Source organism: Sphingopyxis sp. CR5 (assembly GCF_059693785.1).
In genome coordinates this window covers 111819-169489 of the sequence record NZ_JCATIE010000008.1, presented here as the reverse complement: position 1 = coordinate 169489, position 57671 = coordinate 111819, and the positions used below count along the sequence as shown (strand labels likewise).

The following is a 57671-nucleotide window of genomic DNA, read 5'->3' as shown; positions in this document are numbered from 1 at the left end:
GACTCGATCGCAAAGGAGAATGTCGCCGGGATCGAGATCGAAAACTGCTACGATGCCGACGTCCACGACAATATCGCGACGCGGAACACCGGCGGGATATTGGTGTTCGACCTGCCGAGCCTGCCGCAGCAGGGCGGACACAATGTCCGCGTCTTCGACAACATCGTCCAGGACAACAGCACCCCGAACTTCGCGCCCAAGGGCAATATCGTCGCAAGCGTTCCGACTGGCACCGGGGTGCTGGTAATGGCGAACCGGCGCGTCGAGATATTCGACAATGTGCTGGAGAATAACGGCACCGCCAACGTGATGATCGTCGGCTATCGCTACCCCTATGACGACGCGAAATACCAGCCGTTGCCCCAGGATATCGCGGTGTGGGACAATGCGCACGGCAAGGCGGGCTTTGCGCCGGCCTTTCCCGGCGGCGCCGACATGGCGGCGGCGATGGGCGGCGCGATCCCGCCGGTGCTGTGGGACGGCGCGGGCAATGCGATCGTCAACGACGATGTCGGCGTACTGTCGCTCAATCTGCCCGACGTCTCGACCCCGCAGAGCGACGCGCAACCCTCGCCGGCGGATCTGAAGGGTGATGCGCCGACGCCGCTGCCCGGCGTCACCCTGCCCGAAAGCATGGAGGCCAAGGTCCTGTGAATCGTGTCGCCCCCGCTGTTGCCGCGGCGCTGCTGTGCGCGAGCGGCGCGTTCGCGGTCCCCGGAACGGGTCCGAACCAGGCGGCAATCGACGGCGATGCGATGCCGCGCAAACTCTCCGAATTCGGGGTGTTTCGCGCGGGCACGAGCGAGCCGGTCGACGCGCTGCTCGGCTATACGCTGCACACACCCTTGTTCAGCGATTATGCGCAGAAGCAGCGGTTGATCTGGGTGCCGCCAGGCAAGCAGGCGACGCCGGCGGCCGACGGCCATATCGAGTTTCCGGTCGGCAGCATGATCGTCAAGAGCTTTGGCTGGCCCGAACAGAATGGCGGCCGTCCGGTCGAGACGCGCCTGCTGCTCCACCGCGCCGAAGGCTGGACCGCGCTGCCCTATATCTGGGATGCCGACGGCAAGGATGCCACGCTGGCAATCGCAGGGCGCCGCGTGCCGGTGACATTCAGGGCGCCGGGCGGCGCGATGCACAGCATCCAATACGCAGTGCCGAACAAGAATCAGTGCAAGGAATGCCACAGCAAGGCTGGCGCGATCGTCCCGATCGGCCCCAAGGCGGCGAATATCGATTTCGGCAACGCGCTCGAACGTGCTGACTTTGCACGTTTTTTCGTGAGACCACCGACCGCGTCCAACCCGATGCCGCGTTGGGACGATCCGACCAGCGGTTCGCTGGACCAACGCGCCCGCGCGTATCTCGACGTCAATTGCGGCCATTGCCACAACCCGCAGGGCAGCGCATCGAACAGCGGGCTGTTCCTGCGCTGGACCGACCCGCGGGGGGTCAACCTGGGCATCGGCAAGCGCCCGACCGCCGCGGGGCGCGGCAGCGGCGGGATGGATTTCGCAATCAAGCCCGGCGACCCCGACCACAGTTTCCTGATCTATCGCCTCGAAAGCCTGGAAGCCGGAATCGCAATGCCCGAGCTGGGGCGCTCGACCGTGCACAAGGAAGGCGCGGCGCTGCTGCGGGAGTGGATTGCGCAGATGCCGAAGGACGGGCATTAGCCGCCTTCGCCTCTCCAACCACCGTCATTGCGAGGAGCGAAGCGACGAAGCAATCTCCAGCTGGCGTCCTGAACCGGCGACGGCTGGAGATTGCTTCGCTTCGCTCGCAATGACGGGGGTTTCTATGCGGAGTATATGGTTCTAAGGATCGCGCCATGACCGCCCTCGTGCTCCACGATTATTTCCGTTCCTCGGCCAGCTATCGCGTCCGCATCGCGCTGAACCTGAAGGGGCTCGATTATGAGCGCGTCGAGGTCAGCCTGATTGCGGGCGAGCAGAAGAGCGACGCCTATCTCGCTCAGAATGCGCAGGGTTTCGTCCCGATGCTCGTCACCGACGGCGAAACGATCATCCAGAGTCTTGCGATCATCGACTGGCTCGACCGCGCGCACCCCGAACCGCGGCTGATCCCCGACGAGGCGATGCCGCGCGCCGTCGCGCTGGCGCAGGCGCATGTCGTCGCCTGCGACATCCATCCGCTCAACAATCTGCGCGTGCTCAAATATCTGACCAGGGATCTGGGGCTCAACGAACACACCAAGGACCATTGGTATCGCCACTGGGTTGCGGAAGGATTCGACGCGCTCGAATCGATGGCGGGCGAGGGGCGTTATCTGGGCGGGGACGCGCCGGGGATCGCCGACTGCTGCCTGGTTCCGCAAATGTACAATGCGCGGCGTTTCGACCTGCCGCTCGACGCCTGGCCGCGGCTCGTTGCGATCGACGCGGCCTGCCTTGAGCTGGATGCGTTTCAGCGCGCGCATCCCGACGCGGTCAAGGCGGGTTGATCCGGGGGCGGGCACGAAGGGTCAGTCGGGTTTCGCGGTCCACACCGTTTGGCCTTCCTTCACCGTTTCCAGAACCTTGATGTCCCTGACCTCTTCGACCGGTGTGGTCAGCGGATTGCGGTCGAGGATGACGAAATCGGCGAGCAGGCCCACCTTGATGCGCCCCTTGCGATCTTCTTCGAAGATCTGCCACGCGGGACCGGTGGTGAGGGCCTGCAAGCCTTCATAAGCCGTCAGACGCTCACTCGCGCCGCTGACCACGCCGGTAGGAGAGACGCGCGCCATCGAAGTCCACAGCATGAATCGCGTATCGAGCGGCGTGACGCTGAAATCGCTGTGGTTCGAGGGGGTGAGCCCCGCGGCGCGCGCCGAGCGGAAGGGGCTGATGAAATCGACCACCGCCTTCGGGAAATTGCTGCGGTGGACGTCGCCCCAAAACCATGTGTGGTTCGAAAAATAAGCCGGCCCGACGCCGATGCGCGCATAGTCGGCGAGCTGGTCGGGACGCTGGAACTGCGAATGGATGACGATCGGCCGGCGATCGTCGGCGGCCGTGATACCGAGGGCGTCGAAGCCCCTGATCGCCATGTCGATCGCGGCGTCGCCGTTGGCATGGACGAATATCTGCCAGCCGCGGTCGTTGACCCGCCGCGCGAGCGTGTCGAACCGGTCCTGGCCGATGATCGGCTGGCCGTGCCAGGGATGTGTGCCATCGGGGCTGCCGCGCGCGTAGTCGCGCGTGAATAAGGCGGTGCGCGCCTGGGGGGAGCCATCGAGGAGGAATTTGACCCCGGCAAGTTTCACATGCCCGTCATAGACCCCGAAACGGATGTCGGGATCGGCGAGCAGCGCGTCCAGCCCGGTGTAGAAGGGCAGGAGCGCGAGGTCGATCTTCAGATGTTCGCGCACCTCGGGGCTGGTGAAGAAGGCCAGGTCGGCCGGCTGGGTCGCGCCATCCTGCGCATGGGTGTAGCCCTCGGCGAAGTATCGCTGCTGCGCGGCGTCGAGCCGGCCAAGTTTCTGTTTCGCGGTGAGTTGCGGCATCGCGGCGAGCATGACGAAGGTCGATTTTTCGAGCAGAACGCCATTCAGACGCCCGGCGTCGTCGCGTAGCATCAGGCCGCCGGGCGGCGCCTCGCTGGCATCGGTCAGTTTTGCGGCGGCCAGGGCGGCGCTGTTGGCGACTAGGCCGTGAAGCGACTGGTGCAGCACGACGATCTTGCGATCGGCCGCCACCGCGTCGAGTTCGGCGCGGGTGATGTGGCGTTTCTCTGCCAGCTTTTCATTGTCATATTGCCAGACGATCACCCAACCCCCTGGCGGGATCGCCTGTTGCGCGATGAAGTCGCCGATGACGCGCTGAAGCCCTGCGATGTCGGTGACGGGCGGTAACGACGTGTCCCAGAGGTCGAGCCCGCCCGCCATCTGCATCGCGACCGCGAAATGCGAATGGGCGTCGACGAAACCGGGAAGCAGGGTGGCGCCGTGCAGGTCGCGGATCGCGGGGTCCCGTCCCGCGGCGGCGCGCGCACCCGCCTCGTCGCCGACATAGGCGATCCGGCCATCTCGCGTGACCACCGCCTCGACCGTCTGCGGTGTGTCGCCGTCCATCGTGATGATGGGTCCGCCGCGATAGAGCGTATTATCCTGCGCCGCCACGGGCAGCGCCAACAGCGCGCCAAGCAAGGCAAGCGCCCCGGTCCATATGGTCATGCCCCTCTCCCTCGCCGCAAGCTTGGCGGCGGGGGAGGGGGCGGTCAAGGTGCTTTGGGTCAGGTCCGGGACGGCTGGGGCGGCAGCTCGCTCGGCCCCCGGCCCGGCTCGTCGATATCCCCGCCGCCGGGACTGCCGGGAATTTCGGCGGGCTGGCCGGCAGGGTCTTCCTGCGGGGTCGGCCGTACCGGCTGTTCGGGGGGCGATTGGGGTTCGATCTTGTCGGGTTGCGGCTTTGGATAGGGATCGGCCATCGTCTGTCTCCTCATCACGCAAAACGCGCCCGCGCGCGGGGCGTTCCGCCGCGACAGTTTCGCGGGCGTTCGCCCTTGCTCTCGGCGCCCCGTCTGCTATAGCGCCGCCCGGCCCGCACGGGCGTGCGCGGCTCGGCGCATGGCACCCGCGCACCCGGCCGGCAGCTCTGAGCGGGCGTGGCGGAATTGGTAGACGCGCTGGTTTTAGGTACCAGTATCGCAAGATGTGGGGGTTCGAGTCCCTTCGCCCGCACCAGCCCGCGACAAAGAGCAGGCCGGGATGTTACGAGATTTTGAGTAAGGACAAGACCAAGGCAATGAAGACCGTCGAAACGCTGAACGAAGGCCTGAAGCGCGAATATCGCCTGACCATCACCGCGAAGGATATCGACGCCCGCGTCGATGAGGAAGTGAAAGCGGTTGCGCCGCAGGTGCGCATGCCCGGCTTCCGCCCCGGCAAGGTGCCGCCGAACCTGATCCGCAAGATGCACGGCGAGGCGCTGTCGGCCGATGCGCTCAACAAGGCGATCGATGCCGGTGTGCAGGACCTGATGACCAAGGAAAAGCTGCGCCCCGCGCTGCAGCCCGCGGTTTCGCTTGGCGACGGTTACGAGCGCGGCAAGGATGCCGAGATCACGGTCGCGCTGGAAGTGTTGCCCGAGATCGAGGCACCGTCGATCGACGGTCTGACGCTCGAGCGGCTGACCGTGCCCGCCGACGACAAGGCGATCATGGCGAAGATCGATGAGTTCGCCGCGCAGATGAAGCGGTTCGAGGACGCGCCCAAGACGAAGAAGGCCGCGACCGGCGACCAGGTGATCATCGACTTCGCCGGCAGCGTCGACGGCGTCGCCTTCGATGGCGGCACCGGCGAGGACATGGCGGTCGAAATCGGTTCGGGCCAGCTCATCCCCGGCTTCGAAGACCAGCTCGTCGGCGTGAAGGCCGGCGACGAAAAGACCGTGAAGGTGACCTTCCCCGACGAATATCCGGTCGAGACGCTGAAGGGCAAGGACGCCGAGTTCGCCGTGACCGTGAAGACGGTCAAGGTGCCCGCCGACAGCAAGATCGATGACGAGTTCGCAAAATCACTCGGCCTCGAAAGCCTCGACAAGCTCAAGGAGCTGATGAAGGACCAGGTCGAGCAGGAGCATAACGGGCTCACGCGCACCTATATGAAGCGCAAGCTGCTCGACCAGCTCGCCGCGTCGCACGACTTCGACGTCCCCCCGACGATGGTCGAGGCCGAGTTCAACCAGATCTGGCAGCAGCTCGAGCATGAAGCCAGCCACGAGGAGGATCCCGAGGCGGCGAAGGCCGAGCTCGAAAAGGATCGCGACGAATATCGCTCGATCGCGGTGCGCCGCGTCCGCCTGGGCCTGCTGCTTTCGGAAATCGGCCAGGCGCACGGCGTCCAGGTGTCGAACCAGGAAATGCAGCGCCTGATCATGCAGGCGGCGCAGCAGTATCGCCCCGAAGATCGCCAGCGGTTCATGGAGTATGTCCAGCAGGACGCGCTCGCCGCGGCGCAGCTGCGCGCGCCGCTCTATGAGGACAAGGTCGTCGACTTCCTGTTCGAAAAGGCCGAGATCAGCGACCGCGAAGTGACCCGCGACGAACTCGAAGCGGCGATCGAAGCCGACGAAGAGCATGTTCACGGTCCGGGCTGCGGCCACGACCACGACGAAAAGCCGGCCAAGAAGGCCGCGGCGGCGAAGGCCGAGGACAAGCCGGCCGCGGCTGCCAAGAAGGCGCCCGCCAAGGCGAAAGCCCCCGCGAAGGCCGATGCCGACGCGAAGCCCGCTGCCAAGAAGGCTCCGGCGAAGAAGGCTGCGCCTGCGAAGAAATAAGCGTCGCGACGCTCGACATAGAAAGGCCGGGTGGAGGATGCTCCGCCCGGCCTTTTTCTATTCGTGGTCGGGAGCGGCTCCATATGGTTGGCCCGCAATGGCGACGGCGAGGCGTTTGCGCTTATTCGACCGAAAGCGGTCCTTCTTCTTCTCGTCACCCCGGACTTGATCCGGGGTTCATGACTTCGGCGCTGCTATGGATCCCGGATCAAGTCCGGGATGACGAACGTGGGCGGACGAACGTACGCTTCCCACCCCATTCCCGCCGTTCGCTGCCGATCTGGATCGAATGACCGGAATCGAGCGAGAAATGCTATTTCTCTCGGCTGCTGGTAGCCCTACAAGCTGCCGTAGCTCGACGTTATAGGTTGATCTGAACAGTCCACCTTGGGGGCATGATGACCGATACGAATAACCTGCACTTGCTTCCCGATGAACGAATTGCATGGGAAGGGCGGCCATATACCGGCCTGATACTTCGTCAGATAGAATTTTTTCTAGTCCCATTCAGTCTCCTGTGGGGTGGTTTCGCGGTATATTGGAATGCGAGCGTTTGGGCCGCGGATGCTGACATGTCATTTAAGTTTTTCGGCCTGCCGTTCCTGATCGCAGGTCTATATTTTACGATCGGCCGGTTCTTGGTGGACATAAGCCTCCGAAAACAAATGACTTACTTTGTCACTAACAGACGTGTCCTCATCAAAAAGCGATCGGGCGGATCAGGGATAAAATCTTTGGATATTAAACGCCTTCCCGCACTGGAACTCGATGAACGATCGGATGGCTCTGGAACTATCCGCTTTGGCGCTTCAGGCAGTTTGTTCACCGGCGGCAATTTCGGCATTTGGCAGCCGACTTTTGATCAAACGCCGCAGTTCATTCGGATTTCGAATGTCCGCTCGGTCTACGAATTGATCCAGAAGCAGTCCAACGGCTAACCACCCCAAAACCACCATCGCAAAAAAAAGCTGTCCTACATTATTCGGCTGTGCCAGCCTTCATCCGGCTCTTTCATTTGGTGGATAACAGCGCTCGCTGCCCGGCTTGGGACACGGCCCCGGCGAGGCGGACGGGAGGTCTCCGGCCTGGCCATCGGGTACGGACGAGCGGGCGCACAAGGCTGAACTTTCCTGAACTTTGGAAATATCGCGCCGTTGTTGAATCGATCCGATCCGATCCGCCTAGATCACGTCCATATTATAGCAATGCCAGCTGAAGATCGCGGCGGCGCCGCGGTGCGGGCGCCAGCCTTCGGCGAGCTCGCGAACCCGTTTCTCGCTCGGCCGCGCCTCCAGCCGCAAGATGCGGCCGACCGCCTCTTGCACCGCGAGGTCGCCCGCCGGCCAGATGTCGGGCCGGCCTTCGGCGAAAAGCAGATAGATTTCGGCCGACCAGCGCCCGATCCCCTTCACCTTGGTCAGCAACGCGATCGCGTCTTCATCGTCGGCGGGAAGGGCGGCGACGTCGAGCTCGCCGTCGAGGATGAGCCGGGCAAGACTTTTCGCATAGCTCTGCTTCTGGGCCGAAAGGCCGCACGCGCGCAGCGCGTCGAAGTCGGCGGCCGCCATCACTTCGGCGGGGCACCCGGTGCCGAATGCCGCTTCGAGCTTGTTCCAGATCGATGTGGCCGCCGCGACGCTGACCTGCTGGCCGACGATGGTGCGCAGCAAGGTCGTATAACCCGGCTCCCGGATGCGTGGTTCGGGATAGCCCGCATGTCCGAGCGCGCGTGCGAAATCGGGCTCGACCCGCGCGAGCGCGTCGATTCCGGCATTCAACTGCTCCTGGCTCAGGCCCATATCATATTCCCCTTTTGTTCCACAGCGTATTCCTTAGCAACGCTTGATTTGGCGCGCAACGCGCGACATAGCGCCTCTCGAATCAAACGATATTGGGGACGAGCATGGCCAAGCTGATTGTTGTGACGCGCGACGGGACCGAACATGAGATCGAGGGCGATACCAGCCTGACCGTGATGGAAAATATCCGCGACGCGGGCTTCGACGAACTGCTCGCGCTATGTGGCGGCTGCTGTTCGTGCGCGACGTGCCACGTCCATGTCGAAGCCGGCGACACGAACGCGATTCCGGCGATGAGCGAGGACGAGAACGACCTGCTCGATTCGACGAGCGACCGCGACGACACGTCGCGCCTGTCGTGCCAGATCCCGTTCAGCGACGCGCTCGACGGCCTGAAGGTGCGGATCGCCGAAGAGGATTGATATCGGTCAGGCTGCGGCCGTCGCCACCGCGTAAAGAGCGACGGCCGCTGCATTCGAGATATTCAGGCTTTCCATGCGCGGCGAAATCGGCAGCCGCGCCAGAACGTCGCAATGCTCCATGACATTGTGACGCATCCCTTCGCCTTCCGACCCGAGCACCAGGGCAACCTTGCTGCCGTCGAGCGTCTGGCCCAGTGTCGTTTCGGTGTCGCCGGTGAGCCCGATGCGCCAATATTGCGCTTCGGCAATCTCTTCCAGCGCCCGCGAGAGATTGACGACGCGCACCCACGGTACGCTTTCGAGCGCCCCGGAGGCCGAGCGGGCGATCACGCCGCTCTCCGGCGGGCTGTGCCGGTCCTGGGTCACGATCGCCGCGGCATCGAACGCGGCGGCAGAGCGCAGCACGGCGCCGATATTGTGCGGGTCGGTCACCTGGTCGAGTATGATGAGCGGGCGCGTGCTGCCGGCGTCGACCTCTTCCTGCAGCACGTCGCCGAGGAACAGCCCGTCGAGCGGGTCGACCTCTATGACGAGACCCTGATGCGGGGCATCGCGCGCGACGAGCCGCGCGAGGTCGGCGACATCGGCGTAGGAGATCGGAACGACGGGCGGCAGATCGAGCTGCCCCAGGGCTTCGCGCGTGCCCCAGATTCGCTTCACGCGGCGCTCGGGATTGGCGAGCGCCGCCAGGACCGCGTGGCGGCCCCAGAAACGGATGCCCTGGCCGCGATTATTGCCGCCTTGCGGGCGGCGATGACGGGAAAATTGCCTCATGTCCGCGCCTTTCCCACGACTGCCATTGACAGGCAAGCCTCGTTTCGCCATTGGGCCACTTCCCAACGCGGACCCCATGGACAGGTGGCCGAGTGGTTAAAGGCAGCAGACTGTAAATCTGCCCGGGTTTCCGTACGCTGGTTCGAATCCAGCCCTGTCCACCACCCTCCGGTCCGAGGGCATCTCCTAAAATCCCTAGAAATGGCAGAAAACCTAGCGTATCATCGCATGGTTCGGTCCTCTGCATCTCATTCGATATCACTGCAGCGCAGTGAAAACTGTGGGAGGAATGTGGGGATAGATTTTTTGACCTTCGAGAATCGGCCTCCCAAGTGTGGGGATAAAAATACGGGGTAACCCTATGAAAAAGCTCACGGCTTTCGCGATCAAGGCAGCTATGACACGTCCTGGTACCTACCAAGACGGTGACGGGCTGTTTTTGAAGGTAAACAAAAGTGGTGGAGCGTATTGGCTTTTGCGTCTGCAACGTGACGGCAAGCGTCATGACATCGGCTTGGGCAGCGCCAAATTGTTATCGCTCTTGGAGGCTCGTCAAAAGGCCAACGAACTCCGCAAGGCGGTCAAGATCGACGGTCGCGATGTGCTGGCGGAGAGGAAGGACGAAGCTGCCGCCAAGGTGACATTCCGGGAAGCGGCGCGCCAATATCATAGCGAGAATGCGGCAGGCTGGAAAAGCGCCGTCTATGCCCGCCAATGGCTTGCGGCCCTCGAGCGCCATGCCTTCCCGAAGTTGGGCGACCTTCCGACCGGGAGAATCTCCGCGGCGGCGATTATCGACGTGCTGTCACCGATTTGGCAGGAGATCCCCGAAACAGCGCGTCAGGTGCGCAACCGGATCTGCGTCGTCCTCGATTATGCGCATGCAAAAGGCTGGCGCTCCAGCGAAGCTCCGTCTGGCAATGGCAGCCTGAAAGCCGGGCGCGGATTGCCGCGCCAAGTGAAATCGCGCGAGAATCGCAAGGCGATGCCTTACAGCGCGCTGCCCGATTTCATGGTCGCCTTGCGTCGAAAGCCCGCATTCGGACGGCTGGCGCTCGAACTGCTGATCCTTACAGGCGTGCGCAGCCAGGAGGTTCGGCTCGCGACTTGGGATGAGTTTGATTTCGCAGGGCGCCTCTGGGCCATTCCGGCCGACCATATGAAGCGGGGCAAGGCCCACATGGTCCCGCTATCCGACGCAGCTTTGGCGGTGCTCGCCAAGGCCAATGCCTTCCGGCTTCCCGATACCGATGTCGTTTTTCCGGGCGTGGCCGGAAAGCCGATGTCGGACATGACGCTGCTCAAAGTGCTGCGCGACATGAAGGAGCCGTTCCATGTGCACGGCTTCCGTTCCACATTCACCGACTGGGCGGCCAACGAGGATTTTCCCGATGCCGTGGTGGAAGCTGCGCTGGCTCACAAGACACCCGATGCTGTGCAGGCGGCCTATCGGCGTACAACCTATCTTGGCACGCCGGGCCAGCCGGGCGCGCGTGTCAGGCTGATGGACGCGTGGGGGAACTATTGTGCCGGCGGCGCTGCCATATCAGAAAACATAGGGTCGCCGGTGTAAACCGAGCGCGGCCCCAATTGAGTGCGCACTGGCGGCGGCGGGCCTGTCGCCAGTGCGTGATTTCACGGTAAGCCGAGAGCGGGCGAGGATCTCGGCCGTCGCGAAAGCGTCTCCCGGGCTTCAGGACGCGGGCCGTCCGGCCATCCAGTTTTCGATCTCGGATTCACGCCATGCGACGCATCGGCGGGTGAGTTGAAGCTGGCGCGGAAAGCTGCCGTCGTGGATTTGTCGGTAGAGCGTCGCACGGCTGAGGCCGGTCCGGTCGAGCACGCTTTGCATTCGCAGAAATCGTTCGGGTTCCATGACATATCCTGTCTTCGCTTTGACACTCCCGAATGCGATCTGGATGGGCAGGCTCCGCCCATCAAGCCTCGGCAGCCGGTTATGGGCGAGCGTGCGGCGATGCTTCGTCTTGTCGCCGACGGATGCCGCAGGCCGTTCCGCCATGCGATATCGTGCACGACCCTGCAGACGCGTGCCGTCAATCGAACCATGGACCGCTGAGCGGCGCGGCGAGATAGCGGCGCGCGACGCGAACGAGCCTTTGGACTCTCAGGCGATAGGAGGCGCTTTCGATCCGCCATCGCTCAGCGGCTATGGCATGCCGGAACAGCGCGCGCGCTATCGCCTGCTGGGGTGCGCCATCCAGGAGCGCGTCTCCGGCGCGCAGTTCGAGAATCCACTGCGCCGCACGCCGTTCGCGGGGCAAAAGCGATGCCGAGAGTTGGCCCTTCCGGGCAAGGAGGACGAACTGCCGGAGCGCCTCGATCTTCGGCTCTGCCGACGCGAGACCCGTCACGCGATGCTCCACCAAGGTCGGTCCGCCGAGCAGCGTGCCGTCGTGAAGGTCGAGGCGAACCGCCCAGTGCCCGTCGCTGAGCAGCCAATGCTCGACCTGCGCCGCATCGACCTCGACCGACACGAGGGCGGAAAGCGATCGAATATCGACGAGGTCGGCGGCGGCGCCGACCGCATCGACGGGGCGACCGCGCAGTACGTGCGGATCGGTGTCGATGCTCCAGATCGGGCGCGCATCGGGAGCGGCAAGCCCCGGATCGATCCAGGCCAGAAGCCCGATATGTCCTGGAACCGCACGGGCCGATCGTCCCGGATCGCTCCAGAGGTCGCGATAGGCCGGGCTGCGGCGAAGCCATTCCCAAGCGAAGGCCCGTCGGTCGCAGAGCAGGAGCTCCGAATAGGCATCGGGCGAACGCCAGTCCGCAGCGGGTGGGTGTTCGGTCATCCCGAATATCCGGAATATACTCGGAATATTTCCATGCTGCGGCGACCGGCGGGATCGTGCCGGCGTCAGCGGCTGGCCGGCGGCGCGGGACGAGGGGAGTGGGCAGCGTGGTTCAGGCCCGGATCGGGCGCGTTCCGCTCGCGAAGCGGCCTATTCGGTGCCTTCGGCAAAATAGGCGCGCAGGCGATGTTCGGTGTCGGGGCTGATCTTGATCAGGCTCCGGCGACCGTCGTGGGGATCGGGCCATCGTTCGAGCAGCCCGGCGTCGCATAGCCGCTGGATCAGCTTCATCGCGCTGCTGTTCGGAATATCGGCAGATAGGCAGAGCGACGACATCGGCAATAGCCTGCCTTCGCACTGCTGGATGAAGAGATCGAGCAGCATGTCCCACGCGGGCTCGCCGAAGAGGTCGGAAGCACCGAGCAACTGGCGGCGCAGCAGCCGGCGCCGCGCGACGACCCGTGCATTTTGCAATATCCGCTCGTCCGGATCGTCGTCTTGCGCTCCGATCGGGCTCCGCAGCATATAGCGCGCGGGCTTGTTCGCCATGCCGGCGATCGCGTCTTCGCTCATGATGTGATGAACCTGCGCGCTCGTCACAATCATATGATCGAGAATTGCCACATCGAGCGCACGGCCAATTTGGTCGAGCTTGCGGGTGGCCGATATATCCTCGTCGCTGGGGTTGGGGTCGCCGCTTGGATGGTTGTGGACCAGAATGATGGCGGCGGCATTATGCTCGAGCGCGCGGCGGAAGATCGTCCGCGGATAAATCGCAAGTTGGCCGAGCGAGCCTCGTTGCAATTGCTCGTCGGCAATGAGCCGGCGCGCCGGATCGAGAAAGAGAACACGCAGATGCTCTTCGGGCAGCGACCCCATGGCGGCGATGAGATAGCGGCGCAGCGCGGGATCGAAGGGATCGATGGGCGCGGCCCCGAGGTCCGCAGCCATGCCTTCGAGCATCGCATCGCGCGCGCCGAGCAGCAGCGGCACGATCGAAGGCCAGGCCGGCAGGACACGCGACGGGGCCTCCGGACTTTGCGCCCAGATGCGTGCGAGGCTGCGAAACTCGGCGAGAAGGGTCGCCGCTATCTGTTCGCAGTTGCCGGGGTCGATCGCCGCCACGAGGCGTGCCAGGACCGATCGCTGCCGGTCGTCCGGATACGTCGCTGATGTCGCCAGGTTGCAAGGACGAGGAGCGGCGGCAAGAGCCAACTCGCGCCGACCTGCATCGTGAGATAGGCCACAGGATGAACCGATACGCTTACCGCCTTGCTGAAATGCGCGAGGAGGGGAAGCAATTGCAGCACCGCCGCTGCCATCGGCCAGAAGCGATGCGCCGTCAGCGCCAGCACCATCGTTGCCGCGGCCGCAGAAAGGTCGATGGCGAGATGACCAGCGTCGAGCGAGGTAAAGCGCGGCGGCACGAACTGGTGTAACAAGAGATCGCTGGCGCTCATCGCGATGATGATCAGTGCCATCGCCCGTTCCGGACCGCCGCCCTTGCGCAGAGCGTAGAGGAGGGCCGCCAGCAGCAGCAGATGGAAGATCGCGATCCGGATCATCGCAATCAGAAACCACGCCGACGGCCCCCGGTCAACTAGCGGGCGGCTGCCGGCCGGTCGGCACCGTCGGCTGCAATCGACGGGCATTCGTGCATGTCGAGCCCAGCGGTTTCGCGGGCGATGTCGGCGAGATCGCCGTGGACGCGAAGCGCGTCGCCGCTCACCTCGACCAGCGCGGTCTGCATCCTCGCCAGCCGCCGGATCGTTGCCTGACCCCGCACAGGCGGGACGCCGGCCGTGTCGCGGCGCGCGGTGACGATGCTCGCCATCAGCGACGCGATAGCGATCATCGCATCGTCGATACGGATCTCGGCGGCGGGTACCTGATGCTGGAGGCGGGCCGCCATGATGTTGATGCTTTCGGACATGACTTCTCCTTGGCCGGAAGCGCGGCGCTCCGGCAGTTGCACGAACGATATTTGAGAAGGTCAGCCGGAGACGAGCCGCGACAGGGTTTCGGCGATGTTGAGGCCGCCGAGGAAGATGAGGACCGCCGCGAGCAAACCTGCCCCGATGATCAACAGCCTCGTCGTCGACCTGTGGTCGTGTCTCCAGATCTTCCCGGACAGCGGGGATGGTTCCGGGACGCCCGCCTTCTCGCCGCGATCGTGCAGTTTGAGGACGTTGGCCGGGCCGCCGTCTGCGATCCCGGATGGCATGATTGTCGCTGTCGGAGGAATGTCCAACGGGTCGTATGCGATCCGGTCGTATATGCGTTTGAGGCGTGCATAGCGGATGGCGGTGTCGTCGCGGTCGTCGGCCTCCAGGGCGGCCCTTGCCGTCCTCAGGCGCTGATCGACGGTGTGTTTGGAAATACCGAGCAGGCGCGCGATCTCTTTCGACGTCTTGCGCTCGAGCAGCAGGTCGAGGCAGGCGCGCTGCTTGTCGGTCAGCCGGTCCCAGCGGAGCCGGTCGTCGGTGGCAGAAGTTTGCGACCCTTCCATGACGTGTTTCGGTATTTGCTCCCGTCGCTGACCTCATAAAAAGTTGCTGGTCGAATCTATATTGCTGAATCTGTGCCCAATTCTCAACTGCCGGACGAAATCGCCGGCTTTTTGGCTTGGCCGGAGCGCCGCCGGCGCCTCGTTTCGGGTCGGCTTGCAGGCCAAGCCATGCGAAAAACATGCAGGCCATGAGGGCGTCGGCGGCGACAGGCACAACAACTCTCAAATTGAGACTAACTAACGAATATATTTGAAATATATTCATCGCTCTCTAGCCTTGGGGACTTTCCGCATCGCTCCAGACCAGCGGCGATGCCCCACGCTCGGCCTCCCTGCCATTTGAGAGGAAGGCGAGGCCGGCACCGGAAGGGAAGCAAGAGCGGATCGAGCGGTTCGAGAACGCTGCCGTTGTTGCTATGGGTCGCAATGCCAACGCCCGACGCTGCGCTGCGGCTGGCGGCCGACGCCATGTCGGCCGCCAGCGAAGATGCTCTGGTCGATATCCTTCTCGAGGCCTGTGCACGAATGGGATGTTCCTGGTTCGCGCTCACCCATCATGTCGATTTCCTCGCCGCGCCCAGGAAGGGCGTCCGAATCCACAATTATCCCGAAGACTGGGCGCACTGGTTCGATGTGCGCGGGCTCGGCACCTCCGATCCGGTGCACCGCGCGAGCCAGAAGCGAATGGCGGGCTTTTTGTGGCATGAGATGACTGGCTTCTCGCCCGAGCGTCCGGGCGACGCGGCTATATTCGCGCGCGCCCGGCGGCACGACATCCACGACGGCTTGACCGTGCCTGCCCATCTGCCCGGCGAGGCCCATGGGTCGGTCTCCTTTGCGTGGCGAAGCGGCGCCGCCGCGACGCCCGAGGCCTTGATGTTTGCGCAGACGATCGCGGCCTTCGCCTTCGAGGCGGCGCGGCAGATTTCGGGACCTGCTATAGACATCAATCGGCCGCGCTTGACCGATCGCCAGATCGAATGCGTGCTTTGGGTCGCGCGGGGGAAATCAGACGGGGTGATTGCCCAGATTCTTGGCCTCAAGGAGAATACGATCAGCGAGCATCTGAAGAATGCGCGCGAACGCTACGAGGCGCCGAGCCGGACGAGCCTCGCGATCCGAGCGCTGTTCGACAGCGCGATCACCTTCGGCGACGTCGCGGGCGGCTGACACCCCCCTTTCTTGGTATGGCGCGGCCGCGCGATGCGCTTCAATTGGACTGTCTCTGCAATCAAGGGAGACACCCAATGCTGATAACCGTGGACCGGGACAACCGGACGCGCGAGCATGTCGCGCTTCGCTCGATGTTCGAGGCGCGCAAGCGCGTCTTCGTCGATCTTTTGAAATGGGACTTGCCAGTGCTCGCCGGCCGCTTCGAGGTCGACCAGTTCGACGACCCCCATGCGACCTACCTCATCGTGACCGACAAGGACGGCGGTCATCTCGCGTCGGCGCGTTTGCTCCCGACGACGCGGCCGGCGCTGCTCGACGCCCTCTTTTCCCATCTTGTCGCGGGTCCGGTTCCGCGCGGCCCGGGGATTTCCGAGATCACCCGCTTCTGCCTGTCGCGCGAGGCGAACGCGCCGACGCGGCGGCAGGCGCGCGACCTGCTTCTTACCGGCCTTGTCGATCATGCGCTGGCCTCCGGCATCCATAGCTACACCGGGGTCGCCGAAGAGCCCTGGTTCCGGCAGATTCGGCAGTTCGGCTGGGACTGCGCGGCGCTGGGCGATGCGGTCATCGATGGCGGGCGGCGCCTCCGGGCGCTGCGTATTGAAATCGACCCGGCGACACCCGGCCGCCTCGCTGCTGCCGGGATCGGCGCGGCGGTACCGCTGCCCGCCGCGGCCGCTTGAAAGGGGCGGGGTCATGACAGCTCCAATGCATCGGGATGCGCCGGCGGCTACTACGCGCGGCAGCTTGCCAGGTGACGGCTTCACCATCATTCGCGGTGCAGTCGATCCGAATATCATCGCCGAAATCGAAACCGATCTCGCCGATCGCTTTGTCGCGACGCCCTTTTGCGAGGGCGGCTTCTATGGCGAACGCACCAAGCGTTTCGGCCGCCTGCTGATCCGCTCGCCCTATGTCGAGACGCTCGTCCGCCATCCCGAGATTCTCGCGCTGGCGCAGCAAATCCTTGAGCCCTGGTGCGACCGGATTCAGCTCAATCTCAGCCAGGCGATCGAACTCCATCCCGGCGCCTTGCCGCAGTTTCCGCACCGCGACGAGGATATGTGGCAAGCCGAGCATGGGCGTATCGAATATCTGGTCAACACCATCTGGCCGCTCACGCCTTTCACCGCCGAAAATGGCGCGACGCTGATCTGGCCGGGAAGCCATGGCGCGCGCTCGGTAAGCGACGCGGGCGAGGGGCCCGCGATCGTCGCCGAAGCCGACCCCGGCGATGCGATCGTCTTCCTCGGCTCGACGCTCCACGGCGCGGGCGGAAACCGGAGTGACGGCGTGCGCCGCGCGATCATCATCAGCTACAGTCTCGGCTGGCTCAAGACTTATGAGAACCAGTGCCTCGCCTATCCGCCCGAGATCGCACGCACCTTCTCGCGGCCGCTGTCCGAACTCGTCGGCTATGTCCAGCATCGCCCCAATCTCGGCAATTTCGAGGGGCAATGCCCGTCGGTCCTGTTCGGCGGCTATCCCGAAGCGCCGCTGGCGGCCGTCGATGCATTGCGGCCCGATCAAGCGGAGATGCTCGCCGGGCATGTCGCGTCGCAGCGGCGCGAAGGCGAGGACGGGACGCGTGCGGCATGAGCCCCGGCGCCACCATGGAGCGCGTCTACTTCGAATTGAAGGCGAAGGTGATGCGCGGTGCGTTCGCGCCCGGCGAGCGGCTCGATCCCGCGCAGCTCGCTCGCAATCTCGGGGTGAGCCCGACACCCGTGCGCGATGCGCTGCATCGATTGTCCGGCGAGCGGCTGATCGAGACCTGGCATCAGGAGGGTTTCCGGCAACCCATCCTCGCCGAGGCCGATCTTCACGATCTCTATGTCTGGACAGGCTGGCTGCTGACGCTGGCGCTCGACGGCAAATTGCCCGAGCCGGGAATCCCCGGCGGGCCGTTCGGCGACTCGATGCCGGGCACCTATCGCGAGGAGGTCGCTTTCCTGTTCCGGGCGATCGCCTGGATGAGTGAAAATCGCGAACTGCGTCAGGCGGTCGCCAATCTCGTCGATCGATCCGAGATATTTCGCCTCGTCGAAGCACGCGTCGATCACCAATGCCGTGATGCGCTGAAGGCCATGGACGCGGATTTTCGCTATGGGCGCTGGAGCGCTTTACGCAGCAAAATCACGCGCTTCCATCGCCGCCGGACCTGGCACACGGGCCGCGTCGTTGCCGAACTCCGGCCTCGCGAACAGCCGCTCGGATAATATTCGAACGATTTGAATCGTATAAAATTCCTATCTGAAACGGCGGTCCTAGCTTTGGAGGTGCCGCAATCCCGCGGCATTGCGAAAGGTAACGGTCATGGATCGTGAAACCAGTGAACTGATCGAACTCGGCAGCGTCAGCGCCGATACCGCCGGCGACGTTGGCGCCGGCGGCGAAATCAGCGGCAAGTTCAAGCCGCTCGGCCTGAGCGTCGACTGACCGGGCGCCGGGGGCCGGCCAGTCCGGTTCCCGGCACACCGCCTTTCCATAATCGAGCACAAGGAAAATGCGATGGAACGCGAAGACAATGATCTCGTCGAACTCGGCGCCGTCAGCGCGGATACTGCGGGCGACTGGGGACTGCCGTTCGAGCCCGGCGGCCGGATGATCCGCCCCGGAATCGAACAGGATTGAGCGGGTTTCGGGAGCGGTCATGGACCGCTTCCGTACCTGCGGTTTCTCCCATGAGCTGGCGGCTAGCACCTGGTACGGGCTATTGCGAGACGGGCGGGGAACTCGTCTTTCTCGATCTCGCGCGTGACAAATATATGGCGCTGCGGGGCAGGGACCGCGCCGCTTTCGAGCGGCTGCGCGCGGGCGCGCCCAACGACAGCGAAGCGATGTCGCGGCTGATCGCAACCGGACTCTTGTCTCGCTCCGATGGCCCTTCGAGCCTCGCTCCGACGGAGATCACCGTTCCGCTTCGCGATCTCGCGGCGCACGCGGACGGCGCGTTCAGCCTGACAATGAGTCTGCGCGCCGCCCATGCCCTCCGCTGGGCGCGGCGCGCGATGAAGCCCGACCAGATTGCGCGGACTGTCGCAAAGCTGGCCGAAACGAAGCGGGGCCACGCGGCCGCCTGCGAAGTGGCTGCGGTCGATACCGCGCTCTGTTATGCGGCGTGCCGCTGGCTTGTTCCTGTCCAGGCTCGCTGTCTCGTCGATGCGCTCGCGCTCGATCGCCTCATGCTTTCGCGCCGGATCGCCGCGACCTTGGTGTTCGGCGTGCGCCTCGATCCCTTCGCCGCGCATTGCTGGCTACAGACACCGACGACGATCCTGACCGGAACATCGGCCGAGGCGCGCAATTACACGCCGATCATGGTGGTGGGATGAGGCGCGGCGTCCTTGCCTTTCTCGGCGACGGGCCGGGCGCCGGCGCGGTCGATGCCTTCGCCATCCGGGCCGGGATGCGCCGGATATCGCCTTCTCCTGGACTTGCGCTCTACGCGGGCGAAGCGATCGCCGACCGGCTGATGCCCGATGGCGCGATCCTGCTTGGCGAGATTTTTCCGCTACCCGGCACGACCTGTCATTCGCCGGCAGACGGCTGGGGTGATTATCTGGCCTTCGCCAGAACCGGGGGGGGATGGCGCGTCGATCGGGCCCCGCTCACCGGAATGCCGCTCTACTGGATCGAATGGCAGGGCGGCATCCTGTGCACATCGCACCTCGATCCCGTGATCGACCTCATCGAGGGCGTCTGTATCGATGCGGATTTTGTCTCGCAGGCCCTCGTTTACGTCAATTTGCGCACCGAACGCACCGGAATTTCCGGCGTCTTCGAGCTGCTTCCCGGAATGCGGCTCAAGCAGCGGGCGCGGGGCGCCCATGTGCGCCCGCTCTGGTCGCCCTGGGATCATGTCGCGACGGTCCGGACATCGGCGATGGCCGATCTGGCGATCGAACTCGAATGCCGCCTGATCGAGGCGGTGCGCGCCTGGAGCGCGACGCGCTCCGGCATCCTCCTCGAGCTGTCGGGCGGGCTCGATTCCTCGATCGTCGCCGCCGCATTGTCGGGCGTCGGCGCCGACTTCGCAGCCCTGACGTTCGTCACCCCCGGCGCCGATGGCGACGAACGGATTTATGCGCGCGCGGTAGCAGCGCATGTCGGGATCGAACTGACCGAAGTCGCGCTTGACCTGTCCGATATCGATCTCGTCGCGCCGCCTGCGGTCCTGGGGCCGCGGCCCGGCGCCTATTCGGTGCTGCGCGGGATCGACCGCGGCTTCGATCGCGCGGTCGGCGCGCGTGAGCTATCGGTGTTCGGAGGCACGGGCGGCGACAATATCTTCGCCTTCGACGGCTCGGTCTCGCCCTTCCTGGACGCCGTGGCTGCCTTTGGCCCGGGTCGCCGCGCCTTCGGCGTGCTCCGCGATGTCGCGCGCGGCGGCGGCGCGACGCTCTGGGAGGCCGAGCGCTTCGCCTGGCAGGCCTGGCGGCGCGGACCGCGGGGGGGATGGCGCCGCGAAACCGAATTTATTCGCCCGCAAGCAATCCCCGCGGCGCCCTTCGCGCATCCGTGGGACGAGGGTGCGCTTGCGGTGCGCCAGGCCAAACGCAACCATGTCGAGGCGGTCCGCCGTATCCTCGATTTCGTCGACCGTCCGCTCCGCTGGGCCGACCGCGATGTGGTCGCGCCTTTGCTGTCGCAGCCCGTCGTCGAATTTTGCCTTTCGGTGCCGAGCTGGATGTGGATCGAAGGCGGCCGCGACCGCGCCGTCGCGCGCGCCGCGTTCGCGCATCGTCTGCCGCCCGAGATCATATGGCGGCGCGGCAAGGGGCGCATCGAATCGATGGCCGCGGCGGCCTATATTCGCCAGCGGCCGCAAATCCGCGAATTGCTTTTAGAAGGGCGCCTCGCCGCCGGCGGGTGGCTCGATCGTGCCGCGGTCGACGCCTATCTTGCCCGCGACCTTGCCGACGGCGATTTTCTCTATTTCCGCTTGCTCGAAATCGCCGATATCGAACTCTGGCTGCGCTCGGCCGAGGAACTGTGCGCTTTTGGACCGAGTGCGGACCAGCGTGCATATTGCGCCGCTTTCGCGGGATCGGGGTCGACCTCGCCCTTGAGCCAGTAGCGAAACCAGTCGAGGTTGCGCTGGTAGATGGCGAGCTTCTGCCGCGGCTCATATTTGATGTGCGGCGCGAGCGGGAAGATATGAAGCTCGCCCATGTGCGCGGTGGCAAGCTTGCTCTGTAACTCGATCGTCTGCCTCGCTTCGCTCTCGGGCAATTGCATCAGCACCGGCGCGCGGATGCGGTCGATGTTGGCGGCGGGCGACATTCGCTTCCAGCCGGCGCGATCGGTGTCGGGCGCTCCGAGTTTCCAGGTGCTGCGGAGATTGTCGGCGAACATGCTTCGGTCGGGCCGTGCATTGAACCAGTAATAGGCCGGGCCGAAGCTCGTCGAGGCGATCGCCGCGGCCCGCAGCAAATCGCTGTGGGTCGCCGTCCACAGCGTCACCTCGCTTCCGAAACTGAGCCCGCCCATTCCGACCCGCCTCCGGTCGACGAGACCCTGTTCCGCGAGATGATCGATGGCGGCGGTGACGGCCTTGAGGCCGAGCGCGTAGCGCGCCTCGGCGGTATCGCCGCCCGGCATCACATTGATGCAGAGCGTCGCGATGCCGTGCGCCGCCATGGCGTGGAGTGGATATTCGTCGCCGAGGCCGCCGCGGACGAAGCCCGGGCAGCGATAGTAATTGATGAAGAGCGGCAGCCGCCCGGGGATCTTCGGACGAATATAGACGCCCGACGCACGGCTGCCGCCCACCTGCCAGGCGATGGTTTCGGCAAGGAGCCCGTCGCTGTCAGGAAAATTGTCGGGTGTATCGATAAGGGTCTTCGCCCCGTCGAGCCCGATGCGGACGAGGCGCGGCGGGATTGCCGGCGCCGCCTCGACGCAGAAGAGCGCAGCGGAGGTGACGGCGCAGGGCGTATCCTCGTCGCGCCCGCCCGACAACAGGCCCTCCGACGATGCGAGTGGCTCAAGGCGCGCCGCCATGGGGGACCAGATGAGGAGCGTCTCGCGAAAGCCGCGGTCGCGAACCGTCGCGACCGTCCGCCCGTCGGAGAGCGGGGCGAGCGCCGCGAGGCGGAGCGCGTCGTCGGCGCAGCCGGCAAGCTCGAAGCAGACATTGTTCGCCTCGAGCAGCGCACGCAGCGCCGCCGGCGGCGCCGCGGGCGGGTACGGGAGCGGCGGCGGGAGCGACGCGCGCTCGGCTTCGCTCGCAGCGCGCGAGGCGCCGCTGCGAGAATCGTGGACGTAGACGTCGCGCGGGCGCTCGGCGAGCAGCGGCGCGCGGTCGAACCAGTCGCCGGTGAAGCGCAGGGTCGCGGGCCGTCCGTTGACCAGCGCGCCGCGGTAGAGCGGTGCGGCGAGATCGACGCGGCCGTCGGCCAATATGCCCGCCGCGCGCTCGGCATCCTCGGCACGCGCAATGGCCGCGCGCTGCGGGCCTTCGCTCGCGACGATCGACCCGTCGGGCTGGACCCTGAACGCCTCGATGTCGCCGTCGCCGGTGACGATCTCGCGAAAGCCCGAGCCATCGATATGGCTTCGCCACAGCGCGATGCGCCCGTCGACGAGCGCGCGCACGACGAGGCTCCGGCTGTCGGGCGCCCATTGCACTTCGCCGGGCATCACGACGCCGACCTCGTAGAGGATCGCGGTTCCGGTGCGGCCGAGCCGGTGCGGCGGCGTGCTGCCGTCGGCGGCGGCAAGATACCAGTCGACGTCGATCCGGTTCGTCACCGTCGACGGCCGTTCGATCCGGTAGGCGATCCACTGGCCATCGGGCGAAGCCGCGAGTCCCGATATGTCGGCGATTTCGGCGATCGCGCGCGGGGTCGTCTGGCTCGCGGCGGATGGCGCCGCCCCGAGCAGGGCGAGAAGCAGCGCGGCGCGGCTTACCATCGGATCGTCGCCTGCAGCGCGATCGTCCGCCCGAGCGGATTGGCCTTCTCCGGATCGTAGCCGAGCGCCGAATTGCTGCTCTGGACCTCGACGAAGGGCGGGTCGCGATCGAAGAGGTTGAGGATGCTGAGCGCCAGACTGAGGCCGCGGCGGCCGTCTCCGGTGCGCGCGCCGACCGCCTGCGCCAAACTGACATCGACCGTTGTCCACGCCGGGACGCGCGCTGCGGGCGTTACGATCTGGTTGCGATAGCCATCGACATAATTGACGAAAGCGTTCGCCGAGAAACCGTCCTTCGACCAGCCGGCGCGGCCGCGCAGCCGCCATTTGACCGGGCTCGCATAGAGACCGACGACATCGTTGAACGGCGCCCCGGCGGTGAGCTGCCGCTTGATCGAAAGGATACGCGTCCCCGCGATCCCGAGATCGAGGCTGCCGCCGGCAAGTTCGGGGGCGTAGGCGATATCGAAATCGATCCCGCGCTGGCGTTCGCGCGAAAGGTTGCGCGTCCGCCCGTCGATGATCGCGTCGATCTCGCCCCGCGCGAAGCCGAACGGGTTGCTGAAGATCGGCGAGCTGAAAAGAGTCTCGACGCGGTCGGGCGAGGGGTTTTCGGTGACCACGCCCGCAAACGCGGCGCGGTCGACGAGGAAGCGAAGATAATCCTCGCTGACGCTGCCGATGCGGTCGCGATAGTCGACGTCATAATAAGTGAAGCTCATCTTGAGGCCGGGAAGCGCTCGCGGCGCGATATCGAAACCCGCGGTCCAAGTCGTCGCCTTCTCGGGCTGGATGTCCGGCGCATAGCCGAAAAGACCGATGACGTTCGCGGTACCCGAGGGGGACAATGGGTCGGGGACCTGAAGCGTCGTGTTGAACGCCAGCGCTTCACCGATCAATTCGTCGAACTGCGGCGCGCGGAACGAGGTGCCATAGGAGGCTCGCAGCGCAATGCCTTCCGCGGGTTCCCAGCGAACTCCGAACTTGGGATTTTCGGTGCGGCCGAACTGGTTATAATCCTCGATGCGCCCGGCGATTGTCAGGTCGAGGCGCTCGAACCCCGGCATGCGATTGTCTGCGCCGAAGATCGGGACGAGCAGTTCGCCATAGAGCGATTTGACGTGACGCGCTCCCGGCAGCGCGGCGAGCGGAGCGGCGTTGGGGACGAGCGAGCTCAGATCGTCGATGGTGAAATAATCATAGGCTTCGCGCCGATACTCGGCGCCGACCGCGAGCCGGACCTCGCCCGCCGGGAGGCGAAAGAGCGGACCATCGGCGCGCAGCGCTGCCGACCAGCTCTCGAAGGTGTCGATGGTCTGATATCCACCGCGAATGCGGGCGATGGTCGCTGCATTGTTCGCGCTCCCGTCCCCGAAGATATTGAACGCGGTCGCCGGGTCGGGATCTGCGAGCGCCGCCGCCAGCCGCGCGCTGTTGACGACATTGGCGAAGCTCGCCTTGCCCTTCTGGCGGCCGTAGTTACCGCCGAACTGCAAGCGCCAAGGTCCGAATGCCTGTTCGAGCCCCGCTGCGGCCGAGATCGCGCGCACGCGGCCGCTGTTGATCTGCGGGCCGAACTCTCGCACGAAATTATAGGCGACCGACACCGGTTCGCCGGTTCCGATCGGGTCGACATAATAGGGGTTGGTGACGGGGACAGCTACGGGGCGGAGGAAATCGCTCTTGCCGGTCTGCCGGTAGCGGCGCTCGGCGGCGAGCAGATTGGCGCGCAGGGTCAGACTGTCGGTCAGGTCGAATTCGCCGCTCGCATAGAGGCTGTGGACGCGCTGGCGCGGCAGGAGTTCGCTCGCCGCGCGTCCGTCGCGCCGGTTCTGGACGCCGGGGAGAAGATCGGCGGCGGTGAGCGCGGTGCCGTCCTGTCCCGCGGGGATGCCGAACACCTGTCCGTTCGCCGCGGTGATCGTCCCCGGCACCGCGAAGAGCGTCCGATAGTCGCCGCCGCCAAATGCGCGAAGGTCCTCGCGCGCATAGGAGCGCTTCGCGGCGGCAAGTGCGCCGCGCTCGGAAAATTGATAGGCGAAGACGATATGGCCGCCGCTCCAGCTCTTGCCGAGGAGCTGGCTGAACTGGACCTCGCTCATATCGCCGTCGGCGGTGCCCGCGCGCAGCATCGTCTCGGCGCCGCCGAAACGATTGCGCAGCCGCACATTGACGACGCCCGCAACCGCGTCGGCGCCGTAGATCGCCGAGGCGCCGTCGGTCAGCACCTCGATGCGCTCGACCGCGCTCACCGGGATGAGCGAGACGTCCGCGAACACGCCGCCGAGGCCGCCGAGCGCGGGGCGCACGCCGTCGATCAGCACGAGCGTCGACGAGGCGCCGAGACCGCGCAGATTGATGCTCGATCCATAGGTCGCATCGCTGCCCGCGCCGTTACGCGTCGTCGCGCCGAGCGTCGTCTCGGTCGGGCCGCCCCCGAAATTCTGCGGCAGCGCCTGGAGCAATTGCTGGACCGTGCCATAGCCGCTCTTCTCGATCGCCGCGCGGTCGATGGTGACGACGGGCGAGCCGACCGGGCCCGCGCCGCGGATACGCGAGCCGGTGACGATGATCGCTTCGTCGGCTTTTGCGTCGACGGCCGGATCAGTTGCCGGTTCCGCCGTCTCAGTCGATCCGCCCGCATTGGGCCCGTTTCCTGCGCGCACGACGCGTGTGCCGTCAACGCGCGCGACCGTAAGGCCGGTGCCCGCGAGGAGGCGGCCGAGCGCGGCGTCGGGCGAGAGGCGGCCGTGAACGGCGCTGCTGCGCTTGCCCGCGACGAGGCTGTCGGCGGCGATGACCGGCTCGCCCGCGATGCGCGAATAGGCCCGGATCGCCTCGCCGAGATCCTGCGCGGGGATATCATAGGTCGCTTGGGCTTGCTGCGCAGCGGCCGCGGGCGCGACGAGCGCGGTCGCCGAGGTGGTGGCGGCGAGCAGTGCGGCGATGGTCCGAATTCTCATATGTCCCTCCCAGAATGCGGCCGCGATGGCCGTCTGGGATGCGGGAATGATGGGGGCGGACTATTCCCCCCGTTTTTCTGGCGGCGCTTTCAGGATGATTTCATGGGGGCGTGTTTCGACCGCGAGATCGAGCGCGGCGGCAAGCTTGCGCGCGAGCGCCGCGCTGTCCGCCAGATCGAAGCGGCCAGTGAGTTCGAGCGAGGCGAGCGCCGGATCGGCGAGCCGGATCGGGACCGTGTTCGCCCGGTTCGCGCGGTCGATCACCGCGCCGAGCGGGAGTTTGTCGGCGTCGATCAGCGTCGCCGCTACAGGCACTATCATCTCGGGCAGGCGCCGCGGACCGTCGCCGCGAACCTCGGCGCTTTCGCCGGGGGCGAGCCGGATCGCCTCGGACGCCCCGGCGAGGCGGACCTCGACGGCGCCCCGGATGAGCGTGATGCGCGGCGCCGCGGCGCGGGTGTCGACCTCGAAGATCGTGCCGAGCGCCCGTGTCTCGCTGTTGCCCGCGGCGACGATGAAGGGGCGTTTCGCGTCATGCGCGACATCGAAGCGCGCGCGGCCGCCATGGAGGACAAGACGGCGTTCGCGCTCCGAATAGCGCGGCTCGGCCCGGGCGCCGTCCATCAGCCTGACGGTGGTGCCGTCGGCAAGGCGGAGCTCGCCCGGCTGCAGCGGCCCGCTCGCGACCTGCGGCGTGTCGGTGCGGGGGCTGATGGTCGCGGCGAAGACGAGCGCGACGGCGACCACCGCCGCGGTAGCGAGCGCCCAGCGCGCAGCGCCCGCTCCGCGGCGCGCGGCTTCGCGCTCGCTGCGGCTGCGCGCACGCGGTGCGACGTGGCCGGTGAGCGTCCAGTCATCCTCATAGGCGGCATAGGCGGCGGCGTTGGCGGGGTCGCGCCGCCACGCCTCGAAGGCCGCGCGGCTCGAATCGGCTTCGGGCCCGTGCATCCGGGCGTACCAATGTCCCGCCTCGCTCTCGCGGCTCACCGGCGCCCCGAGCGCGCGCGGCGGATCGCGATCAATGCCTTCGCCATCTGCTTTTCCACGCCCTTTGCCGTCATGCCCATCTCCGCGCCGATTTCCTCATAGCTCAGTCCCTCGAACCTGTGCATCAGGAATATGTCGCGCGTCCTGGGTTTGAGCTTCGAAATGGCGCGTTCGACGCGGGCGAGCTCGTCGCGCATCTCGAGCCGCTCGTGCGGGCATTGGTCGGCGGTCTCGCGGTCGTCATATTCGACATGCGCGGCGGCGCGGCGGCGACCGTCGCGCCGCGCCCGCTCGGCGAGCAAATTGCGCGCGCTGTCGAACAGATAAGGTCTTGCCTCCTCTGCCGGGAGCGGGGCGGCGAAGCGGCCCGAGACGAAGCGGCGGAACAGCTCCTGCACGAGATCGCCGACGTCCTGGCTCGCGGCGCGGCGGCGGAAGAAGCGCGCAAGCTCGGGGCCATGCGCCGCATAGACGGCCTCGGTGCGCGCAGTGCGGCCATATCCGTGCCAGTCGTCGGGGGGCAGGGGATCGGCGGCGGCTATGCCGCGCCTGCCTTCGGTGTCGCTGTCGTCATAGTCCATCGCCGTGCGCCTGTGCCAATTCCCTTGGGGAGGGGCGGCGAGGCGCGAAAGCCGGGCGTTGAGAACAGGCTCGAGAAAACCCGCGCCGCAGCCTTTGGCCCGAGGGCTTGGACATGCGCTGACGGCCACCCGGCGGGATGGCAATGGAAAGATCGCTCTCGAACGGAGTTCTCACGCTCCGGCATCCGGCGCTTCGCTGCCCGATGCCGGACCAGCATAACCGGCTGTGCCGTAAGGGCAAGAGTCGGGCGAGCGACTGGTCGGAAATGGAGGGGGGTGGGGGCTATCTGGAGTTCCTCAAGTTCGACAGGTCCAACCAGGGCAGGTCGCGCTCTGCGAAGATCTGGCGACCGAGAAATGCAAACTTATCTGCCCTTGGCAGCCGGGCAATCTAAGGGCGGTCGGGTGCTGGACGGGCTGGCATGATATCTGATTTCGACACGCCGGTTGAGCGCGCGGCCTTCCGGATCATCCCGCCCATCCTGATGCCAGTTCGAGGCAACCGATCGCGCGCTTCCATAACCCCGCGTGACGATCTTTATGTCGCCGAGGCAGGCATGGGCGATCAGCCAGTCCCGCACTGCCGCAGCCCGGCGCTCGGACAGTTTCTGGTTCGCTGCGGCTGAACCTATCGCGTCCGTATGACCCGAAATCTCGATCGAGGTCGGTCCTTTTTGCCGCAAGAGCTTGCCGGTGCCGCCGAGAATCCGTTCCGCATCGGGCGTGAGGTCAGCCTTACCGAACGCGAACAGCGGATCGCTGGGAATCGTAATAGCTTCGGGTAAATTTGGGACGACATCGGAATCTGGGGCGAGTGCCGGCTTTTGCTGCTCGGCGGCGAGCATCCAGGCTGAAGTCACTGCGGATGTCGCGGTGAAGATCAGTGCGATATAACCGAGAAATAGGAGAGCTCCGGCGCCTAGTCGGGATGAGGGGGGCCAGATCATCCCGGCATTGCGTCCGTTGTTGCAAAAATATTCGCCGGCGCTGGTGGGGCCCGCTTCGGGCGTCGTCCTGGCGTTTGAGATTCTCTCCTTCGCAGCGGCGCTTTTCCAGAGCCCGCCGAGATAGAGGGTCGGATCGCTCGGACAGCGCAACGAAAGACTTGAGAGAAGCAGGAAATAGAGGAAGAGCGAAATCACGAAAGCGGCGAGAGTCCGGACGAGCATTTCCTCAACACTTCCGAAACTTGCTTTGGCGCCGAATTGATAGGTGAGGATCACAACGCCAACGGACAATATATGAGCGGCGCGCTGCAACAGGTCGATTTCCCGGACCGGCGGGAGAAACTTCGGGCGGCGCCCAAAAACGGCGAGATAGATGTTTGCGCCCGCAGTCATCGCCGCGCCGATGCCCATGACATAGGGATCGAAGAGTGTGTCGGCGGCCACTGACTACCAGCTTAGCGTCGTCTGGGTGCGATCGAACGACACCAGATGTCGGGTGCTATCCTTTTTGATGCTCCGTCCGGATGTGCCGCGGAAGAAATAGTGGCCGCTGTAGAGCTTGTCAGTTACCGGCGAGGTTCGAACGTGACCGAACCTGCTCCAGGTGATGGCAAATTCCGGCGTATGATCGAGCGTATAGTCCTTGAGCCCTGTATGGACAGTGAAGTCGATTGAACCGGTTGATGGGTTGTCCCGACGCGAGAACAGGGCTCTTGTGTTGCGATAGGCATCTGCAAGCATGGCGATAAAGCCGGTGCGGGCGGTTTCCTCATCGATCAGCTCGACGTCCGGAGCCTCTTCCGCGGCGTCTCTCGAAAAGGCCGGTTCGAAGGGAAAGCCGTGACGGCGGCCTTCCTCCAAGTTCATCGCGCTTAAGGTATAGGGATCGACGATGTTGATAACCGGATTGAAGCCGAGCCGCGTTTCGAGCCCGGTCAATGTTGGGACGCTATATGGTCCGCTGCTGTCTATAGTCGCGAGAATCTGACCGGCCTGGGTTGCGATTTGTTCGGTTCGCCGCTGCGGCAGACGCTTGAGTATCGATTCGCTGTTCCGATCGATCAACATGTCGATGGAATGGAGAAGGCCAAGGCCGGCCTCCAAATGATAGATCGTCGCGATTGGAGGCCCATGGTGCCCGTTTCGACGCGCCAGCGTCTCTCCGACATAGAGCGACCACCCCTTGTCCGGCTCCTCGGCCGCTTGTTCCTCCGACATAGATTCACCCCCGAAGTCAGAATTAAAGCGGGCGCGATGTCTGCGCAACCGTCGAACGGGCCAGCCGGTCTCGACTGACTTGGCGGTAAGGTCCGGTCCGCCGACAAGCGCAGGTATTATAGCGCGCGGCCCTTGATGGGCGCACACTGGCGGCGGCGGGCGCCGCCAGAGGTCGCGTGTCCTTACGGTTGGCCGCGCAGCGCTCTCGGCTCGCTTTCTTGGCGCGGCGGCGGCGAAGCACCGCTGCGCGCGCACGCCGCCGCGCCTGCGGCTCGCCAAGGGCGCGTTTTCTCTGGGCCCTTCGGGCCCGACGCCCTGCGCCGCGATCTGTCATATTCTCGTCACGCCGTAATCAAGCGGCGATGCAAAGGAGATGAATGATGCAGGAAGCGGTGGTCATGGAACGCGCCGAAGAGGCGACGCCGCGCTGGGCCGAATTGCTTGCGAGGCGCGCGGCGGCGAAGACGGCGCATGAAGAACATACCGAAACGGTGTTGAAGCCGATGATCGATGCGGTCGAGCGCACGGCTCCCTGCCCCGATCTCTGGTTCGACCTGGAGGCCAAAAGCGGCGAGGTCGCACGCTTTTTCTTCGATGCGAACCGCCTCGACGCTTGGGACAATCATGTGTCGCCGCGCTTTCGCGAAGCCGCCGCGTCGATCCGAACGGCCTGGCTCGACCATGCAGCAGCACGCGGAGCACATGATTGGGATGCGGTCGAAGCGAAAAATGAAGAGCTTTGCGCGGAGCAGGGCGATGCCGAGGTCGATCTTCTCATGGCTCCGGCGCCGGATGTCGCCGCCTTGCTCTGGAAGCTTCATTATCTATTCGGCGCCGATGTCTGCTGGCCGGGCGGACCCGGACCGGCGCTGAACGCAGAATGGGCGATTGCGCTCATGGCGGATGTCGAGGCGTTGCTGGGTGAGCCAGCGGTTCGTCCCTGACCTTCCGGTTGCGCGCCCGCGGTTCCGGCCCAGGCGCGTAACCTCCGGCACTCTACTGCGCGAAACCGCACAACGGGTTCGAAGCGGCGTCATCGGCGACCGATCCGCGTGCAAGCCCATTCACCCATAATCGGCCATTCCGACCCGGAACTCGCGTTGCGGCCAATGGACGCCGCGCGTCCGCGCGGCGGCGCTTTGGTGGCCGGCGCCTCGGACATCGGCGCGGGCGGCGCACGGGTTCTGGGACCGCCCGGCGCCCGCGCAAGCCGGCCTGCGTCCGGCTCCTCCGCTCCGCTGCGGCCCTTCGGGTGCGCGGGTCGCCTCGATCGGCGGTCCCTGATCCCGTGGTTTCGCCGCCCGCCCCGCTGTCCGGGGCCGGCTGCGGCGGATTTGGTCAGGAGGAGGCGCCCCCGTGTATCGATTATCGCAGACCCGGCTCGAGGCCGCCCCGCAGCAGGGCCGCGCGCGAGCGCGCGGCGCCGAGACGGCGGGAGGGGGACAATGACCCTCGTTCCCGACAACCTTATCGCCATATTGAAAGCCAATGGCGCGACGGGCCGCCGCCGTGCCGCGCAGGGAGACTTCGACCCGTGCCCGGTTGTCAAGCTCTTCAATCCGCTTGGGCCTGCGACATGGCTCGCGACCGAACTCGACGAGGATGGCGACACCTTGTTCGGTCTTGCCGACCTTGGTTTCGGCTGTCCCGAACTCGGCAGTTTCAGCCTCTCGGAAATCAGCGCGATCCGGCTCCCGTTCGGGATGCGGATCGAGCGCGACGAGCATTTCGAGGGGCGCGCCCCGCTTTCGGTCTGGGCCGACACGGCACGGCGCGCCGGAATGATTATCGCCGCCGAGACGATCCTGCGCCGCCGCGACAAGGACGCGACGCCGCCGCTTTCGCCGGGCGCGAATGACGAGCTTCCGCCGGACTAGGCGGCAAGGCGAGGCGGCGCGCCTTCGCCGCCATTCAAAGCCGGTCCCGTCCCCCCTTTGACGAAAGACGGGACCGGCGCTCACTTTGGAGCAGTCCCATGAAACTCGATTTTATTGAACTCGACAAGCTGTCGGTCGCCAAGTCCAATATGCGCGCCAAGGGGCGCGACCCCGATGTCGGCGATATATTGCCGAGCATCCGCAAGCGCGGCGTCCTCGTCCCGCTGCTGGTGCGCCCCAATTGTGCCGATGGCCATTTCGAAATCCTTGCAGGGCGTCGGCGCTTCACTGCCGTCAATAAAGTGGTTCGCGAAGGCGGCACGCCGCGCCCGCTGCCGTGCGCGATTCTCGACGATGGCGACGATGCCGACGCCATCGAGGCGTCGATGCTCGAAAATCTGGCGCGCGTCGCACCCGACGAGGTCAGCCAGTGGGAAGCCTTCGTCAAGCTCGCCAAATCGGGCCGCAGCGAAGCCGAAATCGCCGCCGACTTCGCGTTCGAGCCGCAGACGGTGAAGCGCATCCTCGCGCTCGGCAATCTCTTGCCGCGCATCCGCAGCCTCTACCGCGCGGGCGATATCGACCCCTCGACGGTCAAGCATCTGACCCTCGCGTCGAAAGCGCAGCAGAGTGCATGGCTAGCGCTGTTCGAGGACAAGGATGTATATTGTCCGACCGGAAGCCAGCTCAAGGACTGGCTGTTCGGCGGCGGCGCGATCAAGGCGGACCATGCGTTGTTCGATATCGAGGAATCGGGACTGGCGATTGTCGCCGACCTGTTCAGCGAGGACCGTCTCGTCCCCGACACCGATGCTTTCTGGGCGCTCCAGATGGCCGAGGTCGAGGCGCGCAAGGCCGCCTATCTGGAGGACGGCTGGAGCGATGTCATCATCCTCGAACGCGGCGCCCGCTTCATCACATGGCACCATAGCCATACCGCCAAGCGCAAGGGCGGGCGTGTCTATGTCGAGATACGTTCGACGGGCGAGATCGACTTTCACGAAGGCTATCTGACCGAAAAGGAAGCAGCGGCACGGGCGCGCGGCGAGGCGGGCGCGTCGGCCAAGGCGCCGCGCCCCGAGGTCACGAGCGCGATGAATAGCTACATCAATCTTCATCGCCATGCGGCGGTCCGCGCCGAACTCGCGAAACATGGCGGGGTCGCGCTTCGCGCGCTCGCGGCGCATGTCATCGCTGGCGCCGACCATTACCGCGTCGATCTCCAATCCTATGTCTGCGCCAAGGAAGAGGTGCAGGAAAGCGTCGAGACCTGCGCGAGCGAGGCGCACTTCGACGAACGGCGGCGCGCGGTGCTCGCGGTGCTCGGCTTCGACGCCGAGGATCTGACGGTTACGGGGCGCCATGGCGAGCGGCGGTTCGCGCCGATCTTCGCGCGATTGCTCGAACTCCCCGACCCCGTCGTCCTCGAAATCGTCGCCATCGTGATGGGCGAAACGCTCGAGGCGGGAAGCGAGGCGGTCGAGATGATCGGGCAGCATCTCGGCGTCGACCTTGCGACGGTCTGGCGCCCCGATGCGGCCTTCTGGAATCTCGTCCGCGACAAGGAGGTGCTCGGCCAGATCGTCGCCGAGGTCGCCGGACCCGAGGTCGCCGCCGCCAACGGGCAGGAAAAGGCCAAGGTCCTCAAGTCCATCGTCACCGACCATCTGGAGGGCACGGGCGGCCGCGCCAAGGTCGAGGGCTGGGTACCGAAGTGGATGGCGTTTCCGCCAGCGCCTTACACGGCGCGCGGCGGCGTCGCGAGCGTGGCGGCGAACGGTCGCTTGCTCCATATCCTGGCATCGGCGTCCGAAGCCGAGGCAGCGCGCGCGAATGCGGACCCCGACGAGGTTCGCGACGCGGAGGGCGATGTCGGCGAAGACGAGGGCGAGGGCGAGGGCGAGGGCATCGCGCCCGCGCAGGAAGATGCCGGAACGGCTGGCGAGGCGGACGCCGAACCTGCCGCCGATGCCGGCGAATTGCCGCCGTGGGAAGATAGCGGGGCGCCGTCGCTCGCAGCCTGACCGGTGCACGGCGGGGGCGGGCGTCCTGGCGCCGCTCGCCCCCCGTCAGCGCATCCTTGATGCCGCGCTGGATGACCTTTGACCCGGCGCGCCGCCCCTCGCGGGGCGGCGCGGAGAGGGTGGAAAAGGCGCGCGCCCGGACCATCGCTGGTCCGGGCACGCGCCTTTGCGTGGTTCGGGAAGGCCGCACGGCAGGCCTTCGGCGCCGTGCGATATCTTGTTGCGCCTGCTCGCTGGCGGGCGCCCGGCTCCGGGCGAATGCGGCCGCTAGCCGAGCAGGCGGCGCAGGAAATGGATGCGGAAAAGGTCGAGCAGCGCCTCCGCGCCGGTGTCGTCGCTCGCGCGCGCGGTCACCTCGAGACCGCCGTCCGGCGACAGCTCATATTCGAACGGATGGAGTCCGCCGAGACGCAGCGCGGCGGGATCGAGCCCGTCGCGGCGCAGCGCCGCGAGCGCCTCCTCGTCGAGCGCCAGCGCGATCCAGATGCCCGCGCTGCGCGCGGCGATCATCGATATATCGCGGCTTTCGGTAGCGATAGAGAGACGGGCCTGTCCGTCCATTGGGTCCCCTGTCGGGCTCGTTCGAACCCTTATGATGCCGGAATTTGTCAGCGCCGGTTCGACGAATCCGCTGCTTGCGAGGACGATCCTCTGCATCGAAATCGCGCGCTTGGCCATCTCCTTTCGAGGATGCCGTCACACCTCGCCGCATCGCCGGTTCGTCTCTTTTGGGCATGCCGCAGGACCATCCCGGAGCCGGTCGTGGCGTCTGGAACGGGGCGGCGGCGGCGCAACGGGCGCGCGCACCCTTTTTTCCCCGCCGGCTTCGCCGGCTCCTCGCGGGTCCCGCGCGTTCCGCGCGCAAAAAAGGCCGTGCGCGACCGTCCTCCGCTCACGCTCCGGCCCTTCGGGTGCGCCGTCGCCGGATACCCCGTCCCTTGTGTCCGCCACGCTCCGGGAATGGTCCCGGCGGCGTTCATCCAAGGAGACGAACGATGGCTGCCATCGGCTTTGTGAACGGCAACATGACCGAAGGATATCGCGGTCAACTCAAGACGCTTTCGATCCGCGCGGACGTCGATATCCGCCCGAACCGGAGTAAGGCGGGCGACGCCCAGCCCGATTTCCGGGTCTTTTCGGACAATGTCGAAATCGGTGCCGCCTGGATCCGCACCGGCCAGGTGTCGGGCGAGCCCTATGTCTCGCTGAGCCTCGCCGCCCCCGAATTCGGGCCGCGCCGGCTCTATGCGAACCTCGGGCGCGCGGCGGGCCAGGACGATGACGACACCTATGCGCTCATCTGGAATCCCGCCGACTGATCGCATCCCCCACCTCGCCCTCGCGCCCGCCGGGCGCGGGGGCTCTTTTTGTTTGCCCTAATTTTTCGAGCCTCCCCGCGCGGCGGCGCCCGGCGCATCGCGGAGGTGCGCCGCCGCATCGGGCCGCGGCAGACCCCGACGATATGGAGACATGGCAAAATGGCAGACCAGTCCGATGAGATTGCCCGCGCGCGCGCCGCGCGCCACGGCACCCCCTTCCTCAATACCGAGCAGGCTGCGGCTTATCTCGGGCTCGGACCGCGCAAGCTTCAATATATGCGCGCGGCGGGCGAAGGCCCGCCCCATCGCCGACACGGCCGCTATGTCCGCTATCATGTCGACGATCTGATCGCATGGTCGCGCTCGACCTCGCCGGGCAGCGGCGCAAGCGGCGTCGCGGGCGGCGAGGATCGTAGCGACGGCGCATCGGCGGCGGTCGCGGGCGCGGCGCGAGGCGATCATGGCGCGGCTTGAACGTGGCGAGCCAAAGGCGCTTCCGCTCTTCGACTGGTTGGCGAAACGCCGCGCCGACAGCGCGCGCCGGGCGTGGTTCTGGCGCCGCGTCCGCTTCGCTGCGACCGGCGGCTTCGTGGGACTTTTGCTCGGATCGGCGGCGCTGCCGCCTACCCCCTTACTCGTCTGGAACGCGAGCGCGAGCGCGCCGAGGGGGCTCTATTTCGTGTCGCCCGGCGCGCCGATCGGTGCGGGCGACATGGTGATCGCGCGAACCCCGGCGCCGTGGCGCATGCTCGCCGCGCGGCGCCATTATCTTCCCGCCAATGTGCCGCTCGTGAAGCGCGCCGTCGCTGCTGAAGGCGACATCGTCTGCGCGCATGGCGAGCACGTCTCGATCAACGCGGTGCCCGCGGTGACACGGCGCGTGCGCGATGGCGCGGGCCGGACCCTGCCCTGGTGGGAGGGCTGCCGCGCGCTGCGTCAGGGCGAGCTCTTCCTCCTCATGGCGGACGCGCGGCACTCGTTCGACGGGCGCTATTTCGGGGTCACCGGACCCGGCGACATTATCGGAAAGGCGCGGCTGATATGGGCGCGCTGAAGTCGCTTTGCGCGGCGCTCGCGCTGCTCGCGCTCGGCATTCCGGGCAGTGCGGGCGCACGCGAGGTCGAGACATGGCGCCCGCTCGCGAGCGCGGCGGCGGCGCGTTTCGGGCTTCCCGAAGCATGGGTGCTCGCGGTGATCGAGGCCGAGAGCGGCGGGCGCACCGAGATCGGCGGCAGGCCGACGACGAGCCATGCGGGCGCGATGGGGCTGATGCAGATCATGCCGCGGACCTGGGCCTCGCTTCGCGCGGCCTATCGGCTCGGGAGCAACCCGCACGACCCCGCCGACAATATCGTCGCGGGAACCGCCTATCTTCGCGCCATGTATGACCGCTTCGGTTACCCGGGGCTGTTCGCCGCCTATAATGCCGGCCCCGGACGCTATGGCGACTATGTCGCGCGCGGGCGTCCGCTGCCGCGCGAGACGCGCGATTATGTCGCCCGGATTCTCGGGCGCGATGGCGTTTTTGTTCGGTCGCGGGCCATGGCGTTGCCCGATCCGGGAGTGGTGCCGGGCGCACCGATCGCGCCCGTCGCGACGGTCGAGCAGGGTGCTTCGCTCCTGTTCGCGCGGTCGGCAGATTCGTCGCGCGATGCTGCATCGAACGATGCCGCTCCGCTGGACATAAATGCTGCTCCCGGCGGTGCGGCGCTCCCGCCCACGCAGCCTGCCGATCCGATCTTTCTCCTGCGCCGCGATGTCCCGGCGCGGCGTGAGTAGGCGGCGATGCGGCTGGCCGAAAGGGTGGGAGGGCTCGTCTCGGCAAGGCCGATTATGACGGGCGCCGACGCGGCTGTGCAAGGCCGGCGGCCCCTCCAATTTGCTTCGCAAATCGGTTCCTCCGCCGCCGCTTCGCGGCGCCCGGGCTTCGCCCGTGCGGCCCTGACAGCCGCGCCGGCGCCCGCCCGTGAAGGACTGTCCTCGACTAAGGAGGACGGTTCAACGCGGAGGCAATCATGGCATTTTCAGCGCAGTCTTCACAGGCGAACGGCGTCTACGAACGGCTCGTTGCCGGGCTCGAGATCGAGTTCGGCAGCGGCGCCGCCGCAGCGCTTGCGGAGCGCTTCATCGACGCCGAAGGCGCCGATTTTCACTGGGAGGCGCGCGTGCAGGAGCGGTGTCTCGGGGCTTATGAAAGCCTCGAGGAAGAAGCGGAATTGCTCGAGCGCGTCGCGGTGCTCGGGTGGCTTGGCGACCGCTGGTTCGTGGCGGTGCTCATCATCGATGACCGGCACGAAGCGCAGGCGATGCTCGGGCTTCGGCGTTTCGAGGAACGGCGCGATGCCGAAGGCGCTTTTGCATCGGTCCATTGAGCAAATTGCATTTTCGCAAAGGAGCGGTGCCTCGCGGGCGCTGCTCCTTTTGGCGTGCTCGGAGGGCGCTGCGGAATCGGCGCGGCGGGCGCCGGCGGAAGCTATGTGGCGGCGGCCGATGGAAGGTGTGCGGTCGGGGAATTCGAGGCGGAGGGAGGCGCCGGGAAGGGGGCGGGGAGAAGGCAAGATAAAGGGACAGCCTCGCAGGCGAGGCTATCTTATTGTCTGCACATCCTTTTTTGCGAGACTGCTTCGCGCCCTGCGAGATCGGCGCGGCGAAACCCATGCAATTGCGCGGGTTTGCGCGAGACTCGGCGGAATATCGCGATGAGCGGCGACGACGAGGATTTCGAGCCGCGGCTCGGCCGGATGCGCGCGACCAGGAGCAGGAAAGCGCGCAAATATCTCGGGCGGCTGCTTGCCGCGGCAACGCTGGTCGGGAGGAAATCGCGAAGCCAGGCCGCGCGCTTCGATGGCAGCCGGATCGGCCGCGGCGCACCCGTCGGCCGGCTGCTCGCGAGCCGCGGTTCGCGCTCGCGCCAGAGGCAGCGCCGCGTCGTCATCAAGACGCGCCTCGCGCGGCTCGCGGGAAAGGGGCACGCAGCGGCGGCGGCTCACCTCAAATATATCCAGCGCGACGGCGTCACCCGCGAGGGCCATCCGGGCGAGCTTTACGACGCGCGCGCCGATGTCGCCGACGGCCAATCCTTCCTCGAACGCAGCGCGGGCGACCGGCACCAGTTCCGCTTCATCGTCTCGGCCGAAGAGGGCGATCTCTACGCCGACCTCAAGCCGTTCGTGCGGCGGCTGATGGCGCAGATGGAAGAGGATCTCGGGACCAGGCTCGACTGGGTGGCGGTCGACCATTTCAACACCCGTCATCCGCACAGCCATATCATGCTGCGCGGCGTCGACGAGTCCGGCCAGAATCTCGTAATCGCCCGCGAATATATCGCTCGCGGACTGCGCGAGCGCGCGAGCGAGCTCGTGACGCTCGATTTGGGGCCGAAGACGCAGCTCGAAATCGAGGCCCGGATGCGGCACGACATCGGCGCCGACCGGCTCATCGAGATCGACCGGCAGCTGCTCCGCGAACAGGGCGCGTCGCCGCTCATACTCGCGGCCGATCGCGACCCTTTCATGCAGTCGGTTCGCGCGGGGCGGCTCCAGACGCTCGGCCGCATGGGTCTTGCGCACGAAATCGCGCCCGGTCAGTGGCGGCTCGCGAAGGATATGGAGGCCGCGCTGAAACGCATGGGCGAGCGCGGCGATATCATCGCCGCGATGAACCATGGACTCGCTGCGCGCGGACGGGCGCACGCGCCCGCCGACCACGCGGTCCATGACAACGCGATGCCGCTCGACCGCCCGCTCGTCGGGCGCGTTGCGATGCGCGGGCTCGCCGACGAGCTTGCCGACCGCCATTATCTGATCGTCGACGGGGTCGACGGGCGCACCCATTATGTCGGCATCGGCAAGGGCGTTGCGGTCGAACCGCTCGTCGAGGGCGCGATCGTGCGGATCGTCCCGGCGGCGGCCGGTGCGCGCGAGGTTGACCGGACCGTCGCGGCGGTCGCCGCTGCCAATGATGGTCGCTACGATATTCGGGCGCATCTCCGCTACGATCCTGCCGCGAGCCCGGCTTTCGCCGAAACGCATGTCCGGCGGCTCGAGGCGATGCGGCGGCGCGGTGCAATTGCCGGGCGCGATGCCGACGGAAGCTGGGCGATCGCGCCCGATCATGTTGCGCGCGCCGCCGCCTATGAACGCGATGCTGTGCGCGACCGGCCCGTCGCCGTCGAAATCCTGTCGGCGGTGCCGCTCGAAAGGCTCCCGCGCGCGGGCGCCGTGACCTGGCTCGACCGCGAGATGCTTGCCGCGACGCCCGAGCCGTTGCGCGCGAAAGGATTTGGCGGCGAGGTGCGCGCGGCGCAGCAGCTTCGCCGGCATTGGCTTATCGAGCAGGAGTTTGCCGATCCGGACGGCGAGGGGATCGCCTATCGTCCGGGCGCCCTGGCCGCGCTGCAGCGCCGCGAGCTGTCGCGGCTCGCGCGGCGCCTGTCGAACGAACTCGGCAGCGAATTTTCCGAAACCGGGAAGGGTGACTGGATCGAGGGCCGGGTGACGCGTCGGATCGATGGCGAGGGCGGACGTTATGCGCTCGTCGAGAAAGCGAAACAGTTCACTCTCGTGCCCTGGAAGCCCGTGCTCGATCGCCACATCGGGAAAGAGGTCGCCGGACTGATGCGCGAAAGCGGGGTGAACTGGACGATCGGGCGCGGCCGCAGCGGTCCCGAGATAAGCTGATCCGCGATCGGGCCGTTGCGTTGCGGATCGTCGTTACCCTAAGATCGCCGCGTCGATCTTCCGGAGCGTCGGGAAATAGGTGGCTAGGTACAACTTCCTCTCGATTTGAGAGCAGATGGCCTTGTCAGGGCTTTCAATGTCGGCCAGATTCTCTCTGAAATGAAAATGGAAATCGACCACCTCCCCGCCAAGCAGCAGGGCGAACTCGAACGCATCAAGCGGGTGCTGATGGAGGAGTTTGCGCGTTCGATCGAGCGCTCGACCAAGGAGGGCAAGCGCAACGGCAAGATACTGAAGATCATCCTGTTCGGCAGCTATGCGCGCAGCGACTGGGTCGATGAGCCCGAGAATGGCTACCAGTCCGATTTCGACATCCTGATCATCGTCAGCCACGCCGACCTGACCGACATCGCCGATCACTGGTATTTGGCCGAAGACAAGATCCTTCGCGATCCCGAAGTCGGGCGCACCCTCAACATCATCGTGCACACGCTCGACGAGGTGAACCGGGCGCTCAGCCGCGGCGAATATTTCTGGGTCGATATCCTGCGCGACGGCATCCTGCTCTACGACCTGCCCAATCATGCGTTGGCGGCGCCGAAGCCGCTGACCGTGGCTGATGCTTATGAGATGGCAGCAGGGTATTTCGAGGAGGGGCTCCCTTCGGTTGATCGCGCACTAGAGATGGTGGCGTTTCAATTTTCAAAGGACTTGCATAATGTCGGATGGAGGAAAGATGCCGCCTTCACACTCCATCAGACTGTCGAACGGGCTTATGCCTGCTATCTGCTAACCAACACGCTGTACTTTCCCCGCTCTCACAACATCAAATTCTTACGCTCGCTGGCAGAGGACAGGGAGGCACGTCTGGTCGAGGCCTGGCCGCGCGACAGCAAGCTCGATCGACGCCGGTTCGAATTATTGAAGAGGGCATACGTTGAGGCGCGCTATTCGCCCAGCTATGATATTAGCGCCGACGATCTGGCAGCGCTCGCCGCATCGGCGACCAATCTGCGCAACATCATCGAACGGCTCTGCCGGGAAGGTCTGGACCAGCTACGATCGGATGCCGGCCTCTAGCCCACCCTTCTATTGGCGTGGCGTATAGGCCTTGCGGTCACCAAAGAACCGTTTCCGACGTTCCTTGGCTTCAGCGGTCTGAACCGCAATGTCGGCATTGTCGCATTCGGGCCCGCGGACCGATCCGTCGCGGCATCCTTCAACGAGCTGTCGCGCCTCATCGATATGGGCTTCGAAATATTGCGTGCTGCGCGGTTCGGACGGACTGCATCCGGAGATCGCGGTGACGGCGAGTATCGCGCCGACAAGATGGACTTTCATCACACTCTCCCGTGGCTCGCGGGCAATCTATCGCACCGACTTCGAACGACAATCTGAAATCGTGAGATACTCTCAGATCGAGAACAGTTGTTGGCACGCCCGCCTCGCTGAATCGGAAAACCCGTGATATGAAGGCGCCGCCGGGTGGCCGTCGCATATGTTCAGGCTTTCGCCAAAAGTGGCGGCGCAAGTGCTCGAACTTGTTCTCAACACCCGGCAACTTCGATTACCGCGAAGTTGCCGCCTGCTTCATACCGTTTCCCGTCGTGACGACTGAATTCCGCCTAAAGCAGACATAGGCTTTCCCTGCTATTTGGAAATTGGTTCGGCATCGCTCGACTGTTTGAGGATGAGACCAGGATAACGGCATTATTGTCCCAAGCTTTTTTATGGATTCCGATGCCCATATACGCCGGAAGTATATGCGGTGCTGGCGTGTAAGTTGTCGGCTGGCAGGACAGCTTTTCCATGAGACCGCTATACACGCTGGCGACCCGGCTACCCGGATTCCTGATCTGCTCTAAATCGCCGTGGACTGCCGGTGTAGGCCTAGTTGATGCGTGGGTTCAAAGGTTAAGCGAACCGCTACAGCCCGCAGACTCTCCTAAAGGGTTTCGCGGAGAACAAGATTGTCGATCCGCAGGCATTCGACGTTCGGGTGTATCCAAAAAGGACGCTATTCGTCGGGGACTGTTGCGAAAAGCGTTCATTACTATAAGCGTCACTGTTCGGATGTCCGAGGCAGGGGTGGTGTGAGGGCAAGTGGCTAAAAAAGCGGGACGGCGCAAGTCCGAGTTTCTGGCAAAATATCGTCTCGACGACGCGTATTTGCGCGTGCCCGACCGAAAAGCCGGGCGTGTCGGGCTGATTGAGGGGGTGGGGCCGGGCGGCGAGGTTGTGCTCATCAAGATATGGCCGCGTTCGGAGCGGCAAAAGGATGCCGATCTTGAGGCAATTTGGCGCAATGAGATACGCCAGCTCCATCGCATGGCGGGCCATCCCGTTGCGCACGAGGTGATTGCACGGCTCGCGGACGCGGGAAGCGACGCCGCTGGCTTCTACCTGGTTATTGAGCCGGGCCCGCGGCGGCCGATTGCGCCGACGCTGGAGCGCACACGCGCTGGCCACTGGTTGACCGCGCCGCGTCCTCCCGTCAACCGTGTGCGGCTCTGGCGCAATCTCAAGCGTATCGCGCTCGCGCTCGAGGCGCTGCACGGCGAGGGCATGCTTCACCGCGATCTCGACGCCTGGTCTGTCCTCAGCGCCGAAGGCGAAGAGCCCGATTTTCAGCTCACGGGTTTCGAATGGTCGATGCGTCTCGTCACGAGCGCGGCACGCGGTAAGGGCGCGCTGCGCAAGCCCGAGGGGACGGTGTCATTCCGCGGCGACTGGGCTGCTTTCGGCAAGCTCGTCGCGCGGCTGATCGGGGCTGATTGGGCCCGCGTCGATGATCTCTCGATCCCTGCATTCGAAGTCGCCGATCACCTCTCCGCAGCGGAGGTGCGCTTGCTGCGCAACCTCGCGGGCGTCGAAATCCTTGACCGTCTCGACGGTGATGTCGTCCTGAAACATATCGACCAGATCATCACCGCGGTCGCGGCCGATGCGGCGGGCAAGGAAAGCAAGCTGCACCTCGTTCTCGACCTGCGCGAGAAAGGCGCGATCGCACGGACCGTCGCGACCCATTTTGGCACCGATGCCGCGAGCATATTCCCCGAGCTTCCCTCTATCGTTGAAGCCGATCTTGCGGACGGCCCGCTCCTCGTGGCAGTGGCCCTCGAGCATGAGCCTGTGAAGCTGATGCTTCGCGGCCATGATTTCTATTACCAGCTGCGTGCTTACCGGGCGCCCCGTGCGCAAGCGCCCTCCTGGGAATATGCGGAGTGCGTCGCAATCGCGCGGCAGGGGCCCGCACAGATTAATATCGTCAACACCCTCCAGCTCGCGCCAGCGGGGCTGGAACTTATCAGCGGCGACGAGGCGCCGGCACGGTTCGCGCGGGCGCGGGGCAAGGTCAGGAATTGGGAGACGCTGCGTAACCAGATGGCGGCCGGCACAAGCGGGACTGATCCGGCGGCGGAATTTCATGGCGCGCTCACGCTCACCCTCATCATCGAGCTTCTGTTCGCCGTCGCCGAGACCTTTCCGGTGCGGCTGCTCCCCGACCTTGTACCGGAGACGGGAAGCGACGATGCGGTCATCCAGCTCGTCCCACGCGCCGATTCCGAGCGCGACAGGCTTTCAGAAGCGCTAGACATCCTTTCGCCTGCAAACCGCTTGCACAGCGCCCTGACGAGTGACGGGCTTCGGCGGGAAGGCTGGATCCTCACCACCGAGGAAAATCTCGGGCAGCAGAATGCGCGTGATGGTGAATGGAAGTTCGAGCGCGCGATCGAGCGTGAGGGCAAGCAAACCGCCTATCAATTTCGCGGGTCAGAACGACCGTCCGACAGCGAACCGCTGTTCTTAGTTCCAGAAGATTCAATAGGGCGCGATACGCAGCTGCGGCGCAGACTGAAGGCGCTCGGTGCGCTTCGCGAGCATCTTGAACTTCAGCGCGCCCTGACCAGTCCGCTGGCCGAGCTAACGCCCAGCCATGATCCCGTACCCGCCGATGCCGATCTCGGCGACCTAGACAGCTCGAAGCGCGAAGCCCTTCGCCAGATCATCAGCACGCTGCCGCTCTATTTAGTTCAGGGGCCGCCAGGCGTCGGCAAGACCCGGCTCGTCCGCGAGCTCGTCAAGCGCCGCTTCCAGGATGAGCCCACCTTGCGATTCCTGCTGAGTGCCCAGAGCAATGCGGCGGTCGATCACTTGCTGAGCGAGATCGTTCCCGCGACCAAAACGATCGATACCGAACCGCTCATTGTCCGCTGCGGCTCGGGCCGGGAGGGGGAAGACAAGAGCGAACATCGCCTTGCCAAGGTGAGCCGCGAGACATTGGGCGCGATCGCGGAGAGCGACCTCGTCGCGGGCGCCCGGCCAGCGCTGCGCGATCGCTTCAACCGGCTGGAACGCGGCGCGCGCGACCGGGCGCAGCGCATCGAGGCGGGAAAACGCCCCCAATATCCGGCTGACCTCAAAAACTTCGAAGGCGTCGTCATGCGCGCCGCCAATCTCGTTTTCGCGACCACCAATTCAGCGGATCTCGAGCGATTAATCGAGGAGCATAGCCAATTCGACTGGAGCATCATCGAAGAGGCGGGCAAGGCTACGGGCACCGAACTGATCGCCCCGCAGCTTCTCTCTCACCGTCGCCTGATGATCGGCGATCATAAGCAGCTTCCCCCGTTCAATGCCGACAAGATGATCGCCTTTCTGAGCATGCCAGACAAGGTTGTGGATGCGCTCACCATCGGCTCGGAATTCATCGGCCGCTCGTTGCGCGACGAAGCAACCGAGGCCCTCCTCGACGAAGTCGCCGAGGATCCGGGCGGCGCTCCCGCGTTGTGCGCACGTGCGATCGATGCACTGACATTGTTCCAGACACTGATCGAAACGGAATTCGGCCGCAAGCGAGGACGCTCGGGTCAGACCTTCGCGATGCGGCTCAATGAACAGCACCGCATGCATCCGGCGATCGCGAAGATCATCGGCGGCACATTCTACACGGATCTCGATGGCGCGGCGCTGGCAACCCATTCAGACAGCGAGATGCGTTTCACCACCCAGCCCTGTCCCGTTCGCTCGCTCGATCCGGCGCGTCTGCCTGATGTCCCCGTGCTGCTCGTCGATATCGAAGCAAAACAGGCTGCTGGTGGGCGCATAAGGGGGGAAGAAGCACCGCGCTGGCACAGCGGCGAGGAACGGGAAGCCGTGCGGCTGATCCTCGAACAGCTGCGGCCTGCAGGGGCGGCGGAGGCCGCCAAGGCGCCGACGTTGGCGCTGCTGTCGCCTTATTCGCAGCAGGTCGCGCGGCTGCGCGATATGATCGCGTCCGATCGCCGGTTCGACCCTGCTGCATTGGGCTTTGCATCCCCCACAGCCGATGGAAGCTTCTGCTTTACGGTCGACTCCTTTCAGGGCAGCGAAGCTGACGTTGCGATCGTGTCTCTCGTACGGAACAATGCGCATAATAATATCCGCAGTGCGCTGGGCTTTCTTGCCGACTACCGGCGTATGAACGTACTTCTCAGCCGCGCTAAATGGCGGCTCATCGTCGTGGGGTCATTCGATTTTTTGGAGGAAATCCTCAAGAGCGCCCGAATCGAAGGGAATAGCAGCGGGATCGAGTTCATCGGGACCCTGTTCGAGGAGCTAAAGCAGCTTAATCCCGCTGAGATCCAACGCATCCGGATCGATCGGTTGAAGAGGGGCGTGCGATGAGCAACATCCGCGTCGCGATCCCCGTCTATCGGGGCAAGCGCAAGTTTCACCTTGAAAAGGGGCGACGCTGGAGCATCGTCGAGCACCTCGTGCTCGCGGCGCTCGCAGAAAAGCCGCAAGGTGTCGCCGATCTCGCGGGGGCTGGGCGAATGCACCAGCGGCTGGTCATCGAAATATTAATCCGCCTCATGCGGGCTGGGTGGGTCGAACTTCGCTCTTCCCCTTCCGATCTCGTGTTCGCTGCGAGTGCGGCAGGGGCCGTTGCAGCGGCAAAGCCCGAGTTGCCTGCGGCGGCTACTCCTGTCGCGCGCTGGATGAACTTCGTCGTAGACAGAACGACCGGGACGGTGTTCAAACCCCGCGAACTCCCCTTCCTGCACAAGAATGCCGTGATCGAGCGCGAACGCCGCGAGGCCATTGTGTGGATGAAACCGCCCGAACTTGAGAGCGAGTATGAAGTGAAGGATCTCGTCGAGCATCTGTTCCGGCAGGACGAGCATTTCATCGGAATGGAGCGCGCGGGGGACCGTCTCATGGAGCGCTATGCGCTCGTGCTGGTGCGGGGCGGGAAGGTCGAGGGACTCGCCGAGCGCGCGCCGCAACGGCTCATCGACGCCGTGCTTGATGCCGCCAGACGGGGCGCGGAAAGCCGCCCGGGTCATCCGGTGACCGTCGCCGTCGTGGCGCCAGTGGTCCCAGGCGACAATGACGCGAAGATCCGGCATATCACGTTTTCCGACGAGGATTTGCTGATAGGCGGCGTAGCGAATGAAGAGGCGCTCCTGCAGTTGATCGCGGGAGCTCGCGAACGTCTTGTTATACATTCGACCTTTGTCAGCCAAAAGGCATTCGAGCGACTGCGGCCAAGCCTTCTTGAGGCAGCGCGAAGAGGAGCGCGTGTCGAGCTCATGTGGGGGGAAGGCGACGATCGTCGCTTCATCGGTCGCACCCGCCAAGCGGTAGCCGCGCTGCGAGACGAACTCGCCGCAAGCGGAGAGGATGAACTCATTCGCCTCCATCCTTTTTCGACCCGCTCGCACGCGAAGTTCGTCATTGCTGACCGTTCGGGCGGCGCTCCGCACGCGCTGCTGGGATCGTGCAATTGGCTCTCCTCGGGCATGGGGCTACTCGAGGCCAGCGTGCGGCTGCGCGACACCCGGCTCGTCGCCGATCTAATCTACCAGGCGGCGGAGCTAAGCCGCGGCCGGGATGGCCACTGGAACGCGCTGACATCGCAGCTTGCCGCTTACGCAGCATCGCTTTCCGCCGCGCCTGCGGCCAAAAGTGGAAATGTGTCGGCGAGTCTCATATTCGGCGCGGCGCACCGCGATCTGCTAGCACAGGCCAGCGCGCGCGCCGAGCGCCAGCTCTTTCTCACTAGCCATCGTGTGTCGGCGGCGGCGCGTCAAGCCCTGCTCATTCCACTCGGGGCCGCGTTGAAGGCACGGCCCGGACTCGACGTGGAACTACGCTATGGCATTGCGCCCGATACGGGCGAGCCCGACTGGGCCTCCATCACACACGGACTGCCAATGGACGGTATCCGCGTCGTCCCGCCAGCCAGACCGGAGGTTCATGCCAAGCTGCTCGGCTGGGACGATGACGATGTCGTCATCACGAGTCAGAACTGGCTTTCCGCCGATCCGGCTCCAACCAATCCCCGGCGCGAGATGGGGATCCACCTGCACGGCACCGGGATAGCCGCAAACGTCGTCGCCGCGCTTCGCGCGGCCGCCTCTACCAAGGACCGTCATGGATAATCACCCAAGCCGCGCGACCGACCATCTCCTGCGGAAGATGTGGCAGACCAAGAGCGCTCGCTTCAACGCGCACAAGCGGCTCGAAGGGCGCCACCGCCTGTCGATTTTCGCGACTTCGCTGCTATCCTGCTATCTCGTAGCGGTTTCGCTGTACCAGCTCGTCTTCGAGAGTGACTTGACGGCTACCGGTATTAAGCTTCTTTCGGTGACAAATATCGTCGTCTCGGTCTTCCTAATAATGATCACGCTCGTCGAGGCTGCGCGAAATTACGGGAGCGAGGCCGAGCGTATGCGCGAAAATGCCTTGGCGATCTCGACGCTTTACAATGCATTCCAAGCCTTGCCGCTGACCGAGGCCGATGCGCAGCGCCAGAAATATGCCGCCGACTATTCGGCGCTGCTCGAGAACGCGCAGCTCAATCATGAGGACCTCGATCGAAACCGGTTTCGCATTCCCAATGCGAAGGAACTCCAAATCAACTGGAGGACCTATGCGGCGATCCTGGTGCGCACGCTCTGGCTATTCGTTTGCGAATATTGGCTCTACATCTCGCTCGTGATCGTTCCGCCACTCCTCTTTCTCCATTTCTTGCCGAAACTTTAACGCGCTCCGCCGTCGGGCTGGTCAGCAGGCTGCGGTCGTCGCACGGAATAGGGCAGGGCTGCGGAAACGGGACCCGCACGGCATCTCATGGCCAAACTGCGTCATCCCGAGCGCGCCTCCATGGCGAATGGAATGGCCGCGTCCTGACCCCGCCGATATCGGCACCTGACTACATCAAAGCACGCATGGCGAAGCTCGCCAAGCGACGGGCGCAGGGAGGTTGGTGCGCGGGGTCGTTCTGGATGTTCTTAAGGCAAAACGGCCTTCGTTGAGATTGCCGGCATCCAACCGGTACGAAAGCCTTGCGCCGACGCAATTTCGATGAGCGGGGTTAAAAGTTTTGTATAGGCGAGCTCAAAACCATCCGCATTCAGAGCGCGAATTTGTATCTCGGACATAGCGAACACCGCGAGATAGTCTTCGATCGCCGGCAAACCGACCGGAGCGGCGGCTATCGCATTGTGATGAAAGCGGGCGACCCTCGAAAGAAGGGACCGGTCTGGAAGAGACTCATGTTTTTGGCGGTTTTGCTCAATTGACGTGGGGACAAGGTTCCAGAGCAGGTCGTGCGCGACGAAAGAGCGCGGTAACACATGATCGACGGCATACCGGATATCGAGCGGCACACCGCTATAAGCATCAGCCAGTATACCTTGGTAACTGCGGAGGCGCTCGAACATCCGCCGAGCTGGGGCGAGCTTGCGGCCGCTCGGCATCTTGAGCTTGTCGACGATGCCCGGCACATGGGGATTGCGCGCCTGAAGGAAGCGGGCGAGGGCGAACTCGGTTTGGCGCTCGAGGATTAGGCTATGGCGGAGGATCCATTCGTGCCAGCCGGGGCCGAAGCGGATGACCAACTCGCCATTGATCCGTTCAAGCGCGTAAGGGGCGCCGTTGGAATCGGCAAGCGTCGCATTCGCGATGCGAATGATTTCACGGCTGCGCCGGTCATCGCGGACAGAACTGTCAAGTTTCGTCCCGAACCAAGTGCCGAGAAAGCGTGTTGGAACGTAGCGTGCCAGAGCTTCCACTCGTGCCCCAGTTTGGTTCCACTCAGCAAGCGCTGTACGAACGCGGGTCTCTGCCGCGGTAGGTCTCAAACCGGCGCTGGCCTGCAACTCGCGCACGATGTTCTGGAGCTGGTCATGTGGGCCAAAGGACAATCGGTAAAGCGCACCCGGCGCCCAAGCGATGATGATCATTTCGCGCACCACGTCACGAACAGCAACCTGCTCGTCATGCGGCATCAGCTTGAGAAGCGCCAGGAACCAGAAGAATTTATAGGTCGCGGCTGTGGAATCGAAGGCGCGGCCCATGAGAGGAGTCCGCTCTGGCGTCACTGCCACTTAGCTGTTGACCAGCAGGCGGGCACCGAGACCATCGAGAAGCAGAGCAAGCTCTTCGCCGGTGGTGTCCCGCGCGAGACTGACGCGGATCGCCGATTTGGCATCCTCAAAAGTAACGCCCATTTTAAGAAGGACGTGAGACGGCGCGATCGCTCCGCTTGCGCATGCCGAGCCCGCGGCGATCACAATACCATCGATAGCGAGCCGTTCGATTAGATCCTGCGCATCGACATTCGGCAACAGGAACAGTGATGTATTGGGGAGGCGACGCGCACCTTCGCCGATGATTTGGACGTCGGGCTTGCGTTTGCGGAGACCCATTTCGAATGCCTCGCGCAGCTTCTCCACGCGGCCCATTTCGGTTACGCATTCCATTGCGAGCTTGGCGGCCGCAGCGAGCCCCGCCGCGCCTGCAATATTGTATGTGCCGCCGCGCCGCCCATCTTCCTGGCTCCCGAAAATAAGCGGCGGCAGACGTACACCATCGGCGGCATAAAGGGCGCCCACGCCCTTGGGGCCGTGAAATTTGTGGGCGGACAGGGAGAATAGATCGACGTCGGCAAGCATCTCGTCGAGCGACAGGGGAATTCTACCCACTGCCTGCGTCGCATCGACATGAAATAATGCCCGAGGAGCGCGCTCGCGCACGAAGCGGCCGATCGCCTCAACCGGCTGCACGACGCCAGTTTCATTATTGGCGAGCATGCATGTCGCGAACAAGGTCGTAGGGCGGAGGCGTGCCGCGAAATCCTCTGCGCGAACGCAGCCCTTCTCATCGGGCTTAATGAAGTCCACGTCCCAGCCTGAAGCAACACGTGCTTCGAGCGCAGCGATGAGAGAGGGATGCTCAATCGCACTTGCAACGATGTGGCCGGGTGCGACATCGATGGTTGCTGCGTGCACCGCCCAGCTGTTGGCCTCCGATGCGCCTGAGGTCAGGACGAAATTATCGGCAGCGTCGGGAGCGCCGAACAAGTTCGCAAGCGCACGCTTGGCATCAGCAATCGGTCGCGCTGCGCCCAGCAACTCGCCCGCTGCTGACGAGGCATTGATCTGCACTTCGGTCAAAAACGGCATCATCGCTTTCAGCACCTCGGGCGCTATCCGCGTTGTTGCATTATTATCGAGGTACGCGCGCAGCGTCATGCTCACTCCAGATCGGCGATGATCGCATCCACCAGCCTAGGCAGTTCATCCTCGCGAATAAAGGGCACCTGCGCATAAATGGGGTCGGTGCCGCCGCCAAGGATCGCTGCCAGATGACCTTTGCCAAGCAGGCGCTCGGCAGAACCGTTCTTGACTCCCAGCGACAAATCCGAGGTGCCGGCGCTGTCGACGCGAAGGACCAAGCGGTTGCCGAGGTTGGCACGAAGCTGCATGGGAAAGACCGAGGCGTCGGGGCGCTGTGCTGCAAAGATGAGATAGATCCCCGCCGCACGCGCCTTGACGCCAAGTCGGCTTACCGCTGCCTCCACGCCTGATCGATATTCGTCGATCTGCATCCAGTCGGCAAACTCGTCGTGGACGAGCCAGACGGTGGGAAGCGGCTTATCGGACTTCTGATTATAGCTGCGGATGTTCGAAACCCGCGCCGCTTTGAAGAGAGTGTAGCGGCGCTCCATCTCCTGGACGAGGGTCTCCAGCTTCGCAAGCGCATCGTCGACATCGTCGATGATGCCATCGGTGAGATGGGGCAGGGGCTCAAACGCGAAATAGTCGACCCCCGATTTCGGATCGATCAGGACGATCTCGGCCTGATCGGGCCGATTAGTGGCGGCAATGCCGAGCAGGATATTCTGCACGAGCACCGATTTGCCGCTTCCAGTGCTGCCCGCCACAAGACTGTGCGGAGCCGGCTCGGGCTCAAGGTAGAGCGGCGAGCCATCTTCTTCCTTCACCGCGATAAGCAGTCGATTGTTCGCTTCGCCGGTGGGCCGTTCCCAATTTTGCCAAACCTCGCCGATCGAAAGCGTCTCCCTGTGTGGGCGAAGGATCGAAATCACGACAAAGCCGGGCTCGGCGCGCACGCTTAAGACTTCTAGCGCATGCGTCGTCTGAAGCTCCGTAAGCCGCCGCTCCACCGAAGACACGGTAAGTTCATCGCTGCCCTTGAACTTCAACAGGGCTGCATTGGGGGTGAGTATCTTGCTTTCGAGCCGCGCGGACATCCCGTAGCGCAGCAGCGCGTTGCGGCAGCGCGTCGCAGCTTCTTCCAGCCAGGCATCGTCGCTGTCGCCGCGGGCATGTTCGGATGCCAATTCTGCAATGACTGCGTCGAGCCGCGTCACCGGTACTTCGTTTTCAGACGCAACCCCGTCGCGCCCTCGCTCGAGCTCGTCGGTCGGGGCGGGTTCTGGGAGTGAAACTGTTTCAAGCGGGGCGGAAGGCGCCGTCGTGCCATCGGGCGCGGGCGACGCTGCAGTGGCGACCGGTGTAACCGGCATCCAGTCGCCGATCGCCTCACGGCGGATGTCGTTGGGCGACTTCTGGTCGGCATAGGCGCGCAGGAAGCGACGGAGCGTTTCGGGGCCATAACGCTCCTGGAACCCCGTGCCGGTCTGTTTGACGCCGATCCGATCGTTGCTGACCTGTTCGCCAACACCTGGCGCGCCGTGCGCGAAGACGTGCGAATAGCCGCGCAGGCGGATACCGCACGCCGCCTCGCGCAAAGTGACGCGCCAGTCGGCCGCCGACGAGAGAATATTGCCGCTCGGGTCGCGCAGCCGGTCGAGCAAAATGTCCGACAGCCGTGCACGCCAGATTGCCGCGTCGGCGGGCGGAACGTCGGCGAGCAACGCTTCCTCGAGCCGTTGCAGAGTATCGCGCAGCTGGCGCTCCGAAATGCCCGCCTTTGCATTGGCGCTGGCAGCGGCGACATATTTGGCTTCGGTCACAACCACATCGAGGACAGGATTGCCGTCTTTGTCGGTACCGGGGGCTAGACAAAGAAGATCGGCGATATGCTTCTCGTCCTGCCCAAGCCAACTTGCATAATCGTCGAGAAACACCCAGGCGCGCGGCGCTTCGGGCGCAAGCTCGGCATCGACCATATATTTGGAGAGCACGACGCCGAGCAGCTCGTTGGCGTTGCTGCCATGCTTGGCCGCTCGAAGGACGAGATCACCCGACACGGCATTCGCGTCGTCGATCAGCCGCGAGCTCAGAGCAGTAAGCTCTTCCTCGCTATACGACGGATCGAGCGCACGGATTCGGCTTCGCAGCGTCGCACGCAGCAGCGCATCAGGTGCCTGCGAAGAGATGATCAGGCTGCGGCCGTCGGGACCGGCATGCTTGTAGCGGATGATGCGTATCTGATTGTCGAGCAGTTGACGGCGATCGAGAAGATCGTCGAAGTTGACGACCCAGCTTGCCAAGCGATGCGTTTCTTCAAGAATTTGCTGCGTAGCGGGATCCTGCACGGTCGTTTGCCGGGCGGGCACCAGCGTTTCGCCAGCTTGCCGGCTTTTGCGCGCAGCGCCCGGGTTGTGAAGCGCTGCGAGTGCATCGAGGTAATCCCAGCCTTCTGCAGGCTGCGCAGGGCAGGTGAGATAGACCACCGCATCGCGGTCGCCGCGCCTGATCGGGCGGCGGCGCGACCACTGGCCCGGATCGATTTCGGTGGCCGCGTAGGTGGTGCGGCCCACATCGACCCACACCATCGCCGCAGCGCGCGAAATGACGTCGTGGCAGAAGACAATATCGAGCGGGGGGCCATCGGCACCCATCGGTGGGATCGTCGTGTTTACCATGATCGAAATGCGCAGCCGCGACATGAAATCGCGCGTCGCTTCGCTCGCGTGCAAGCTGTCGTCACCAATGTCGCGCGACACAAGCTGCTGGTAAAGCTGACGCAGTCGGTCCTCGTCGCGGTGGCGGAGGATTACTTGGCACATTGCATCGCCGCCATTCCGCTCGGCTTCGGCGCGGAGGCTGTCGACAACGGCCTGCGGCAGCGCCGCGGCATCGCAATTGTAGAGCACCACCGACAGATTGTCGCGTTCATGCGGCTGCAGATCGAGATAATGTTTGACGAGCTCAGTGATCTGACGCGCGATCGGCACCACATGATCATTCGTCATCGCGGGCTCGCCGGGCTCAGCGGTCGCTGGCTCATGCACGCTATAATCGTTGAGCGCGTCGGTCTGCGCGAGAATAATCGGCTTTGCCGAGTTCCATCCCGTCACGACATCGGGCCTGATCGACTGTCCTAGCGCACGGCGTAGCTCGCCGAAATAAAGCCGGCCCGAATCAGTGAAGCTACACCCCCCAGCGCTGAGCAGCGATGTAAGGTGCGCGCGAAGGATCGACCAGCGCGCGGCTTGGCCGGCCAGACGGAGCGGATGCCAAGGGGTTACGATCGCGATCGGGCGGCTGGCGCCGGGGCCTTCCAGCTGTGCCACACCGATTTCGAGCAGTGGCTGCAGCAACCGATCAATCGCTACTGGCGCTTCGACCGTCTCTACAATCGCTCCCAGCAACTTGCCAAAGGCAGCCGCCTGATCGGTGAGCGCCTCTGCGCCAAGGCCTTCGTCTGAAAGGGCCGCGATAGCTTTGGCGTAAAGCGTCTCGAACGTGCCGAAAAGCGTGTCGAGCGGTTCGGTAATCGAGGAAACCGTCAGTTCGTCGTCGAGCAGGCTCTGCAGCGACTTTGCCCAGAGCTTGGGGATCGATTCCGCACGTGACTTCGGCGGAGCGAAAGCACCGCGTTCGCGCGCGCCGTCGGGCTCGAACGTCGCACGGTCGTGAAGGTCCACGCCGCTGCCTTGCGAACGGCCGATGCCGGCACGGTTGGCGCGGCATCGCACCATTGGGGTTTTGGCGTTATTAGCCAGCAGGCGCTCGAGATCGCCCGTTAGGCCCATGCCGATCGAGCGGGGGTTGGCTTCCCAGACGAGCCGAAGCTCCGCGCTTTTCTCGACGCTCGCGCCTTCTCCCGCTTCGAGCCACACCCTGAAATGAAGCTGACGCGCCGCTCTCGCACTGCTATCAGGCTTGCGCTTCGCATATTTCTTGATGTCGTCGCGAAAGCCGAGATAGTCGAAAGCCTTCACATTCTTGAACTCGACAAGGCCCGGAAATGCATTTTCGAGGCCGCGGTAGCGCGTTGCGAAAAAGCAGCAGACTTCGTCATTAAGCGGCAGAAAGTTGCTCGGGCTGCGCTCCTGTCCCTCTATGATCAATTTCTGCGCGCCAGCAGTGTTGGGTTGATAAAGGCGTTGAACGCTCTGGACGATCCCGTCGAGCAGATCGCGGCATTCGACGCGTTGACCGAAAATGAAACGCTCCCAAAGCGCGGCGAGCCGCTTCTCCTCGCGCAGCTCATTGGCGTGTGACGCATAAAATGTCTCGTCGTCGGGCGTCTTGGTGGGGTTCTGACGGCGCTGCTCGGCGAAAAGCTTAAGATAATCGCGCTCGGCGTCGGTGAGCAGCTCGGGATCGTTGATACGATAGAAGTCGTATGTCTCCTGACCCAGCGAACGGCCTTCGCTCTTCTGCGCTTCTTCGAAGAACTGCTGGAGCTCGGACCAGTCGATATGGAAGAGCGTGCGTGACGCATCACTCGTCCCGTCGGGCGCGTCGATATACGCCTCGATTGCGCTCTGGACCTCTTCGCGCATCCGCTCGCGCAGCTCTTCGAGCTTCTCGCGGAGACGCGCGCGGCCGGGAAGCGGCGTCTGAGTGCGGTCACGTTTCGCAATATAGCAGTCGCGCCGCCAATGGCTTTCAAAGCGAGAGCGCCATTGCGACGGCTGGCGCCGCTTGGCGGGCGCGATATCGTCGAACAGATTGTCGAATCGCGGAATGCCTAGCGCCAGCAAAGATCGGCCGAGTGCGCGCGGGACGGTCTCGCCGGTGCCCAGCGCCGCCGCCGTCGCCGACACAAATTCGGCAACCTGACGCAGGCCGGCGCGGTGAATGCGAAGCAGCGCCACGAGGGCCGCTTCCCATTCAACGATCGACTCTTCGGGAAGCACTAGGCCTTCGGATGCGATGTCGATCCACCGGCCGGCGCGTCCTTCGTCGAGCATCGCCTCGGCGTCAAACGCTTCCACCTGCGCCAGCGATTGCTTCTCGCTCTCGTTGAGCACCATGAAGCGGCCTTCGCGGGCGCAATCGGCGTGCCGTAGTTCGGCGGCGGCCACATCGGTCAGATGCTCCGCCTTGACGCCGTCAACTTCGGCGAAGCGGTAGCGGGGAAGGCAGATTTCGATACGCGGCGCGAGCGTGACGTCGGCCTCGATTGCATCGACGATGGCGAGGATTTCATCATTCTCCATCGCGCGGATCAGAAAACGTGAATTGCCGGGATCTCCGGCGCCATTGTCGAGAACGGTCTGCATCAGTCCCGCGGCGAGGCGCCCAATCAACGTCAGCTCGGCGGTCATTCGGTCTTACCTGCGAAAGGATTGATCACATAGGCGCACGCATCGGACAGCCGTTTCAAAAGTCCCATGCTGCTGAGCCTTGCCTCCAAACGGCTTTTATTCTTCTCGAAGCTCGATTCATCGAAGCTTCCCGACGGCAGCGCCACCTTGGCCTCCACCGGTCCGAACACCAGCCGGTAATGCTCGTAAACGTCGGCAAGGAATTTGCTGAACTCGACGCGGCCCGGCACTCGCGCCATTACGATCGTCTTCAGCAGATCGTCGGTCGGCGCGTAGCGCTGGCGGTTGGTGCCGCGGCTTGAAACAAGCCCGATGCCGCGGCCGTAGCTCGCGTGAACCGAACTCCAATTATCGTCATGCTTGACTTCGAGCGACTGCCGGAACTGATCGAGAAGTTCACTGACAGAGGTGCATCCCTGATCCTTGATCTTGTGACCGAAGTCGCGCTCGATAAGTTCGAGCGCCAGATCAATACGCTCGCTCTCGGGGAGCCCCTCGTCATGCACGGCGAGCCAGTCGTCGCCGGCGAACTTGCGTTCCGCATAAGCTTCCGACGCTTGGCGGCTCAATGCATCATTGTCATAATAGGATGCGATCGAGCGCTGCCGCACAAGCTCGCGTCGCGGCGCGATGATCTCGCAGATTAGGCTGGGACGGGGCCGTCCTAACATCGCCGCCGAGGTCTCGAGCGCGTAGAGCAGCACGTGGAGGCTGCCGAGCGGTGCCAGATGCGCATAGCTGTCTTGACCCGGAAGTCCGAGCTTGAAGATCGCTTCCCAATCCTCGGTCAACCGTTCGAATGCCGGGTGCTCGCGATAGGGAAGAAAACTGTTGCCCGGCATCTCAAGCGGAGCACGCTCGTCCGCATCGGCGCAGAGGAGTCCGATCAGCTTGTTCTTCGGAAGTTCGGGATTGAAGAGCGTCTCGAACGGCGCTTTCAGCGCGGCGCCGCCGCTCGACCGGCTGACCATGAGATAGAGTAGCTCGCCGGTGCGGCCGAAATTGATATAGTCGCGGCGCGGCGTTCGATCCTGCACCTTGGCATCGCTGTAGATCGCATTAACGCCGAAAGGAAAGATGAAGCGCGACGACCAGCGCACATTGTTCGATGTCTCGAGCGATGTCTGTCGGACGAGGCTCACAAGCTCGACAAAATCCTTAAAGCGCGGAAAACGCTGTTTGAGATAGTCGAAGCCCTCGGGCGGCGGCGCGTCGCAGCGCTTAATCATCCCCTCGAGCCATTTGGCCCACAGGCTCTCGTCGTCGTTCGACTCTTCGGCAAGGCGGGCAAGTTCGCTGTTGTCGAACAGGACCGAGCGCAGCCCCATTCGCCAGCGCAGCGTATAGGGCGTGCTGATCTCAGGCGTGGTTGTCTCGAACAGCTTGCCTTCGCGATGATGCGCCTCGGCGACGTTCAGAAATTCGAGGAAGAGCAGCCACGGGTTCTGGCGGGCATAGAGTCGGTGCCCATAAACCGCTTCCTCGGCCCAGATTTTGACATCGTCGAACACGCGCGATGTCTTCGGGACCTGGCCCACATTTGATGGATCGAGAAAGTTCATAGGCTGATGCCCAGTTGGCGCGAGGAAAGACTACCGTTCGGGCCAGCGGACAAGATCGAAAGGCTTCCCGGGTTGTCGCCGGCGCGGCGGTAAAATTGCGACAGGACCTGGCTCTTGAACGCGAGCACATCCTCATTGCATTCCTTTGAAAAGCTTGAAGGCAGCGCGCCTGCAGCAACGCGAGTCAGAAATTCGTATCGCACCAGCCACAGCGGGAAATCGAGCGGCTTCTCGTCGCGCCCGAGCATGATCCGCAGCACCGGCGCGCCATCAACGGCCACCACGGAAACCTCGTCGCCGTGAAGGCTCCTTCGCAGAGGGATTTCGTAAAGAAATATGTCGCTGACCTTGGCCGAGCTGAGGTCGAGCCCGGTGCTGAGGAACAAGCGGTCTAGATCGCCGGCAAGCATACCGGTCCAGATTCGATTGAGACCGCAAATGAGCCGTTGGAGGATGATCGTTTCGATCGGACGTCCGTCGCGGAGCGGTGTGAGGACCTGGCGCCGATAGGCACTCGCCGACGGAAAAATGCTGAGCTTCCACGCATCGAGGCGGTCGTCGACGTCGGGCAGCCTGAAGAACAAGCGACGGCGTTGCCCCACCAATTCCTTCAGAAACGGTTCGGCACCTTCGTCGCGGTCGTCCTCGGCCTCGAGATAAGACGCGCGCAGCATTTCAAACGCGGGATCGTCACCGTAAAAAGGATCATCGGCGACATAGGCGGCGTGATCGGCCTGAAGATTGGGATCATCACGGCCGAAGACGAGCAGATTGTCGAAGAGATTGCTCGTCTCGAAGCCGATCCGGAAGCCGCCAAGATAACGGAAAACGGCAAAATTCTCCCGGCGCCGTTCCGAGAGATTGGCGCCGAATATATTCCCGTAGATCGTCGCTTCATGCATGCCGCCGCGTTCGGCAACGCCGCGCAGATCGGCAGCGGTGGCGACATGCTCCTTCGCGCTTTCGCAGCCGAGCAGCGCGTTGACCACGAGCAGGAGGATTTCGCGGATCGAAACATGCAGGCTGTTGGCATCGAGCAGCTCGGCGAGCGCAATGACG

General features: G+C 64.6%; 50 protein-coding genes, 2 tRNA genes and 1 pseudogene (2 of these 53 cut by a window edge). 30 read left to right on the top strand and 23 right to left on the bottom strand.

What is annotated here, in order from left to right; translation table 11 throughout:
- From AC58D2_RS13930 to maiA, 3 genes are all read left to right on the top strand, one after another.
- Positions 1-654: the 3' portion of a parallel beta-helix domain-containing protein gene (locus tag AC58D2_RS13930; RefSeq protein WP_497391318.1), read on the top strand. 552 nt of this gene lie to the left of the window's left edge; only the last 654 of its 1206 coding nucleotides appear in the window; its start codon lies beyond the left edge, outside the window; the stop codon is at positions 652-654.
- A complete protein-coding gene (locus tag AC58D2_RS13925) occupies positions 651-1676 on the top strand; it encodes an SO2930 family diheme c-type cytochrome (protein WP_497391316.1) in 1026 nt (341 codons plus the stop codon). Before AC58D2_RS13930 ends, AC58D2_RS13925 begins: the two co-directional genes overlap by 4 nt.
- 155 nt (positions 1677-1831) lie before the next feature.
- Positions 1832-2464, top strand: a complete 633-nt coding sequence (maiA, locus tag AC58D2_RS13920) for a maleylacetoacetate isomerase (protein WP_497391314.1) — start codon at positions 1832-1834, stop codon at positions 2462-2464.
- Between the two features lie 21 nt (positions 2465-2485).
- On the opposite strand, the gene AC58D2_RS13915 is transcribed toward maiA, so the two are convergent.
- Both AC58D2_RS13915 and AC58D2_RS13910 read right to left on the bottom strand, forming a co-directional pair.
- A complete protein-coding gene (locus AC58D2_RS13915; RefSeq protein ID WP_497391312.1) occupies positions 2486-4177 on the bottom strand; it encodes an amidohydrolase in 1692 nt (563 codons plus the stop codon).
- Positions 4178-4236: 59 nt separating this feature from the next.
- Positions 4237-4431: a hypothetical protein gene (locus AC58D2_RS13910; protein WP_497391311.1), complete on the bottom strand. Its 195-nt coding sequence runs from the start codon at positions 4429-4431 to the stop codon at positions 4237-4239.
- A gap of 171 nt (positions 4432-4602) precedes the next feature.
- On the opposite strand from AC58D2_RS13910, the gene AC58D2_RS13905 reads away from it, so the two are divergent.
- From AC58D2_RS13905 to AC58D2_RS13895, 3 genes are all read left to right on the top strand, one after another.
- Positions 4603-4687, top strand: a tRNA-Leu gene (locus tag AC58D2_RS13905).
- Positions 4688-4748: 61 nt separating this feature from the next.
- Entirely contained in the window at positions 4749-6281 is a 1533-nt protein-coding gene (gene tig / locus AC58D2_RS13900; protein WP_497391310.1) for a trigger factor, read from the top strand.
- 395 nt (positions 6282-6676) lie between these two features.
- A complete protein-coding gene (locus tag AC58D2_RS13895) occupies positions 6677-7219 on the top strand; it encodes a hypothetical protein (RefSeq protein ID WP_497391308.1) in 543 nt (180 codons plus the stop codon).
- Positions 7220-7462: 243 nt separating this feature from the next.
- Here AC58D2_RS13895 and AC58D2_RS13890 read toward each other — a convergent pair whose 3' ends face one another.
- Positions 7463-8080: a DNA-3-methyladenine glycosylase family protein gene (locus AC58D2_RS13890; protein WP_497391306.1), complete on the bottom strand. Its 618-nt coding sequence runs from the start codon at positions 8078-8080 to the stop codon at positions 7463-7465.
- A gap of 104 nt (positions 8081-8184) precedes the next feature.
- Here AC58D2_RS13890 and AC58D2_RS13885 point away from each other — a divergent pair, with 104 nt between their 5' ends.
- A complete protein-coding gene (locus AC58D2_RS13885; RefSeq protein ID WP_497391304.1) occupies positions 8185-8502 on the top strand; it encodes a 2Fe-2S iron-sulfur cluster-binding protein in 318 nt (105 codons plus the stop codon).
- Between the two features lie 6 nt (positions 8503-8508).
- Here AC58D2_RS13885 and rlmB read toward each other — a convergent pair whose 3' ends face one another.
- Entirely contained in the window at positions 8509-9276 is a 768-nt protein-coding gene (gene rlmB / locus AC58D2_RS13880; RefSeq protein WP_497391302.1) for a 23S rRNA (guanosine(2251)-2'-O)-methyltransferase RlmB, read from the bottom strand.
- 78 nt (positions 9277-9354) lie between these two features.
- Here rlmB and AC58D2_RS13875 point away from each other — a divergent pair.
- Positions 9355-9440: transfer RNA gene (locus AC58D2_RS13875), tRNA-Tyr, on the top strand.
- A gap of 197 nt (positions 9441-9637) precedes the next feature.
- A complete protein-coding gene (locus tag AC58D2_RS13870) occupies positions 9638-10849 on the top strand; it encodes a tyrosine-type recombinase/integrase (RefSeq protein ID WP_497391300.1) in 1212 nt (403 codons plus the stop codon).
- A gap of 120 nt (positions 10850-10969) precedes the next feature.
- On the opposite strand, the gene AC58D2_RS13865 is transcribed toward AC58D2_RS13870, so the two are convergent.
- The 6 genes from AC58D2_RS13865 to AC58D2_RS13840 form a co-directional block, all read right to left on the bottom strand.
- A complete protein-coding gene (locus tag AC58D2_RS13865) occupies positions 10970-11152 on the bottom strand; it encodes a helix-turn-helix transcriptional regulator (protein ID WP_242780550.1) in 183 nt (60 codons plus the stop codon).
- 178 nt (positions 11153-11330) lie between these two features.
- Positions 11331-12092 carry a transcriptional regulator domain-containing protein gene (locus AC58D2_RS13860; RefSeq protein WP_497391297.1) on the bottom strand — a complete coding sequence of 254 codons (762 nt, stop codon included), beginning with the start codon at positions 12090-12092 and terminating at the stop codon, positions 11331-11333.
- A 150-nt stretch (positions 12093-12242) separates the two neighbouring features.
- Positions 12243-13217, bottom strand: a complete 975-nt coding sequence (locus AC58D2_RS13855) for a JAB domain-containing protein (RefSeq protein WP_497391295.1) — start codon at positions 13215-13217, stop codon at positions 12243-12245.
- The gene (locus tag AC58D2_RS13850; RefSeq protein ID WP_497391293.1) at positions 13181-13657 is read right to left on the bottom strand and encodes a hypothetical protein; all 477 of its coding nucleotides are present in this window, start codon (positions 13655-13657) and stop codon (positions 13181-13183) included. Before AC58D2_RS13850 ends, AC58D2_RS13855 begins: the two co-directional genes overlap by 37 nt.
- 35 nt (positions 13658-13692) lie before the next feature.
- Positions 13693-14025 (bottom strand): hypothetical protein, encoded by a 333-nt coding sequence (locus AC58D2_RS13845; RefSeq protein WP_497391291.1) that lies wholly within the window; start codon positions 14023-14025, stop codon positions 13693-13695.
- A gap of 60 nt (positions 14026-14085) precedes the next feature.
- On the bottom strand, positions 14086-14601 hold the full coding sequence (locus AC58D2_RS13840; RefSeq protein WP_497391289.1) for a helix-turn-helix domain-containing protein: 516 nt from the start codon (positions 14599-14601) through the stop codon (positions 14086-14088).
- A gap of 426 nt (positions 14602-15027) precedes the next feature.
- On the opposite strand from AC58D2_RS13840, the gene AC58D2_RS13835 reads away from it, so the two are divergent.
- The 8 genes and pseudogenes from AC58D2_RS13835 to AC58D2_RS13800 form a co-directional block, all read left to right on the top strand.
- Positions 15028-15771, top strand: a complete 744-nt coding sequence (locus tag AC58D2_RS13835) for a LuxR family transcriptional regulator (protein WP_497391287.1) — start codon at positions 15028-15030, stop codon at positions 15769-15771.
- Between the two features lie 77 nt (positions 15772-15848).
- A complete protein-coding gene (locus tag AC58D2_RS13830; RefSeq protein WP_497391285.1) occupies positions 15849-16457 on the top strand; it encodes an acyl-homoserine-lactone synthase in 609 nt (202 codons plus the stop codon).
- A 13-nt stretch (positions 16458-16470) separates the two neighbouring features.
- Positions 16471-17373: a phytanoyl-CoA dioxygenase family protein gene (locus AC58D2_RS13825; protein WP_497391283.1), complete on the top strand. Its 903-nt coding sequence runs from the start codon at positions 16471-16473 to the stop codon at positions 17371-17373.
- Positions 17370-17993, top strand: coding sequence for a GntR family transcriptional regulator (locus AC58D2_RS13820; RefSeq protein WP_497391281.1), 624 nt, complete (start codon positions 17370-17372; stop codon positions 17991-17993). The genes AC58D2_RS13825 and AC58D2_RS13820 overlap by 4 nt, the downstream gene beginning before the upstream one ends.
- A gap of 97 nt (positions 17994-18090) precedes the next feature.
- On the top strand, positions 18091-18213 hold the full coding sequence (locus AC58D2_RS13815) for a benenodin family lasso peptide (protein WP_497391279.1): 123 nt from the start codon (positions 18091-18093) through the stop codon (positions 18211-18213).
- Positions 18214-18285: 72 nt separating this feature from the next.
- Complete coding sequence (locus AC58D2_RS13810; protein WP_497391277.1) at positions 18286-18408, top strand: benenodin family lasso peptide; 123 nt, start codon at positions 18286-18288, stop codon at positions 18406-18408.
- Between the two features lie 50 nt (positions 18409-18458).
- Positions 18459-19109, top strand: coding sequence for a lasso peptide biosynthesis B2 protein (locus AC58D2_RS13805; protein WP_497391275.1), 651 nt, complete (start codon positions 18459-18461; stop codon positions 19107-19109).
- Positions 19106-20695: pseudogene (locus AC58D2_RS13800) on the top strand (asparagine synthase-related protein); the annotation flags it as partial. The gene AC58D2_RS13805 and the pseudogene AC58D2_RS13800, both read left to right, overlap by 4 nt.
- A gap of 14 nt (positions 20696-20709) precedes the next feature.
- Here AC58D2_RS13800 and AC58D2_RS13795 read toward each other — a convergent pair.
- From AC58D2_RS13795 to AC58D2_RS13770, 6 genes are all read right to left on the bottom strand, one after another.
- Complete coding sequence (locus AC58D2_RS13795; protein ID WP_497391273.1) at positions 20710-22692, bottom strand: Atxe2 family lasso peptide isopeptidase; 1983 nt, start codon at positions 22690-22692, stop codon at positions 20710-20712.
- Positions 22686-25655: a TonB-dependent receptor gene (locus AC58D2_RS13790; protein ID WP_497391271.1), complete on the bottom strand. Its 2970-nt coding sequence runs from the start codon at positions 25653-25655 to the stop codon at positions 22686-22688. The genes AC58D2_RS13795 and AC58D2_RS13790 overlap by 7 nt, the downstream gene beginning before the upstream one ends.
- A 60-nt stretch (positions 25656-25715) precedes the next feature.
- Complete coding sequence (locus tag AC58D2_RS13785; RefSeq protein ID WP_497391269.1) at positions 25716-26642, bottom strand: FecR family protein; 927 nt, start codon at positions 26640-26642, stop codon at positions 25716-25718.
- The gene (locus AC58D2_RS13780; protein ID WP_497391267.1) at positions 26639-27223 is read right to left on the bottom strand and encodes an RNA polymerase sigma factor; all 585 of its coding nucleotides are present in this window, start codon (positions 27221-27223) and stop codon (positions 26639-26641) included. The genes AC58D2_RS13785 and AC58D2_RS13780 overlap by 4 nt, the downstream gene beginning before the upstream one ends.
- Positions 27224-27588: 365 nt before the next feature.
- Entirely contained in the window at positions 27589-28614 is a 1026-nt protein-coding gene (locus tag AC58D2_RS13775) for an OmpA family protein (protein WP_497391265.1), read from the bottom strand.
- Positions 28615-28617: 3 nt separating this feature from the next.
- Positions 28618-29388 (bottom strand): hypothetical protein, encoded by a 771-nt coding sequence (locus tag AC58D2_RS13770; protein ID WP_497391263.1) that lies wholly within the window; start codon positions 29386-29388, stop codon positions 28618-28620.
- Between the two features lie 377 nt (positions 29389-29765).
- On the opposite strand from AC58D2_RS13770, the gene AC58D2_RS13765 reads away from it, so the two are divergent.
- The 3 genes from AC58D2_RS13765 (at position 29766) to AC58D2_RS13755 (ending at position 33289) form a co-directional block, all read left to right on the top strand.
- A complete protein-coding gene (locus AC58D2_RS13765; RefSeq protein WP_497391261.1) occupies positions 29766-30332 on the top strand; it encodes a hypothetical protein in 567 nt (188 codons plus the stop codon).
- Positions 30333-30833: 501 nt separating this feature from the next.
- Entirely contained in the window at positions 30834-31265 is a 432-nt protein-coding gene (locus tag AC58D2_RS13760) for a DUF2958 domain-containing protein (RefSeq protein ID WP_497391259.1), read from the top strand.
- Positions 31266-31363: 98 nt separating this feature from the next.
- Complete coding sequence (locus tag AC58D2_RS13755) at positions 31364-33289, top strand: ParB/RepB/Spo0J family partition protein (protein ID WP_497391257.1); 1926 nt, start codon at positions 31364-31366, stop codon at positions 33287-33289.
- Positions 33290-33556: 267 nt separating this feature from the next.
- On the opposite strand, the gene AC58D2_RS13750 is transcribed toward AC58D2_RS13755, so the two are convergent.
- A complete protein-coding gene (locus tag AC58D2_RS13750) occupies positions 33557-33850 on the bottom strand; it encodes a hypothetical protein (RefSeq protein ID WP_497391255.1) in 294 nt (97 codons plus the stop codon).
- A 434-nt stretch (positions 33851-34284) separates the two neighbouring features.
- On the opposite strand from AC58D2_RS13750, the gene AC58D2_RS13745 reads away from it, so the two are divergent.
- The 7 genes from AC58D2_RS13745 (at position 34285) to AC58D2_RS13715 (ending at position 40367) form a co-directional block, all read left to right on the top strand.
- Positions 34285-34608, top strand: a complete 324-nt coding sequence (locus AC58D2_RS13745; RefSeq protein WP_497391253.1) for a DUF736 domain-containing protein — start codon at positions 34285-34287, stop codon at positions 34606-34608.
- Between the two features lie 159 nt (positions 34609-34767).
- A complete protein-coding gene (locus AC58D2_RS13740; protein ID WP_497391251.1) occupies positions 34768-35082 on the top strand; it encodes a helix-turn-helix domain-containing protein in 315 nt (104 codons plus the stop codon).
- Positions 35069-35662, top strand: a complete 594-nt coding sequence (locus AC58D2_RS13735) for a S26 family signal peptidase (protein WP_497391249.1) — start codon at positions 35069-35071, stop codon at positions 35660-35662. Before AC58D2_RS13740 ends, AC58D2_RS13735 begins: the two co-directional genes overlap by 14 nt.
- Positions 35650-36387 carry a lytic transglycosylase domain-containing protein gene (locus AC58D2_RS13730; RefSeq protein ID WP_497391247.1) on the top strand — a complete coding sequence of 246 codons (738 nt, stop codon included), beginning with the start codon at positions 35650-35652 and terminating at the stop codon, positions 36385-36387. The genes AC58D2_RS13735 and AC58D2_RS13730 overlap by 13 nt, the downstream gene beginning before the upstream one ends.
- 236 nt (positions 36388-36623) lie before the next feature.
- A complete protein-coding gene (locus AC58D2_RS13725) occupies positions 36624-36980 on the top strand; it encodes a hypothetical protein (protein ID WP_497391245.1) in 357 nt (118 codons plus the stop codon).
- 327 nt (positions 36981-37307) lie between these two features.
- Positions 37308-39287, top strand: coding sequence for a relaxase/mobilization nuclease RlxS (gene rlxS / locus AC58D2_RS13720; protein WP_497391243.1), 1980 nt, complete (start codon positions 37308-37310; stop codon positions 39285-39287).
- Between the two features lie 165 nt (positions 39288-39452).
- Positions 39453-40367, top strand: coding sequence for a HEPN domain-containing protein (locus tag AC58D2_RS13715; RefSeq protein ID WP_497391241.1), 915 nt, complete (start codon positions 39453-39455; stop codon positions 40365-40367).
- Positions 40368-40376: 9 nt separating this feature from the next.
- Here AC58D2_RS13715 and AC58D2_RS13710 read toward each other — a convergent pair whose 3' ends face one another.
- Positions 40377-40628, bottom strand: a complete 252-nt coding sequence (locus AC58D2_RS13710; RefSeq protein WP_497391239.1) for an EexN family lipoprotein — start codon at positions 40626-40628, stop codon at positions 40377-40379.
- An 834-nt stretch (positions 40629-41462) separates the two neighbouring features.
- On the opposite strand from AC58D2_RS13710, the gene AC58D2_RS13705 reads away from it, so the two are divergent.
- The 3 genes from AC58D2_RS13705 to AC58D2_RS13695 are packed head-to-tail and all read left to right on the top strand — an operon-like array spanning position 41463 to position 47318.
- Positions 41463-44954, top strand: coding sequence for a DEAD/DEAH box helicase (locus AC58D2_RS13705; RefSeq protein ID WP_497391410.1), 3492 nt, complete (start codon positions 41463-41465; stop codon positions 44952-44954).
- Positions 44951-46714, top strand: coding sequence for a phospholipase D-like domain-containing protein (locus AC58D2_RS13700; protein ID WP_497391237.1), 1764 nt, complete (start codon positions 44951-44953; stop codon positions 46712-46714). The genes AC58D2_RS13705 and AC58D2_RS13700 overlap by 4 nt, the downstream gene beginning before the upstream one ends.
- Positions 46707-47318, top strand: coding sequence for an SLATT domain-containing protein (locus AC58D2_RS13695; protein WP_497391235.1), 612 nt, complete (start codon positions 46707-46709; stop codon positions 47316-47318). The genes AC58D2_RS13700 and AC58D2_RS13695 overlap by 8 nt, the downstream gene beginning before the upstream one ends.
- 248 nt (positions 47319-47566) lie before the next feature.
- On the opposite strand, the gene AC58D2_RS13690 is transcribed toward AC58D2_RS13695, so the two are convergent.
- The 5 genes in view from AC58D2_RS13690 to AC58D2_RS13670 are tightly spaced (at most 47 nt apart) and all read right to left on the bottom strand, a layout consistent with a single transcriptional unit that may run on beyond the window.
- On the bottom strand, positions 47567-48634 hold the full coding sequence (locus AC58D2_RS13690; RefSeq protein WP_497391233.1) for an HNH endonuclease domain-containing protein: 1068 nt from the start codon (positions 48632-48634) through the stop codon (positions 47567-47569).
- 30 nt (positions 48635-48664) lie between these two features.
- Positions 48665-49810: a cysteine desulfurase family protein gene (locus AC58D2_RS13685; protein ID WP_497391231.1), complete on the bottom strand. Its 1146-nt coding sequence runs from the start codon at positions 49808-49810 to the stop codon at positions 48665-48667.
- 2 nt (positions 49811-49812) lie between these two features.
- Positions 49813-55050, bottom strand: a complete 5238-nt coding sequence (locus AC58D2_RS13680) for an FtsK/SpoIIIE domain-containing protein (protein ID WP_497391229.1) — start codon at positions 55048-55050, stop codon at positions 49813-49815.
- Positions 55047-56561 carry a hypothetical protein gene (locus AC58D2_RS13675; protein WP_497391227.1) on the bottom strand — a complete coding sequence of 505 codons (1515 nt, stop codon included), beginning with the start codon at positions 56559-56561 and terminating at the stop codon, positions 55047-55049. Before AC58D2_RS13675 ends, AC58D2_RS13680 begins: the two co-directional genes overlap by 4 nt.
- 47 nt (positions 56562-56608) lie before the next feature.
- Positions 56609-57671, bottom strand: the 3' portion of a protein-coding gene (locus tag AC58D2_RS13670; RefSeq protein WP_497391225.1) for a hypothetical protein. 713 nt of this gene lie beyond the right edge of the window; only the last 1063 of its 1776 coding nucleotides appear in the window; its start codon lies off the right edge, out of view; its stop codon occupies positions 56609-56611.

Bases quoted from the DNA above. Each gene is read 5' to 3' on its own strand.
- maiA (WP_497391314.1), top strand. From the start codon at position 1,832: ATGACCGCCCTCGTGCTCCACGATTATTTCCGTTCCTCGGCCAGCTAT.
- AC58D2_RS13915 (WP_497391312.1), bottom strand. From the start codon at position 4,177: ATGACCATATGGACCGGGGCGCTTGCCTTGCTTGGCGCGCTGTTGGCG.
- AC58D2_RS13910 (WP_497391311.1), bottom strand. From the start codon at position 4,431: ATGGCCGATCCCTATCCAAAGCCGCAACCCGACAAGATCGAACCCCAA.
- tig (WP_497391310.1), top strand. From the start codon at position 4,749: ATGAAGACCGTCGAAACGCTGAACGAAGGCCTGAAGCGCGAATATCGC.
- AC58D2_RS13895 (WP_497391308.1), top strand. From the start codon at position 6,677: ATGATGACCGATACGAATAACCTGCACTTGCTTCCCGATGAACGAATT.
- AC58D2_RS13890 (WP_497391306.1), bottom strand. From the start codon at position 8,080: ATGGGCCTGAGCCAGGAGCAGTTGAATGCCGGAATCGACGCGCTCGCG.
- AC58D2_RS13885 (WP_497391304.1), top strand. From the start codon at position 8,185: ATGGCCAAGCTGATTGTTGTGACGCGCGACGGGACCGAACATGAGATC.
- rlmB (WP_497391302.1), bottom strand. From the start codon at position 9,276: ATGAGGCAATTTTCCCGTCATCGCCGCCCGCAAGGCGGCAATAATCGC.
- AC58D2_RS13870 (WP_497391300.1), top strand. From the start codon at position 9,638: ATGAAAAAGCTCACGGCTTTCGCGATCAAGGCAGCTATGACACGTCCT.
- AC58D2_RS13865 (WP_242780550.1), bottom strand. From the start codon at position 11,152: ATGGAACCCGAACGATTTCTGCGAATGCAAAGCGTGCTCGACCGGACC.
- AC58D2_RS13860 (WP_497391297.1), bottom strand. From the start codon at position 12,092: ATGACCGAACACCCACCCGCTGCGGACTGGCGTTCGCCCGATGCCTAT.
- AC58D2_RS13850 (WP_497391293.1), bottom strand. From the start codon at position 13,657: ATGATCCGGATCGCGATCTTCCATCTGCTGCTGCTGGCGGCCCTCCTC.
- AC58D2_RS13845 (WP_497391291.1), bottom strand. From the start codon at position 14,025: ATGTCCGAAAGCATCAACATCATGGCGGCCCGCCTCCAGCATCAGGTA.
- AC58D2_RS13840 (WP_497391289.1), bottom strand. From the start codon at position 14,601: ATGGAAGGGTCGCAAACTTCTGCCACCGACGACCGGCTCCGCTGGGAC.
- AC58D2_RS13835 (WP_497391287.1), top strand. From the start codon at position 15,028: ATGCCAACGCCCGACGCTGCGCTGCGGCTGGCGGCCGACGCCATGTCG.
- AC58D2_RS13830 (WP_497391285.1), top strand. From the start codon at position 15,849: ATGCTGATAACCGTGGACCGGGACAACCGGACGCGCGAGCATGTCGCG.
- AC58D2_RS13825 (WP_497391283.1), top strand. From the start codon at position 16,471: ATGACAGCTCCAATGCATCGGGATGCGCCGGCGGCTACTACGCGCGGC.
- AC58D2_RS13820 (WP_497391281.1), top strand. From the start codon at position 17,370: ATGAGCCCCGGCGCCACCATGGAGCGCGTCTACTTCGAATTGAAGGCG.
- AC58D2_RS13815 (WP_497391279.1), top strand. From the start codon at position 18,091: ATGGATCGTGAAACCAGTGAACTGATCGAACTCGGCAGCGTCAGCGCC.
- AC58D2_RS13810 (WP_497391277.1), top strand. From the start codon at position 18,286: ATGGAACGCGAAGACAATGATCTCGTCGAACTCGGCGCCGTCAGCGCG.
- AC58D2_RS13805 (WP_497391275.1), top strand. From the start codon at position 18,459: ATGAGCTGGCGGCTAGCACCTGGTACGGGCTATTGCGAGACGGGCGGG.
- AC58D2_RS13795 (WP_497391273.1), bottom strand. From the start codon at position 22,692: ATGGTAAGCCGCGCCGCGCTGCTTCTCGCCCTGCTCGGGGCGGCGCCA.
- AC58D2_RS13790 (WP_497391271.1), bottom strand. From the start codon at position 25,655: ATGAGAATTCGGACCATCGCCGCACTGCTCGCCGCCACCACCTCGGCG.
- AC58D2_RS13780 (WP_497391267.1), bottom strand. From the start codon at position 27,223: ATGGACTATGACGACAGCGACACCGAAGGCAGGCGCGGCATAGCCGCC.
- AC58D2_RS13770 (WP_497391263.1), bottom strand. From the start codon at position 29,388: ATGTCGGAGGAACAAGCGGCCGAGGAGCCGGACAAGGGGTGGTCGCTC.
- AC58D2_RS13765 (WP_497391261.1), top strand. From the start codon at position 29,766: ATGATGCAGGAAGCGGTGGTCATGGAACGCGCCGAAGAGGCGACGCCG.
- AC58D2_RS13760 (WP_497391259.1), top strand. From the start codon at position 30,834: ATGACCCTCGTTCCCGACAACCTTATCGCCATATTGAAAGCCAATGGC.
- AC58D2_RS13755 (WP_497391257.1), top strand. From the start codon at position 31,364: ATGAAACTCGATTTTATTGAACTCGACAAGCTGTCGGTCGCCAAGTCC.
- AC58D2_RS13750 (WP_497391255.1), bottom strand. From the start codon at position 33,850: ATGGACGGACAGGCCCGTCTCTCTATCGCTACCGAAAGCCGCGATATA.
- AC58D2_RS13745 (WP_497391253.1), top strand. From the start codon at position 34,285: ATGGCTGCCATCGGCTTTGTGAACGGCAACATGACCGAAGGATATCGC.
- AC58D2_RS13740 (WP_497391251.1), top strand. From the start codon at position 34,768: ATGGCAGACCAGTCCGATGAGATTGCCCGCGCGCGCGCCGCGCGCCAC.
- AC58D2_RS13735 (WP_497391249.1), top strand. From the start codon at position 35,069: ATGGCGCGGCTTGAACGTGGCGAGCCAAAGGCGCTTCCGCTCTTCGAC.
- AC58D2_RS13730 (WP_497391247.1), top strand. From the start codon at position 35,650: ATGGGCGCGCTGAAGTCGCTTTGCGCGGCGCTCGCGCTGCTCGCGCTC.
- AC58D2_RS13725 (WP_497391245.1), top strand. From the start codon at position 36,624: ATGGCATTTTCAGCGCAGTCTTCACAGGCGAACGGCGTCTACGAACGG.
- rlxS (WP_497391243.1), top strand. From the start codon at position 37,308: ATGAGCGGCGACGACGAGGATTTCGAGCCGCGGCTCGGCCGGATGCGC.
- AC58D2_RS13715 (WP_497391241.1), top strand. From the start codon at position 39,453: ATGGAAATCGACCACCTCCCCGCCAAGCAGCAGGGCGAACTCGAACGC.
- AC58D2_RS13710 (WP_497391239.1), bottom strand. From the start codon at position 40,628: ATGAAAGTCCATCTTGTCGGCGCGATACTCGCCGTCACCGCGATCTCC.
- AC58D2_RS13700 (WP_497391237.1), top strand. From the start codon at position 44,951: ATGAGCAACATCCGCGTCGCGATCCCCGTCTATCGGGGCAAGCGCAAG.
- AC58D2_RS13695 (WP_497391235.1), top strand. From the start codon at position 46,707: ATGGATAATCACCCAAGCCGCGCGACCGACCATCTCCTGCGGAAGATG.
- AC58D2_RS13690 (WP_497391233.1), bottom strand. From the start codon at position 48,634: ATGGGCCGCGCCTTCGATTCCACAGCCGCGACCTATAAATTCTTCTGG.
- AC58D2_RS13685 (WP_497391231.1), bottom strand. From the start codon at position 49,810: ATGACGCTGCGCGCGTACCTCGATAATAATGCAACAACGCGGATAGCG.
- AC58D2_RS13680 (WP_497391229.1), bottom strand. From the start codon at position 55,050: ATGACCGCCGAGCTGACGTTGATTGGGCGCCTCGCCGCGGGACTGATG.